The organism is Rhodococcus aetherivorans (assembly GCF_011058165.1).
GTDB lineage: Bacteria > Actinomycetota > Actinomycetes > Mycobacteriales > Mycobacteriaceae > Rhodococcus > Rhodococcus aetherivorans.
The window spans coordinates 1-44,844 of sequence record NZ_JAALEG010000047.1; the positions used below are offsets into that span (position 1 = coordinate 1).

40 protein-coding genes are annotated in these 44,844 nt (G+C 71.6%); 13 read left to right on the plus strand and 27 right to left on the minus strand.

The features are described 5' to 3' along the window. The 11 genes from G6039_RS18035 to G6039_RS18085 form a co-directional block, all read right to left on the minus strand. Nucleotides 1-927: amidohydrolase family protein (locus G6039_RS18035; protein ID WP_338148581.1), on the minus strand; the 927-nt coding region annotated here is incomplete at its 3' end. Between the two features lie 6 nt (nucleotides 928-933). Then, a complete protein-coding gene (ffh, locus tag G6039_RS18040; RefSeq protein ID WP_006933683.1) occupies nucleotides 934-2,514 on the minus strand; it encodes a signal recognition particle protein in 1,581 nt (526 codons plus the stop codon). A gap of 102 nt (nucleotides 2,515-2,616) precedes the next feature. Then, nucleotides 2,617-5,130, minus strand: a complete 2,514-nt coding sequence (locus tag G6039_RS18045; RefSeq protein ID WP_006933681.1) for a [protein-PII] uridylyltransferase — start codon at nucleotides 5,128-5,130, stop codon at nucleotides 2,617-2,619. Beyond that, the gene (locus G6039_RS18050; RefSeq protein WP_006933679.1) at nucleotides 5,120-5,458 is read right to left on the minus strand and encodes a P-II family nitrogen regulator; all 339 of its coding nucleotides are present in this window, start codon (nucleotides 5,456-5,458) and stop codon (nucleotides 5,120-5,122) included. Before G6039_RS18050 ends, G6039_RS18045 begins: the two co-directional genes overlap by 11 nt. Nucleotides 5,459-5,501: 43 nt before the next feature. Beyond that, the gene (locus tag G6039_RS18055) at nucleotides 5,502-6,809 is read right to left on the minus strand and encodes an ammonium transporter (RefSeq protein WP_029543203.1); all 1,308 of its coding nucleotides are present in this window, start codon (nucleotides 6,807-6,809) and stop codon (nucleotides 5,502-5,504) included. A gap of 470 nt (nucleotides 6,810-7,279) precedes the next feature. After that, on the minus strand, nucleotides 7,280-8,881 hold the full coding sequence (gene ftsY / locus G6039_RS18060) for a signal recognition particle-docking protein FtsY (RefSeq protein ID WP_043800027.1): 1,602 nt from the start codon (nucleotides 8,879-8,881) through the stop codon (nucleotides 7,280-7,282). Continuing rightward, complete coding sequence (gene smc, locus G6039_RS18065; protein ID WP_043800029.1) at nucleotides 8,878-12,513, minus strand: chromosome segregation protein SMC; 3,636 nt, start codon at nucleotides 12,511-12,513, stop codon at nucleotides 8,878-8,880. The genes ftsY and smc overlap by 4 nt, the downstream gene beginning before the upstream one ends. Nucleotides 12,514-12,538: 25 nt before the next feature. Next, nucleotides 12,539-12,829, minus strand: coding sequence for an acylphosphatase (locus G6039_RS18070; protein WP_006933673.1), 291 nt, complete (start codon nucleotides 12,827-12,829; stop codon nucleotides 12,539-12,541). Then, complete coding sequence (locus G6039_RS18075) at nucleotides 12,826-13,752, minus strand: SMP-30/gluconolactonase/LRE family protein (RefSeq protein WP_043800031.1); 927 nt, start codon at nucleotides 13,750-13,752, stop codon at nucleotides 12,826-12,828. The genes G6039_RS18070 and G6039_RS18075 overlap by 4 nt, the downstream gene beginning before the upstream one ends. A 26-nt stretch (nucleotides 13,753-13,778) precedes the next feature. After that, complete coding sequence (locus G6039_RS18080) at nucleotides 13,779-14,216, minus strand: OsmC family protein (RefSeq protein ID WP_006933666.1); 438 nt, start codon at nucleotides 14,214-14,216, stop codon at nucleotides 13,779-13,781. A 19-nt stretch (nucleotides 14,217-14,235) separates the two neighbouring features. Continuing rightward, complete coding sequence (locus G6039_RS18085) at nucleotides 14,236-15,183, minus strand: LysR substrate-binding domain-containing protein (RefSeq protein ID WP_043800032.1); 948 nt, start codon at nucleotides 15,181-15,183, stop codon at nucleotides 14,236-14,238. Between the two features lie 114 nt (nucleotides 15,184-15,297). Here G6039_RS18085 and pcaH point away from each other — a divergent pair, with 114 nt between their 5' ends. The 10 genes from pcaH (at nucleotide 15,298) to G6039_RS18130 (ending at nucleotide 23,532) form a co-directional block, all read left to right on the plus strand. Then, the gene (pcaH, locus tag G6039_RS18090; protein WP_006933662.1) at nucleotides 15,298-16,050 is read left to right on the plus strand and encodes a protocatechuate 3,4-dioxygenase subunit beta; all 753 of its coding nucleotides are present in this window, start codon (nucleotides 15,298-15,300) and stop codon (nucleotides 16,048-16,050) included. Then, nucleotides 16,047-16,712 (plus strand): protocatechuate 3,4-dioxygenase subunit alpha, encoded by a 666-nt coding sequence (gene pcaG / locus G6039_RS18095; RefSeq protein WP_043800033.1) that lies wholly within the window; start codon nucleotides 16,047-16,049, stop codon nucleotides 16,710-16,712. Before pcaH ends, pcaG begins: the two co-directional genes overlap by 4 nt. Nucleotides 16,713-16,820: 108 nt before the next feature. Next, nucleotides 16,821-18,059, plus strand: coding sequence for a cation:proton antiporter (locus tag G6039_RS18100; RefSeq protein ID WP_029543196.1), 1,239 nt, complete (start codon nucleotides 16,821-16,823; stop codon nucleotides 18,057-18,059). Nucleotides 18,060-18,124: 65 nt separating this feature from the next. Next, on the plus strand, nucleotides 18,125-18,829 hold the full coding sequence (locus G6039_RS18105; protein WP_043800035.1) for a TetR/AcrR family transcriptional regulator: 705 nt from the start codon (nucleotides 18,125-18,127) through the stop codon (nucleotides 18,827-18,829). 30 nt (nucleotides 18,830-18,859) lie between these two features. After that, nucleotides 18,860-19,774: an ABC transporter ATP-binding protein gene (locus G6039_RS18110; protein WP_043800036.1), complete on the plus strand. Its 915-nt coding sequence runs from the start codon at nucleotides 18,860-18,862 to the stop codon at nucleotides 19,772-19,774. Beyond that, nucleotides 19,771-20,484, plus strand: coding sequence for a hypothetical protein (locus G6039_RS30715; protein ID WP_235194064.1), 714 nt, complete (start codon nucleotides 19,771-19,773; stop codon nucleotides 20,482-20,484). Before G6039_RS18110 ends, G6039_RS30715 begins: the two co-directional genes overlap by 4 nt. A gap of 63 nt (nucleotides 20,485-20,547) precedes the next feature. Then, complete coding sequence (locus tag G6039_RS30720; RefSeq protein ID WP_235194065.1) at nucleotides 20,548-21,372, plus strand: ABC transporter permease; 825 nt, start codon at nucleotides 20,548-20,550, stop codon at nucleotides 21,370-21,372. 74 nt (nucleotides 21,373-21,446) lie between these two features. Beyond that, nucleotides 21,447-22,025: a TetR family transcriptional regulator gene (locus G6039_RS31295; protein ID WP_006933647.1), complete on the plus strand. Its 579-nt coding sequence runs from the start codon at nucleotides 21,447-21,449 to the stop codon at nucleotides 22,023-22,025. Further along, the gene (locus G6039_RS18125; RefSeq protein WP_006933645.1) at nucleotides 22,022-22,756 is read left to right on the plus strand and encodes an ABC transporter ATP-binding protein; all 735 of its coding nucleotides are present in this window, start codon (nucleotides 22,022-22,024) and stop codon (nucleotides 22,754-22,756) included. Before G6039_RS31295 ends, G6039_RS18125 begins: the two co-directional genes overlap by 4 nt. Then, nucleotides 22,753-23,532: an ABC transporter permease gene (locus tag G6039_RS18130; RefSeq protein ID WP_043800038.1), complete on the plus strand. Its 780-nt coding sequence runs from the start codon at nucleotides 22,753-22,755 to the stop codon at nucleotides 23,530-23,532. Before G6039_RS18125 ends, G6039_RS18130 begins: the two co-directional genes overlap by 4 nt. 126 nt (nucleotides 23,533-23,658) lie before the next feature. Here the strand turns inward: G6039_RS18130 and G6039_RS18135 are convergent, their stop codons facing one another. From G6039_RS18135 to G6039_RS18170, 8 genes are all read right to left on the minus strand, one after another. Next, entirely contained in the window at nucleotides 23,659-26,673 is a 3,015-nt protein-coding gene (locus G6039_RS18135) for a UPF0182 family protein (RefSeq protein ID WP_043800042.1), read from the minus strand. A 171-nt stretch (nucleotides 26,674-26,844) separates the two neighbouring features. Beyond that, nucleotides 26,845-28,071, minus strand: coding sequence for a Na+/H+ antiporter NhaA (nhaA, locus tag G6039_RS18140; protein WP_037201635.1), 1,227 nt, complete (start codon nucleotides 28,069-28,071; stop codon nucleotides 26,845-26,847). Between the two features lie 194 nt (nucleotides 28,072-28,265). After that, nucleotides 28,266-28,751, minus strand: coding sequence for a hypothetical protein (locus G6039_RS18145; RefSeq protein WP_006933635.1), 486 nt, complete (start codon nucleotides 28,749-28,751; stop codon nucleotides 28,266-28,268). Between the two features lie 91 nt (nucleotides 28,752-28,842). Next, nucleotides 28,843-29,712, minus strand: coding sequence for a bifunctional DNA-formamidopyrimidine glycosylase/DNA-(apurinic or apyrimidinic site) lyase (gene mutM / locus G6039_RS18150; protein WP_029543172.1), 870 nt, complete (start codon nucleotides 29,710-29,712; stop codon nucleotides 28,843-28,845). A 6-nt stretch (nucleotides 29,713-29,718) separates the two neighbouring features. Further along, nucleotides 29,719-30,480, minus strand: coding sequence for a ribonuclease III (gene rnc / locus G6039_RS18155; RefSeq protein ID WP_029543170.1), 762 nt, complete (start codon nucleotides 30,478-30,480; stop codon nucleotides 29,719-29,721). Between the two features lie 20 nt (nucleotides 30,481-30,500). Further along, nucleotides 30,501-30,683, minus strand: a complete 183-nt coding sequence (gene rpmF, locus G6039_RS18160) for a 50S ribosomal protein L32 (RefSeq protein ID WP_003939052.1) — start codon at nucleotides 30,681-30,683, stop codon at nucleotides 30,501-30,503. A 2-nt stretch (nucleotides 30,684-30,685) separates the two neighbouring features. Next, nucleotides 30,686-31,300 carry a YceD family protein gene (locus G6039_RS18165; RefSeq protein WP_006933624.1) on the minus strand — a complete coding sequence of 205 codons (615 nt, stop codon included), beginning with the start codon at nucleotides 31,298-31,300 and terminating at the stop codon, nucleotides 30,686-30,688. A gap of 122 nt (nucleotides 31,301-31,422) precedes the next feature. Beyond that, entirely contained in the window at nucleotides 31,423-32,184 is a 762-nt protein-coding gene (locus G6039_RS18170; protein WP_006933622.1) for a DivIVA domain-containing protein, read from the minus strand. Nucleotides 32,185-32,281: 97 nt separating this feature from the next. Between G6039_RS18170 and G6039_RS18175 the strand changes: the two genes are divergently transcribed. Then, a complete protein-coding gene (locus G6039_RS18175) occupies nucleotides 32,282-32,659 on the plus strand; it encodes a hypothetical protein (protein ID WP_164528092.1) in 378 nt (125 codons plus the stop codon). Here G6039_RS18175 and coaD read toward each other — a convergent pair. The 5 genes from coaD to G6039_RS18200 all read right to left on the minus strand — a co-directional run bounded on the left by coaD (nucleotide 32,569) and on the right by G6039_RS18200 (nucleotide 41,233). Further along, the gene (coaD, locus tag G6039_RS18180; protein ID WP_006938042.1) at nucleotides 32,569-33,063 is read right to left on the minus strand and encodes a pantetheine-phosphate adenylyltransferase; all 495 of its coding nucleotides are present in this window, start codon (nucleotides 33,061-33,063) and stop codon (nucleotides 32,569-32,571) included. The genes G6039_RS18175 and coaD overlap by 91 nt on opposite strands. Further along, nucleotides 33,060-33,746 carry a 16S rRNA (guanine(966)-N(2))-methyltransferase RsmD gene (gene rsmD, locus G6039_RS18185; protein WP_255326740.1) on the minus strand — a complete coding sequence of 229 codons (687 nt, stop codon included), beginning with the start codon at nucleotides 33,744-33,746 and terminating at the stop codon, nucleotides 33,060-33,062. The genes coaD and rsmD overlap by 4 nt, the downstream gene beginning before the upstream one ends. Continuing rightward, complete coding sequence (locus G6039_RS18190) at nucleotides 33,649-37,050, minus strand: pyruvate carboxylase (RefSeq protein WP_006938037.1); 3,402 nt, start codon at nucleotides 37,048-37,050, stop codon at nucleotides 33,649-33,651. Before G6039_RS18190 ends, rsmD begins: the two co-directional genes overlap by 98 nt. A 184-nt stretch (nucleotides 37,051-37,234) precedes the next feature. After that, on the minus strand, nucleotides 37,235-39,532 hold the full coding sequence (recG, locus tag G6039_RS18195; protein WP_043796604.1) for an ATP-dependent DNA helicase RecG: 2,298 nt from the start codon (nucleotides 39,530-39,532) through the stop codon (nucleotides 37,235-37,237). 60 nt (nucleotides 39,533-39,592) lie between these two features. Continuing rightward, complete coding sequence (locus G6039_RS18200; protein WP_043796602.1) at nucleotides 39,593-41,233, minus strand: DAK2 domain-containing protein; 1,641 nt, start codon at nucleotides 41,231-41,233, stop codon at nucleotides 39,593-39,595. Between the two features lie 195 nt (nucleotides 41,234-41,428). On the opposite strand from G6039_RS18200, the gene rpmB reads away from it, so the two are divergent. Then, nucleotides 41,429-41,620: a 50S ribosomal protein L28 gene (rpmB, locus tag G6039_RS18205; protein ID WP_003939060.1), complete on the plus strand. Its 192-nt coding sequence runs from the start codon at nucleotides 41,429-41,431 to the stop codon at nucleotides 41,618-41,620. A 114-nt stretch (nucleotides 41,621-41,734) separates the two neighbouring features. Next, nucleotides 41,735-42,526, plus strand: coding sequence for an enoyl-CoA hydratase-related protein (locus G6039_RS18210; protein ID WP_043796601.1), 792 nt, complete (start codon nucleotides 41,735-41,737; stop codon nucleotides 42,524-42,526). Nucleotides 42,527-42,537: 11 nt separating this feature from the next. Here G6039_RS18210 and G6039_RS18215 read toward each other — a convergent pair whose 3' ends face one another. The 3 genes from G6039_RS18215 to G6039_RS18225 are packed head-to-tail and all read right to left on the minus strand — an operon-like array spanning nucleotide 42,538 to nucleotide 44,730. After that, complete coding sequence (locus G6039_RS18215; RefSeq protein WP_006938032.1) at nucleotides 42,538-43,215, minus strand: uracil-DNA glycosylase; 678 nt, start codon at nucleotides 43,213-43,215, stop codon at nucleotides 42,538-42,540. 17 nt (nucleotides 43,216-43,232) lie between these two features. Next, nucleotides 43,233-43,754 (minus strand): gamma carbonic anhydrase family protein, encoded by a 522-nt coding sequence (locus G6039_RS18220; protein ID WP_006938031.1) that lies wholly within the window; start codon nucleotides 43,752-43,754, stop codon nucleotides 43,233-43,235. Between the two features lie 10 nt (nucleotides 43,755-43,764). Next, nucleotides 43,765-44,730, minus strand: coding sequence for a thiamine-phosphate kinase (locus tag G6039_RS18225; RefSeq protein WP_152103938.1), 966 nt, complete (start codon nucleotides 44,728-44,730; stop codon nucleotides 43,765-43,767). Nucleotides 44,731-44,844: the final 114 nt, after the last annotated feature.

A 44,844-nucleotide genomic window follows, 5' to 3' on the forward strand; every position in this document is an offset into this window, starting at 1 on the left:
GTGGCCCGGGTCGGCAAGGAACTCGCCGACCTCGAGAACGTCGAATACCGGGCCCGCCGGATCGTGGAGCTGATGGCGCTGGTGCTGCAGGGGGCACAGCTCGTGCGCCACGGGCATCCCGCCGTCGTGGGCGGCGCCGACGGTGTCCGCGACACGGGCGTGCAGGTCCCGCATGTGCGCCGCGTAGACCGGGAACCGGGTGGCCGAGTCGGCGATCTCGGGAAAGTTCTCGATGTTGACCAGGGTCGGCACGAGGACCGTGCCCTGCGCGGCCATGGTGGCGATCGTGTCGTCGGTCAGCCCGGTGCCGTGTTCGAGGCAGTCGATGCCGGCGGCGAGCAGGCCGGGCAGCGCGTCCTCCCCGAACACATGGGCGGTCACGCGCGCTCCCGCACGGTGGGCCGCGGCGATCGCCTCGACGAGGATCCCGTCCGACCACAGCGGCGCGAGATCGCCGGTGCCGCGGTCGATCCAGTCGCCGATGAGCTTGACCCAGCCGTCCCCCGCGCGGGCCTGGCGAACCACCTCGTCCGGCAGCTGCGATTCGTCTTCGAGGTCGACGGGCAGCCCGCGGATGTAGCGCTTGGGGGCGGCGATGTGCCGTCCCGCGCGCACGATCCGTGGCAGGTCGGCCCGCTCGTCGAGGTGCCGGGTGTCGACCGGGGATCCCGCGTCGCGCAGCAGCAGCACCCCGGCGTCGCGCTCGGTGACGGCCTGCGCGATCAGCCCGTCCGCGTCCTCCGCGCCGCCGCCGAAGCGGATCCCGACGTGGCAGTGGGCGTCGACGAGACCGGGCAGGATCCAGCCGTCGGCGGTGAGCAGCTCGGCCCCGGGGATCGGCTCGGCGGCGAACGTGCCGTCGTCGCCGATCCACAGCTCGATCGGTTCGCCGTCCGGCAGGGACCGTCCGCGCAGGGTGAACGCCACGGCGGACTACTTCTTCGGCAACTTCAGCTGCGAGAGGTCGAAGTTCTCGAGACCGGGCGGCAGCTCGTCGAGGCCCTTCGGCATCTTCGACAGGTCCGGGAACCCGGCGGGCATCCCGCCCATGCCGGGCATGCCGGCGGGCATGCCACCGGGGAATCCGCCCTTGATCTTCGGCGGGGTCGGCCCGCGGCCGCCCTTCTTGCCCTTCTTGCCCTTCTTCGCGCGCTGCGGCTTGCGGGACCCGGGCATGCCCATGCGCCCGGCCATCGCGGCCATCATCTTGCGGGCTTCGAAGAACCGGTCGACGAGCTGGTTGACGTCGGAGACCTTGACGCCGGAGCCGTTGGCGATACGCAGCCGCCGGGAGGCGTTGATGATCTTCGGGTTGGCGCGTTCCGCCGGCGTCATGCCGCGGATGATCGCCTGGATCCGGTCGAGCTGCTTCTCGTCGACGTTCGCGAGGGCGTCCTTCATCTGTCCCGCACCCGGCAGCATGCCGAGCAGGTTCGCGATCGGGCCCATCTTCCGCACGGCCATCATCTGCTCGAGGAAGTCCTCGAGGGTGAGTTCACCGGAGCCGATCTTCGCGGCGGTGGCCTCGGCCTGCTCGGCGTCGAAGACCTGCTCGGCCTGCTCGATGAGGGTGAGCACGTCGCCCATGCCGAGGATGCGGCTGGCCATGCGCTCGGGGTGGAAGACGTCGAAGTCCTCGAGCTTCTCACCGGTCGACGCGAACAGGATCGGCTGACCGGTCAGCTCGCGGACGCTGAGCGCGGCACCGCCGCGGGCGTCGCCGTCGAGCTTGGTGAGCACCACGCCGGTGAAGCCGACACCGGCGCGGAACGCCTCGGCGGTGCTCACGGCGTCCTGGCCGATCATCGCGTCGAGCACGAACAGCGTCTCGTCGGGCTGCACGGCGTCGCGGATGCCGGCGGCCTGGGCCATCAGCTCCTCGTCGATGCCGAGGCGGCCGGCGGTGTCGACGATGACCACGTCGTAGTGCTTGGCGCGGGCCTCGGCGACGCCGTCGCGGGCGACGTTCACCGGGTCGGCGGCGGTGATGCCGAGCGGGTTCTCGCCGCCGCCGATGGAGGTGCCGGGGTGCGGGGCGAACACGGACGCACCGGCGCGTTCACCGACGATCTGCAGCTGGGTGACCGCGCCGGGCCGCTGCAGGTCACAGGCGACCAGCAGCGGGGTGTGGCCCTGGTCCTTGAGCCACTTGGCGAGCTTGCCGGCGAGGGTGGTCTTACCGGAGCCCTGCAGACCGGCGAGCATGATCACCGTGGGCGGGGTCTTGGCGAACTGCAGCCGCCGGGTCTCGCCGCCGAGGATCCCGACGAGCTCCTCGTTGACGATCTTGACGACCTGCTGGGCGGGGTTCAGCGCGCCGTGTACCTCGGCGCCCTTGGCTCGTTCCTTGATCTTGGCGATGAACGAGCGCACCACGGGCAGGGCGACGTCGGCCTCGAGCAGCGCCAGGCGGATCTCCCGGGCGGTCGCGTCGATGTCGGCGTCGGAGAGGCGCCCCTTGCCGCGCAGGTCCTTGAGGGCTCCGGTCAACCTGTCGGAAAGGGATTCGAACACCGAATGCGCTCCTGGGTCTGGCGAAGATGCGGACAGTTCTGCGCTCCAGGGTAGCCGCTCGCGGCACGAGTTCTCGCACGTGCACGAGCGGCCGCCCCGCCCTCAGCCCTTGTCCTCGGGTTTCTTCGGCTCCGGAGCGGGCACCACGGCGAGCACCGCCCGCTCGACCCGCTCCCGGTTCTCCCGGGTGTCGGAACCTCCCAGATCGATGCAGAACGCGTCCACGACGGTGCGGCCGAGGGTGGAAACCCGGGCCCAGCGCACGTCGGTGCCGCACCGTTCGAACGCGTCCGCGAGCCGGCACAGCATGCCCAGCCGGTCCTCGGCGCGCAGCTCGAGGATCGCCTGACCCGGATCCGGGGCGTCGATCCAGATCAGGTGCGGCGGCGCCTGCGCGTAGGTGCCCGGCACGGCCCGCTCCGGGCGTTCGGGCAGCTGCGCCTCCCGCGCCGCCTGCTCCTTCGCGTCGAGCGTGGCGAGCAGGTCGAGGTCCCCGGCGCGGGCCCGGATGAGTTCCTGCCGCAGCAGACCCGCCGGCGGCGGGGCCCCGAACAGCGGCGCGACGGCGAAGCTGTTGACCGCACTACCGGCGTGGCTGCCCACCGAGGCGGACAGCACGCGCAGGCCGTGCAGGGCCAGCACCCCGGCGGCGTCGGACAGCAGGCCCGGCTCGTCGGGCGCGACCACCGTCACCGTGTAGGCGTGCGGGTTCTCGCCGGGTTGGAGCTCGACGTGGATGCCGCCCTGTTCCGCCTGCTCGGCGAGCTGGGGGTCGATCGGGTCCGGTCTCGGCAGCTCCTCCCCCGCCATCACCAGCCGGCAGCGCCGGACCAGCTCCCGGATGAGCGCCGCCTTCCAGTCGCCCCACACCCCCGGGCCCGTCGCGAGCGAGTCCGCCTCGGCGAGGGCGTGCAGCAGCTCGAGCAGCACCGGGTCGCCGTCGATGGCCTCGACGACGGACTCCACCGTGGCGGGGTCGTCGAGGTCACGGCGGGTCGCGGTGTGCGGAAGCAGCAGATGGTGGCGGACCAGCGCGGACAGCACGGCGACGTCGGACGGCCACAGACCCATCCGGCGGCCGATCTGGGTGGCGAGTTCCGCGCCGACGACGCTGTGGTCGCCGCCGCGACCCTTGCCGATGTCGTGCAGCAACGCCCCGAGCACCAGCAGGTCGGGGCGTGCGACGCGGGTGGTCAGCCCGCCGGCGTACACCGCGGTCTCCACCAGGTGCCGGTCCACCGTCCAGGTGTGCACGGCATCGCGCGGGGGCAGATCCCGCACCGCCCCCCATTCGGGGAGCAGCCGGCCCCACAGTCCCGTCCGGTCGAGCGCCTCGATCGGGTCGATCGCGCGGGTTCCCGAGCCGAGCAGCACGAGCAGGTCGTTCAGCGCGGTGCGCGGCCACGGTTCCCGCAGTTCGGGGGCGCTGTCGGCCAGGCGGCCGAGGGTGGACGCGGAGATCGGCAGGTCGTGCTGCGCTGCGGCCGCGGCGACCCGCGTGATCAGGCCGGGGTCCTTGCGCGGGTGCGCGTCGCGGGCCAGCGTCACTTCGCCGCCGTGTTCCACCACACCCTCGTCGAGCGGGCGCCGGACGGGGACGCGGCGCAGCCGGGACAGGCCCTTGCGGGGCAGCGAGTTTCCTGCCGTGCGTACCCCGACCTCCACCGAGTAGCTCACGGTCCGGGCCGCCTCGGTCAGCACGCGGGCCAGGTCGAACCGGTCCCCGATGCGCAGGGCGGCGCCGATCTCGTCGGCATCCTGGGCGCGCAGCTGGTCGCGGGCCCGGCCGGCGACGCGGTGCAGCTCGGTGCGCACGTCCAGCAGGCGGCGGTGCGCGGCCGCGAGCCCGCCGCCGGGAACGTCGGGCCCGAGCCCGGGCATGCCGTCGGTGAGCTGCGCGACGGACAGTGCGTTGAGCAGTTGCACGTCCCGCAGCCCGCCGCGGCCGCTCTTGAGGTCGGGTTCGGCCCGGTGCGCGATCTGCCCGCTGCGTTCCCACCGGGCCTCGGTCAGGGCGATGAGCTCCTCGAACCGGCTGCGGATGCCGGTGCGCCACTGCCGCCGCACGCCGCCGATCAGCAGGTTGCTCAATTCGAGGTCGCCGGCGATGTGCCGGGCTTCGAGCAGGCCGAGCGCGGCGGTCAGGTCGGACGCGGCGACCTGCAGGGCCTGCGGGACGGTCCGGACGCTGTGGTCGAGCTTGATGTGCGCGTCCCACAGCGGATACCAGAGCCGGTCGGCGACCCGGGACACGACAGCGGGGTCCATGTCGTCGTGCAGCAGGACCAGATCCAGGTCGGAGTAGGGGAGCATCTCGCGGCGGCCGAGGCCGCCGACGGCGACGATGGCGAAGCCGCAGTCGGGCTTGATTCCGAGTTCGGTTCCCTTGGTGACGAGCCAGAACTCGTGGAGATCGACGAGGGCGTGGCGGAGGGCGGGGGCGTCGAGCCGGCGGTTGCGGGTGCCGCCGGCGAGCAACTGGGTACGAGCCCGGGCGAGGTCGGTGGCGGCGGTGCCGGATCCGGCCGGCCCCGGAGACACCGGCGGCCCCGATCCCGCCGCGGAGGCAGCGGGACCAGGGCCGCGAGTTCCGGACCCCTTCGGGTCAGAGTGCATCGGCGCCTCGTTCACCGGTGCGCACTCGGACGACCGTTTCGACCGGGGTGACCCACACCTTGCCGTCGCCGATCTTGCCGGTGCGGGAGGCCTCGACGATGGTCTCGACCACCTTGTCGACGGCGGCGTCGTCGACGACGACCTCGACGCGGACCTTGGGAACGAAGTCGACGGAGTACTCGGCTCCGCGGTAGACCTCGGTGTGGCCCTTCTGGCGACCGTATCCCTGCACCTCGCTGACGGTCATGCCAAGCACACCCGCCTGCTCGAGGCCTGCCTTGACGTCCTCGAGGGTGAACGGCTTGACAATTGCCGTGATCAGCTTCATATCCTCATCCCTTCCCAGTCTCCAGTGCCCTGATGTCTTCTTATCACTTGAGGGCGGCGGCGAAGTCGTATGCCGACTCCGCATGCTCGGCCTCGTCGATGCCGCGTGCCTCTTCCTCCTCCGACACCCGCCAGCCGAGCGGCTTGAGCGCGAAGGCGACGATCGCGGTGATGATGCCGGTGTAGACCAGGGCGAAGACTGCGATGACGATCTGGATCACGAGCTGCTTGTAGTCGCCGCCGTAGAACAGGCCCGTCTCGGTGCCGAGGAACCCGATCGCGATGGTGCCCCACAGGCCCGCGACGAGGTGCACGCCGACGACGTCGAGCGAGTCGTCGTAGCCGAACTTGTATTTCAGGCCGACCGCCAGGGCGGACAGGACGCCGGCGATCGCGCCGAGCACGATCGAACCGACCGGGCTGAGCGCACCGGCGGCCGGAGTGATGGCGACGAGGCCGGCGACGGCACCCGAGGCGGCACCGAGGCTGGTGCCCTTGCCGTCGCGGATGCGCTCGGTGAGGAGCCAGCCGAGGATCGCGGCGGCCGCGGCGGTGGTGGTGTTGACCCAGGCCAGGCCGGCCACACCGTCGGCGGCGAACGCGGAACCGGCGTTGAAGCCGAACCAGCCGAACCACAGCAGGGCAGCACCGAGCATGACGAACGGCAGGTTGTGCGGACGGAAGGCGGTGCGGCCGAAGCCCGCGCGCTTGCCGATGATCAGCGCCAGGACGAGCGCGGCAATGCCGGCGTTGATGTGCACGACGGTGCCGCCGGCGAAGTCGATGGGCGCCACGGTCGCGACGAGCCCGCCTTCTCCGTCGTCGGAGGTGCCGAAGATCTTGGCGGCGAGGCCGTCCGCGGAGCCGGAGAGCAGGCCGCCGCCCCACACCATGTGGGCGAGGGGGAAGTACGCGAGGGTGACCCAGATTCCGGAGAAGGCCAGCCAGGTGCCGAACTTCACGCGTTCGGAGAGGGCACCGCTGATGAGAGCGGTGGTGATGACCGCGAACGTGACCTGGAAGCCGATGTCGATGATCTGCGGGTAGTCGCCGAGGCCGGGCAGGAACTCACCGGCGTCGTCGTAGATGGCACCCTGCAGACCGAACATCTGGAACGGGTTGGCGAAGATGCCCCCGATGTCCTCGGTGCCGTAGGACATCGACCAGCCCCACAGCACGTAGATCACCGCGATGACCGCCATTGCCCCGAAGGACATCATCATCATGTTCAGGACGGCCTTGGTGCGCGACATGCCGCCGTAGAAGAACGCCAGACCGGGCGTCATCAACAGCACCAGGGACGCCGATATCAGCATCCATGCCGCGTCGCCGGTGTTCACCACTTCCTCCACTGCAACCTCCCTGTTGGCCGCGCCGGTCAGCGCGTCGTCGAGAGAAGAATGCTGTGGTGATGTTTCGGCCGGAGCGCCGCGCTGTTTCGGCGGAGTGAACGCAAATCGGACATGTGTTTCGTTCCTGTTTCGCGGCGCATCCACCGGCGCCGGCGGCCGAACCGGGTCCCTCGCACGGCGTTTCGCGGCGGTGCTCCCGCGAGCCGGGAGGGGGTGGATCGGGACGGATCGCGACCCGAGCGGGACGGACCCGGCGGGGCCGGGTGGCCAGCGCGGCGAGCTCCCGCAGGAGCCTCTCGTCGCTGCTTCCCCGTCGCCACCCGCCCCGCGGGATCCGTCCGGCACCTGTTTCTACCGAACCGGAGTGGCAGATGGGAACCGAGTGACGATTTGTGACCTTTCCGTGACCAAAACCGGCCACCCGGTCGGAGGCCGGGTGGCCGGTGGTGAGCTGGCGGTGGTGCGGTGGATCAGCCCAGCAGGGCGTCGACGAATGCGCCCGGCTCGAACGGCGCGAGGTCGTCCGCGCCCTCACCGAGACCGACGAGTTTCACGGGGACCCCGAGCTCGTGCTGGACCTGGAAGACGATCCCGCCCTTGGCCGTGCCGTCGAGCTTGGTCAGCACCACGCCGGTGATGTCCACGACCTCGGCGAACACGCGCGCCTGCATCAGGCCGTTCTGCCCGATCGTCGCGTCGAGCACGAGCAGCACCTCGTCGACCGCGGCCTTCTTCTCCACGACCCGCTTGACCTTGCCGAGCTCGTCCATCAGACCGGTCTTGGTGTGCAGCCGGCCGGCGGTGTCGATGAGCACGGCGTCCACACCCTGATCGGTGCCCCTGGCGACGGCGTCGAAGGCGATCGCGGCCGGGTCGCCTCCCTCCTTGCCGCGCACGACCTCGGCGCCGACCCGCTCGGCCCACGTCTGCAACTGGTCGGCGGCGGCCGCACGGAAGGTGTCGGCAGCGCCCAGCAGGACGCGGCGGCCGTCGGCGACGAGGACCCGGGCGAGCTTGCCGGTGGTGGTGGTCTTACCGGTGCCGTTGACCCCGACGACGAGCAGCACCGCCGGGTGATCCTGGTGCGGCAGCGCCCTGATCGACCGGTCCAGCTCCGGGTGCAGCGCCTCGACCAGCACGTCCCGCAGGACGGCCCTGGCCTCGGCCTCGGTGCGCACACTGCGGGCGGCCATCTGCACCCGCAGCCGCTCGACGATCTGAGTGGTGGTGGCGGCACCGAGGTCGGCGATCAGCAGGGTGTCCTCGATCTCCTCCCACGAGTCCTCGTCGAGGTCGCCGCCGCCGAGCAGGCCGAGCAGGCTCTTGCCCACCGCCGACTGCGACCGGGCAAGTCGGCCGCGCAACCGGTCCAGCCGGCCCTCGGTCGGGGCGATCTCCTCGATCGGGGGAACGAGCGGGACAGCCGCTACCTCGGGCTCGGCGGTCGGCGGCGGGGCCACCTCGGGTTCGACGGCGGGTGCCGGCGGAGCTTCCTCGACCGGCGGGACGACCTCGACCGGCGCAACTTCCTCGACCGGCGCAACTTCCTCGACCGGCGGGACGACCTCGGACGGCGCCGGGGCGGTCTCCGGCTCGATGCCCGGGACGGGCTCGACCCTGGGGGCCGGTTCCACGGTGGGGGCGGCACCGGCCTCCGGGGCCCGCTCGGGCTCCACCCGGGGTTCGACCGTCGGCGCCGGAGCCTCCGACACCTCCTGGGGCAGTGACACGACCTTCGGTTCCGGCACGACCTTCGGTTCCGGCACCACCGTCGATTCCGGAGCGACCGGCGGTTTGGGGGACGCGGGCGGTTCCGGGACCACCGGCGGTCTCGGAACCGGCCGCTCGACCGGCTGGGGCGGCGCGGTCGCGGTCGCCCCCTGGGTGAAGCTGAAGCCGCCCGCGGCCTTGTAACCGCCGGAACGATCCTTCTGCTCGGCGGTGCCGAGCTGCGGCGTCTGCTCGGCCGTCAGCGACACCCGCCGTCTCCGGTACAGGGTCAGGCCGACGACGAGCGCGACGAGGAGGACGGCAAGTGCCGCCGCGATGGCTATCCAGGCTCCGGTACTCACGCCCCCATACTGTCAGGCGCAACGGCCGCGCTCAGCTCTGGGCGAGAAAGATCCTGACCACGCATCCGCTGCGAGATGACGCGGGTGATGCCGTCGCCGCGCATGCTGACCCCGTACAGGGCGTCGGCGATCTCCATCGTCGGCTTCTGGTGGGTGATGACGATGAGCTGGGACTTCTCCCGAAGCTGCTCGAACAGCCCGATGAGCCGGCGCAGGTTGGTGTCGTCGAGAGCGGCCTCCACCTCGTCCATGACGTAGAACGGGGACGGCCGGGCCCGGAAGATGGCGACGAGCATGGCCACCGCCGTCAGCGACTTCTCGCCGCCGGAGAGCAGCGACAGCCGCTTGACCTTCTTGCCCGGCGGCCGGGCCTCGACCTCGATGCCGGTGGTGAGCATGTCCGACGGATCGGTCAGCACGAGGCGGCCTTCGCCGCCGGGGAAGAGCTTGGCGAACACCTGCTCGAACTCGCGCTCGACGTCCGCGTACGCCTCGGTGAACACCTGCAGGATGCGGGCGTCGACGTCGGCGACCACGCCGAGCAGGTCCTTGCGGGCGTTCTTGACGTCCTCGAGCTGCGTGGCGAGGAAGTTGTACCGCTCCTCGAGCGCGGCGAACTCCTCGAGCGCCAGCGGGTTGACCTTGCCGAGGGTCGTCAGGTCCTTCTCCGCGCGCTTGGCGCGCCGCTCCTGGGTGGCGCGGTCGTACGGCTGCGGTTGCGGCGCGACGACCTGTTCTCCGCGTTCCCGCGCCTGTTCGAACTCGGCGATCTCGAGGTCGGACGGTGGCAGCGGCACCTCGGGGCCGTACTCGGCGACCAGATCGTCGGGCGCGATGGCGTACTGCTCGACGACGGCCTGCTCGAGCTGTTCGATCCGCAGCGCGGCCTGCGCGCGGGCGACCTCGTCCCGGTGCACCGCGTCGGTGAGCTGGGCCCGCTGCGCGGAGAGGTCGCGCACCCGCTCCTTGACCTTGTCGAGCTGTTCGGCCCGCTCGGCGCGCTGACGGGTCAGCTCGTCCCGGTGGGCGGAGGCCGCGGCGACCACCTCGTCCAGGTGGGCCGCGACCCGGGCGCCGGACTCGGCCACGGCCGCGGCGACGGCCGCGGCCTGCTTGCGGGCGCGCTGTGCCCGTTCGGCCCGGGCCCGCGCCTCGCGCTCGGCCTGGGCTGCGCGGCGCAGCGAGTCCGCCTTGCCGCGCAGCGCCTGGGCGCGCTCCTCCGCGGTGCGGGCCGCGAGCCTCGCCTCCATCTCGACGGCCCGGACCTCGGCGAGGGCAGCGGCGGCGACCTCTCGGTCGACTGCCGTCGAGTCGGTGCCCGGATCGGCGCCCGCGTCGCTCTGTTCCTGTTCGGCCAGTCGCAGCCGCTCCTCGAGCTCGACGACCTCGCGGCGGGCCGTGTCACGCTCCGTCTCGGCGTTGGTGCGCTGCGCCGCGAGGCGCTCGGACTCGGCGTGGGCGGCGCGCGCGGCCTGCCCGAGCCGGCCGAGCTGCTCGTACACCGCGGACATTGCGGCGTCGGATTCGTTGAGGGCCGCGAGGGTCTGTTCGGCCACCTCGGCGCGGGCCGCCTGTTCGGCCAGGGCGCCGGCGAGAGCCGCCGAGAGTTCCTCGGAGCGCCGGACCGCGCGGTCGAGGTCGGCGCGGGACGCGTCGATCGCGGCCTGGACCTCGAGGGTGCTCGGCGCGCGCCCGGATCCACCCACGACCCAGCCCGAGCCGGCGAGGTCACCGCTCCGGGTCACTGCCCGCAGTTCGGGGCGCACGTGGCACAGTTCGATCGCGGAGCGCAGGTCGTCCACGACGACGGTGCGCGCCAGCAGCGCGTCGAGTCCGCCGCGCAGTTCCGGCGGGCAGTCGATCACGTCCCGCACCCAGCGCGTACCGTCGGGCAGGCTCGCCGGCTCGGCCGGCGCGATGGTGCCCCCGGCGACGAACGCGACCCGGCCCTGGTCGGCGTCCACCAGCGCGGCGACGGCCGCGGCCGCCGCCGGGACCGAATCCGCGGCCAGCGCGTCCGCGGCCGGGCCCATCGCCGCTGCGACGGCGACCTCGTAGCCGGCCTCGACCCGGACGCGTTCCGCGAGGGGACCCGACAATCCCAGGTCGGGGCGGTGCTCGAGAAGCCAGGCGGCGCCGTCCTTGCGTTCGAGACCCATCGCCAGCGCCTCGATGCGCGCCCCGAGGGAGGCGACCTCCTTGCCGGCCGCGCGCTCGGCGTTCTGCAGTTCCTTCAGGCGGGCGTCGGCGAGTCGCAGCGCCTCGAGGGCGCGTTCGTGCTGTGCGTCGGCGTCGATCTCGCCGGCGTCGAGGTCGTCGATGCGGGCCTGGGCCGTCTCGAACTCGGCCTGGGCGGCGACACCGCGCAGCCGGGCCTCTTCGATGGCGACGGTCAGCCGGGCCACCTCCGCGTCGATGGACTCGGCGCGGGTGCGCACGGTGTCGACCTGTCCGGCCAGGCGCGCGAGTCCCTCCCGCCGGTCGGCGACGGCCCGCACTGCGGCCAGGTGCGCCCGCTCGGCGGCCGCGGCGGCCTCCTCCTGGACGGCGAGCTGCTCCTTCGCGGCCTCGAGGGTGCCGTGGGCGACCTCGACGGCCTCGAGGAGTTCGGCCTCCTCTTCGGCGATGCGGTCGGCGCGGGCCTCCATCTCGTCCGGATCCTGGCCGTCGCGGACCGCCGGGGCGGTGTCGAGGTGGCGGGCGCGTTCCTGGGCGATGCGCACGGTGGCGCCGAGACGTTCGGCGAGCGCGGAGAGCCGGAACCAGGTCTGTGACGCGGCCTCGGCGCCGGGAGTGAGTCGCGCGACCGCCTCCTCGTGGCGTGCGAGTTCGGCGTTGGCGTCGTCGAGCTCGGCGGAGACGTGGTCGAGTCGCTCGCGCAGGACGCGTTCCTGCTCGTCCTGGTCGGCGAACTCGGAGCGCCGGGTCACGAGGTCGTCGGCGGCGAGCCGCAGCTGGGCGTCGCGCAGGTCCGCCTGGATGGTCTGGGCGCGGCGCGCCACCTCGGCCTGGCGGCCGAGCGGCTTGAGCTGCCGGCGCAGCTCGGCGGTGAGGTCGGTCAGGCGCGCGAGGTTGGCCTGCATCGCGTCGAGCTTGCGGACCGCCTTCTCCTTGCGCTTGCGGTGCTTGAGGACTCCGGCGGCTTCCTCGATGAATGCGCGGCGGTCCTCCGGCCGGGACTCGAGGATGGCGGAGAGGCGGCCCTGACCGACGATGACGTGCATCTCGCGGCCGATGCCGGAGTCGGACAGCAGTTCCTGCACGTCCATCAGCCGGCACGAGTTCCCGTTGATCTCGTATTCGCCGGCCCCGTCGCGGAACATCCGCCGGGTGATGGACACCTCGGAGTATTCGATGGGCAGCGCGCCGTCCGAGTTGTCGATGGTGAGGGTGACCTCGGCACGGCCGAGGGGTTGCCGGCCGGCGGTCCCGGCGAAGATGACGTCCTGCATCTTGCCGCCGCGCAGCGCCTTGGCGCCCTGCTCCCCCATCACCCAGGTGAGGGCGTCGACGACGTTGGACTTGCCGGAACCGTTCGGCCCCACGACACACGTGATGCCCGGTTCGAACCGCAGAGTCGTCGCGGACGCGAAAGACTTGAAGCCCTTGAGCGTCAGACCCTTCAAATACATGTGCGAAAACCTTACCGGCGGGCCGTCACCGCTCGACGAAGCCGGTCAGGTCACCGCGCGTCGGCTCCCAGCTCTCCACCACGAGCCGCACCTCTCCCGGGGTCTCGCCCGAGCGCAGCGCGGCGAGGAGTCGTTCGAGGGCGTCGCGGGGGCCCTCGGCGATGACGAGCACGCGCCCGTCGGGATGGTTGGTGGCGTGACCGGCGAGGCCGAGTTCGAGGGCTCGCGACCGCGTCCACCAGCGGAACCCCACACCCTGCACGCGCCCGTGCACCCAGGCGGTGAGCCGGACGGCGTCCGGCGGCGACTGCGTCATGGCTGCTCCCCCGAACTGCGGACCGGACGGACGGCGTGGACGGCGCCGTCGAAGCCGGTGGTGTAGAGGACGTCCGGGTCCCAGCCGGGGCCCTCGCCGAACGCGACCGCGGAGACGAAGGGCACCCCCGTGGCGACCGTGCAGCCGGTGCCGGTGACCGGGTCGACCCGCAGGATCTTCCCGGCGACGTTGAGCGGGACGTACAACGCGCCGTCGGGTCCGACGTCGAGATCGTCGGCGGTCTCGAGGGGCCCGGGCCCGGACGGGTCCAGGGTCCGGACCGGACCGGTGAGGTCGCCGGCGTTCAACGCGTGAATTCGGGTAGTCGGATCGAAAGTCGTAGCCGCATAAACGGTTTCGCCGTCGACCGCGAGTCCGTTGACAGAGCCGAGGTCGGTGCGGATCGTTTCCGGGGCCCCACCCTCGACCGGGACGTGCGTCAGGCCCGGGGGGCTGCCCAGGTTCCGGCTGACGAGGAAGTCCCCGTCGGGCAGGCGGACGAGACCGTTGGGCATGGTCAGACCCGACGCGACGGTGCGCCGCGTCCCGGTGTCGAGGTCGACGGCCTCCAGGGTGCCGTCGGTGCGGCCGAGCAGTCCGGAGACGGTGCCGTTGCCGGTCGTGAAGTACGCCGTGCCGTCGTCGACGACGATGCCGCCGGGCGCCGGGACCTCGGCCACCACGGCGTCGGCCCGTCCCTCGGGCGTGAGCGCCAGCAGCGACCCTCCGCCGGCCGGGGTGGACGCCGAGGCCAGCAGCCGGCCGCGACCGTCGAACGCGAGATTCTCGAGCACGCCGAGCCCGGACGCGACGACGTCCACCCGCCACGGCGCGCAGTCCGCCGGAGCGGGCGCGGCCGTCGCCGGCGCCCCGCCCGCCAGGAACCCCACGGCGAGCGCGAGTCCGGCCGCTGTACGAATCATCCGCCCTCCCTGCCGAGATCCACCGCTCACGCGTCCGGAACGATCTTCAGCGTCACCTCGGTGCCGGCCTCGAGCGTACGGCCGACGGTGCACACCTTGTCGACGGATCGCTCGACGAGCGCGACGAGGCGCTGCTGCGCCTCCTCGTCGAGTTCGCTCAGGTCCAGCGCCATCTCCTCGACGAGGTGCGGGTACACCTCGTTCTCCCGGTCCGCGGCGCCGGAGACACGGATCGTGACGTCGTAGGTGTCGCCGAGCCGGCGCGACAGCGGGAAGTCCGAGCTCATCCCCGAACAGGCCGCCAGCGCGATCTTCAACAGCTCGCCGGGGGTGAAGACACCCTCGACGGTCTCCGACCCGATCAGGACCTCGGCACCTCGGGAGCTGCGGCCCGTGTAGCGGCGGGTGCCGGTGCGCTCGACCCACAGTTCGGTCGTCGGCGTGTCGGAAGTCTGTTCAGCCATGCGGGAGATCCTGCCATGATCACCCGACGGCCAGTTCGCGCAGGATCCCGATGAGCTCGTCCGCGACGACGGGGGTGTCCGCGCTGCTGCGGCGCAGCAGTCCGACGGGTTCGGCGGTGCCCGGGGTCGGTACCGGCAGCCGCACGAGCGTGCCGTCGTCGAGGTCGTCCTGCGGCACTCGCTCGGGTGTCAGCCACACCGCGTCGCCGGCGCGCACCAGCCCGCGCGCGACCGAGACGTCGAGGGTCTCGACGCTGCCGGACGGCAGCCGCAGGCCGTGCCGGGCGAGGAAGCCCTCGGTGTGGTGCCGCGGCACGGTTCCGGCGGTGGCGACGACGAGGGGGTGGTTCAGCACCGCCGGCACCGATACCGGACCCCCGGCCAGCGGATGCCCCGGGCGCACGATCAGGGCCAGCGACTCGGCGTACAGCAGTTCGAACGAGAGCCCTTGCATGGTCTCCGGGTCGGCCATCCGGCCGAGGACGAAGTCGAGCTCGCCGGCGCGCACCGCGCCCAGAAGTGCGGTGTTCGGGGCCGTGCGGATCTGCACGCCGACGTGCGGACGCCGGTCCCGCAGCCGGGTGACCGCACCGGGCAGCAGGGTGCTCGCGACGGTGGGCAGGGCGCCGACCCGCACGGGGGCGACGGCCGGCTGCCCGGTCCCGGAGAGGGCGCGGGCGGCGGACGCCAACGCGTCGGTGACCTCGACGGCGTGGCCCAGGAACTCCTCGCCGGCGGGGGTGAGCCGGGCGCCGTGCCGCCCGCGGTCCACCAGGCGCAGGCCGGCCAGGGATTCGAGTTCGTTGAGGGTCTTGGTGACCGCCGGCTGGCTCAGATGCAGCCGGCCGGCGGCCCGCCCGAGGTTGCCCTCCTGGGCGACGGCGACAAAGCACGTGAGGTGGCGCAACCGGATGCGATCCAGGAGCCGCGACGCCCGGTCGACCGGGGGCACGAAACCGCGTTCCATCACTGCAGGTTATGAAATTCGGCCGAAACCGTCAATTTACATGACTCATGCTCACCCATAACGTGGATCACATCCAGTCCGTCGCAGTGCGACAGTCCCCAGGAGTACCGCCTCATGATCATCGCCGCCCCCGGCGCCGCGTCCGGCGAATTCGTCGAACGCGACCACACTCAGCACCCGCCCGCCCTCACCCCCGGATACCGCACGTCGGTGCTGCGCTCCCCGCGCAATGCCCTGATCGCGCCGCGCAACACGCTCTCGGAGACGACCGGGCCGGTCTTCGACCGTCGCGAGCTGGGCGAGAAGGACAACGACCTCATCCTCAACTTCGCCAAGGACGGCCTGCCGATCGGCGAGCGCCTGATCGTGCACGGCTACGTCCGCGACGAGTTCGGCAACCCGGTGAAGGGCGCCCTGGTCGAGGCGTGGCAGGCCAACGCCGGCGGACGCTACCGCCACAAGAAGGACCGCTACCTCGCGCCGATCGACCCGAACTTCGGCGGTTGCGGCCGCATGATCACCGACGACAACGGCTACTACTTCTTCCGCACCATCAAGCCCGGGCCGTACCCGTGGGCCAACAGCACCAACGCCTGGCGGCCCGCCCACATCCACTTCTCGATCCACGGCACCGGCTGGGCGCAGCGCTTGATCACCCAGATGTACTTCGAGGGCGACCCGCTCATCGAGCGCTGCCCCATCGCGAAGACCATCCCGACGCTGGACCAGCTGCGCAGCCTGATCGCGCAGGAGGATCCCGCCAACAACGCCCCCTTCGACGCGCGTACCTACCGCTTCGACCTCACCCTGCGCGGCCGCCGCGCCACCTTCTTCGACAACGCCAACCTCCCCGGAGCCCCCCGATGAGCCTTTCCCCGCACAGCATGATCGAGCGCCGCCCGGAGACCCCCTCGCAGACCGGCGGCCCGTACGTCCACATCGGGCTCGCACCGCAGCAGGCCGGGTTCGACATCTTCGACAACAACTTCGGCAACGTGCTGACCGCCCCGGAGACGAAGGGCGAGCACATCACCCTCGAGGGCCGCGTCTTCGACGGCACCGGCACGCCCGTGCGCGACGTGCTGATCGAGATCTGGCAGGCCAACGCCGCGGGCAGGTACGCCCACCCCGGCGACGCCCAGGACGGACACGCCCAGGACAGGGCGATCGATCCGACCTTCCGCGGCTGGGGCCGCACGGGCGGCGACTTCGACACCGGCGTCTACACCTTCGAGACGATCAAACCGGGACCGGTGCCGGCGAACGTCGGCGGGTTCCAGGCCCCGCACATCCTCATGGTGCTGTTCGCACGGGGCATCAACATCGGCCTGCACACCCGGGTCTACTTCGACGACGAGGCCGACGCCAACGCCGCCGACCCCGTACTCGACGGGATCGAGTGGGAGGTCCGCCGCGACACGCTGATCGCGAAGCGCTCCGAACGCGACGGCAAGGTGGTCTACACCTTCGACGTGCGTCTGCAGGACACCCCGGAAGGCGGGATCGAGACCGTGTTCTTCGACATCTGACCGGGACCCGGTGGCGCGGGGGCGCGCGTTTCGGACGACGGTCGCCTGGGCATCCTTGCGCCGACCACGTCGCAGCGAACGAAGGCCACGGCACTGGACACCGCGATCATCTACGTTTCCGCCGGGCTCGCGCTGCTTCTCGCCGTCACCGTGCCGCGGCTGTTCCACAACCGGGCGATCTCGGCACCCATGATCGTGCTGGTGGCCGGCGCGGTGCTGGGGCTGTTGTTCGACAACGCCGAAGCCCTCACTCCCGGCGGGCACCCGGCCGTGGCGGAGTACCTCAGCGAGGTCTGCGTGATCGTCGCGCTCATGGGCGTGGGCCTCGCGATCGACCGTCCCCTCGGGTGGCGGTCGTGGAAGTCCACCCGGCGGCTGCTGCTGATCGCGATGCCCCTCGGCATCGCGGCCGTCGCGGTGCTGGGCTGGTGGGCCGCGGCCCTCACCCCCGCGGCCGCGGTACTGCTCGGGGCCGCCCTGGCTCCCACCGATCCCGTGCTGGCGTCCGACGTGCAGGTCGAGGGCCCCACGTCCGGGGAGGGTTCCCACCGCGAAGACGACGAAGTGCGGTTCGCGCTCACCTCCGAGGCCGGCCTCAACGATGCGCTGGCGTTCCCGTTCGTCTACCTCGCGCTGTTCCTGTTCACGAAGGGACCGATCGAGGACTGGATCATCTCCTGGGTGCTGTGGGAGCTGCTCGGCAAGATCGTCCTGGGCGCCGTGGTGGGAGGGCTGGCGGGCCATCTCGTCGGGCGGGCGGTGTTCCACTTCCCCGTCGAGCACGTCCGGCTGGCCGACCGGGGCGAACCGATCGTCGCGCTCGCCGCCACGTTCGCGGTGTACGGAATCGCCGAACTGATCGGCGGCTACGGCTTCCTGGCCGTGTTCGTGTGTGCCGTGGCCATGCGGCGCATCGAACGCGCACACGAGTACCACGCCGAGATGCACAGCCTGATCGAGCAGCTCGAGCACGTCCTCACGCTGGCGGTCCTGCTCCTGCTGGGGGCGGGCCTCACCACCGGCCTGCTCGCCGAGTTGTCGTGGGGGTCGGTTCTCGTCGGCGCCGCCCTGGTCCTCGTGATACGGCCGGTGGTCGGCTGGGTCTCGCTCCTGGGCTGTGACGAGATGGATGTCCGCGAACGCCGCGTCACGGCCTTCTTCGGCGTGCGCGGGATCGGCTCCGTCTACTACCTCGCGTACGCGGCGGCGGAGCTCGACATCGCGCAGGAGCAGGAGCTGTGGGCCGCCGTCGCCTTCACCGTCGTCCTCTCCGTCCTCGTGCACGGGGTGAGCGCGACGAGGGTGATGCGCATGCTCGACAACGCCCGCGTGAAGGGTCCGCCGTAGGCGCCTCGGGGCGGGCCTCCTCCCGGCTCTTGCCGACGATTGAACACTCGGTTAATATACTGACCATGCGTTCAACGCCGGGTCGCCTCTCGGCAGCCGATCGCCGGGACCTCACGTCCGCGGCGCGCATCCGGGAGGCCGCAATCCTCCGTTTCGCTCGCGACGGCTTCGACGCGAGCCTGCGGACCATCGCCGCGGACGCGGGGGTGAGCGGGGCGTTGATCGTGCACTATTTCGGGTCCAAGAAGGACCTGCGACGTGCGTGCGACGAGTGGGTCCTGGGACAGATCCGCGATTCCAAGCGGACGACCCTCGCCACCGGCGACTCCGGTCCGTGGCTGGCGCAACTCGGGCGGGCCGAGCAGTACGCCCCGCTCGCCGTCTACGTCGCCCGCACCTTCCAGGCCGGCGGCGAAAGCGCGGCGGAGTTCTTCGATCACCTGGTCGACGACGTGGTCGACTACCTCGCAGAGGGCGAACGCAACGGGCTGATCCGGCCCTCCCGGGACAACCGCGCCCGGGCCCGCCTGCTCACCGGCATGAGCGTGGGGTCGATGCTGCTGCAGATGACCCTGCACCCGGAACTCCTGCGGGGCGGAGACTTCACCGGGTTCTTCCGGCACCTGACCGAGACCGTCACCGCACCGGCCCTCGAGCTGTATTCCGAGGGTCTGCTCACCAGCCGCAAGCTGCTCGACGACTACCTGATGTACGTCCCGGACCCGCCGGCGGGCGCCGGGGGCGGCGAATCCGCCGCTCCCCCTTCCTGATCCGGAACCCGCCTACCCCAGGACACAATCATGAACACGATCGTCGAGGTCCACGACCTCACCAAGACGTTCGGCGCCACGACCGCGCTGGACGGTCTCAGCCTGCACGTCGGCCGCGGTGAAGTGGCCGGCTTCCTCGGCCCCAACGGTGCCGGCAAGTCCACGACCTTCCGGATCCTGCTCGGGCTTCTGCGCGCCGACGGCGGCTCCGCATCCGTGCTCGGGTTCGATCCGTGGCGCGACGCCGTCGAAGTGCACCGGCACCTCGCGTACGTCCCGGGCGACATCGACCTGTGGCCGTCGCTCACCGGCGGCGAGGCCATCGACTTCCTGTGCCGCATGCGGGGAGGGGCCGACCGTGCGCGCCGCACCGAGCTGGTCGAACGCTTCGAACTCGACCCTCGCAAGAAATGCCGCGCCTATTCCAAGGGCAACCGCCAGAAGGTGGCGCTGATCTCGGCACTCGCCTCGGACGTGGAGCTCCTCGTCCTCGACGAACCGACGTCCGGCCTCGACCCGTTGATGGAACGGGTGTTTCAGGACTGTGTTGCCGAAGCGAAGCAGCGCGGCTCGTCGGTGTTGCTGTCGAGTCACATCCTCGCCGAGGTGGAAAAGCTCTGCGACACCGTGACCATCATCCGGGACGGACGTACCGTGGAATCCGGGTCGCTGGCCCAGCTGCGGCATCTCACCCGGTCGACGATCACGGTCCGCACCGACCTCGACACGTCCGGCCTGGCGCAGGCCGAGGGCGTGCACGCGCTGCGAAACGAGCACGGGCACACCGTGTTCGAGGTCGACAACGCTCACCTCGACGAGGTGGTCCGCCGGCTCGCGGAGTACGGCGTCCGCAGCCTCGAGAGCGCACCGCCGTCGCTCGAGGAGCTGTTCCTGCGCCACTACGGCAGCGATCGACAGATCGCCGGCGTGGGCGGCGTGCGATGAACACCTTCACCGGGACCGCGTCCCTCGTCCGCTTCGACCTGCGCCGGGATCGAATCAAGCTGCCGCTGTGGGTGATCGGCATCTCGGCCCTGGCGGCGTACTTCGTCGCCGCCCTGCAGCTGGCGTACCCGGTCGCCGAGGACCTCCGCGGCGTGGCCGGTTTCGCCGACAACCCGGCAGGGGTGATGATGTCGGGTCCCGGCTACGGCATGGACGACCCCACGCTCGAGGCGTTCGTCGCGAACCAGTACGGGCTGTACCTGCTGGTCGCCGCCGCGTTCATGAACATTCTCCTCGTCGTCCGGCACACACGGGGCGAGGAGGAGAACGGTCGCACCGAACTCGTCCTGGCCGGCGCGGTGGGCCGGCGCGCCCCGCTGACCGCGGCCCTGGCGACCGCAGTCGTCGCGAACGCCGCCCTCGTCGTGGCGGGCAGCGCGGCAATGACGGCCGCCGGGGCGGACGCCGGCGGGGCGGTGCTGTTCACGGCCGGGTTCGCGGCGCTGGGGCTGTTCTTCGCCGCGCTCACCGCCCTGGTGTGCCAGGTGTGCGAACACGGGCGCACCGCCACAGGACTGGCCGCAGCGGCGCTGGGAACGGCCTTCGTCGTGCGGGGCGTCGGCGACGTCCTGGAGCGGCACGGCAGCGCGGTGTCCTGGCTGTCCCCCGTCGCCTGGTCGCAGCAGACGCGAGCATTCGTCGATCCGTGATGGGGCCCGCTGGCCCTGTCGTTGGGGTTCGCGGCGGCCGCCGCGGCGGCCGCGTACCGTGTCGTGGACCGTCGCGACCTCGGGGCCGGACTGGTGCCGCCACGGCCGGGCCGGGCCGAGGCGGCACCGGCGCTGGCGAACCCGTTCGCCCTGGCGCTACGGCAGCAGCGCGGCAGCATCGCCGGGTGGGGCGCGGGCCTGGCGCTGATGGGGTCGTTCTACGGCTCCCTGACCGGCTCGATCGCCGAGAGCTTTGCGAACCTGCCCGAGGACATTCTTGCGCTCATCGGTGGTTCGGCCGCGAATCTCGTCGACGGCTTCCTGGGCCTGACCGGATACACGACGGCCTTCCTCGCCTCCTGCTTCGCGATCCTGTCCGTCCGCCGCCTGCGGGGCGAGGAGCAGTCGGGCCGGATCGAGCCCGTTTTGGCGACAGCTACGAGCCGTGCCGGATGGATGGCAGCGGGGCTGTCCGTGACCGCTCTGGGCGTGGTGGCACTCCTCGCACTCGCCGGCGTGGGGACCGGGCTCGGGGCCGCGGCGTCCACCGGGGAGCCGACTCGGGTGCCCGCATCGGTATGGGCGCATCTCGGATACGCCCCCGCCGTCCTCGGCATCGCGGCGATCGGAGCGGCGCTGTTCGGTCTCGCCCCCCGCGCCTTCGATCTGGTCTGGGTGCTGGTCGTCTACGGCTACCTGGTGGGCAGTTTCGGACCGATCCTCGACCTGCCCGACAGCGCCGGCGTCCTCTCCCCGCTGAACCATGTCCGGCAGATGCCGCTCGAACCGTTCGCCGCGGGCTCCTTCGTCGCTCTCGTCGTTCTCACCGCGCTCGTCACGGCGGCAGGGCTGGCCGCGTTCCGGAAGCGCGACGTCGTGAGTACGTGAGAACCCGCCGGGTGGACCGGGCAGTGGCGGCACACCCCTTGATCGCCCGAACTGTTAGTGGCTAACATTATGGGGTGTCCAAGTCCGAGCGGACCCGGCAGCGCATCCAGGCAACGGCGGTGCAGCTGTTCACCGAGGACGGCTACGACGCCGTCACCGTCGACCGGATCGCCTCCGCCGCCGGGGTGTCGCACATGACCTTCTTCCGGTACTTTCCATCCAAAGACGCTGTTCTGCTTGATGATCCCTACGACCCTGTCATTGCGGACGCCGTGGCCGCGCAGCCGGCGGACCGGAGCCCGCTGGAACGGGCGTGCCGGGGGATCCTCGACGCCTGGGCGCTGATTCCCGAGACGGATCTCGGGGACGTGCGCACTCGCCTGCGGATCGTCGCGGCACACCCCCGGCTGCGCGCGCGGATGTGGGAGAACACCCTGCGCACCCAGGAGGCCGTCGCCGCCGCGCTCGCCGAACCGGGGACACGACGACTCGAGGCCGCAGTGGCCGCCGGGGCCTGCATGGGCGCACTCATGGCGGCGCTGACGGACTGGGCAGAAACCGGCGACGAGGCTCTCGGCAACCGGATTGCGTCGGCCCTGCACCAGCTCGCACCGGAGGCCCGTCCCTCACGGCAGCCACGGGAGGTGCCGTGACCGAGGTCGGCGACGTCGTGCTCGAGTGCCGGAACGTGTGCAAACGCTACGGCTCCGCGCCGGTACTCGAGGGCGTCACCACCGAGGTGCGGGCGGGCGAGGTACACGCGTTCGTGGGCCTCAACGGGGCGGGAAAGACGACGTTGATGCGCCTGTTCCTCGGCATGATCGAGCCCGACGACGGAATCGTGCGCGTGCGGGGCCTGGCGCCGTCGACGATGCCGGCGCGGCACTGGACGGGCGTCGGGCACCTGGTCGAAACACCGCTGGCCTATCCCGAACTGACCGTCGCGCAGAACCTGCGCATCGCGGGCCGCCTCGCCGGCCTGTCCGCGGCGGGCGCCACCGCCGCGGCCGACCGGTGGATCGAGGAACTGGTCCTGTCCCGGTGGGCGCGGACCAGCGCACGGAAACTCTCCCTCGGCAACCGGCAGCGGCTGGGTCTGGCCGCGGCGCTGATCGCGGACCCGGATGTGCTGATCCTGGACGAGCCGACCAATGCGCTCGATCCGGCCGGGATCATGCTGCTGCGCACGCTGCTGCAGCGCAGCCGGGAGCGCGGCGCGGCGACGCTGGTGTCCAGCCACCATCTCGACGAGGTCGCCCGCGTGGCCGACCGCATCACAGCCGTCAACGAGGGACGCGTCGTCGGCTCCCTCGACCCGGACGGAATCGATCTCGAGCGGCAGTTCTTCGACCTGGTGTACCGCGACAGCGAGGCGCGACGATGACCACCTCCGAGCAGATCCGGGCCGCGCTGACGGTCGAGTGGGCCAAGTTCCGGCGGGCACGCCCCGTATGGGTCACCACCGCCCTTCTCACGACGGGGGTGGTGGCCATGTGCGTGCTGACCCTGCAGTCCGTGCACGGTGCCAACGCGGTGATGGCGGGTAAGGCGCAGACCATCGTCGGCGACGGCGGCCGAGCGGGACTGTTCGCCGCAGCCGACACCATCGTCTCGGTGGGCGGGCTTCTCGGATTCGGTGTGGTCATCGGCTGGGTCTTCGGCCGCGAGTTCACCGACGGAACGATCACCGGTCTGTGGGCCGCGCCGGTCTCCCGCCCGGCCCTCGCCGCCGCAAAGCTGCTGATCCTGCTGTCGTGGGCGGCCGCCACCAGCCTCGCGCTGGGCGCCGCACTGGCGGTGGTGGCGGGAACGCTCGTCGACGACGAGCCCCTCGACCCGGGGACGCCGGCGCTCGTGGGCAGATTCCTCGCCGTCGCCCTGCTCACCGCGGGACTCGCATTCCCCTGCGCCTGGGTCGCCACCGTTGCGCGGGGATACCTGCCCGCGGTCGGGACGATCATCGCCGTGGTGGTCGTCGCCCAGATGGCGGTCATGGCCGGAGCGGGCGGCTGGTTCCCGTTCTCGGCTCCGGGCCTGTGGGCGGCGGGACCGCAGGCCGGTTCCGTCACCGGTCCGCAACTCGCGCTCGCCCTCGTCATTCCTGCCGTCTCGGCGGGCCTGACGCTGTGGTCGTGGCGCCGGCTCGCCCTCGTGCACTAGGACTCCCCCAGGGACCGAAGCTCGATCGTCGCCGGGCGGCCGACCGAGGGAGGCCGGACGGCGGCTGTGGAACGCAGCCCGGCCCGACCGAGGGACGGGCCGCGGACCGGACGAGGGCATGAGCCCTCAGTTGAGGCTGCCCCCGGCGGCCAGGAAGTTGTCGATGGCACGTTGGAGCCGGTCGAGTGCGGCGCCGTACGACGTGAAGTCGCCGGTGCGCTGGGCGTCGCGCAGATCCGCCAGGGCGCTGTTCAGTTCGAGGACGGCATCGGTGAGCTGCTCCGGGGTCGGCTCTGCGGGCGGCGCTGTGGGCGGCGGCACCGTCGCGCCCTCCTCGGGTGGCGGAGCGGTCGCCGCAGGATCGGGGGGTGGCGGGGTCGCGGCGTCGCCGCCGGGCGCCGTCGCCATCCGGCCCGTCCCCGCACCGAAGACCTGGTCGAGGGCCTCGGCGAGGGTGGGTGCGTATCCGACGCGGACGCCGCCGGCGCTGGGTTCGCGATAGCTGACCAGCACTCGCGACAGTTGCGGGAAGGTCGAACCGTCGGCGGTGCTGGTGAGGCGTTCGGTGTACAGGGGCTCGACGTAGAGCACCCCGCCGTCCGCGATCGGCAGCGTCAGCAGATTGCCGTAGTGGATCCGATTGGACCGCTCGAGCAGGGTGCGTTCGGAGGCCACCCGGGTGTCGGAGATCATCGAATTCTGGGTCTGTTGCGGCCCCTGGGTCTGTGTGTCGGTCGGCAGCTGCAGCACCTCCATCCGGCCGTAGCCGTCCGGGTCGGAGTTCACCGAGATGTAGGCGGAGAGGAACTCGCGGTTGAACCCGACCATCGCGCTGGCGAGACGGAAGGACGGTGCCGCGCTCTCCCGGTCACCGACCAGCACGTAGTACGGCGGCTGCGACCCCACGGCCTCGGAGGTCGGGTCGCTGGGGACGGACCAGAACGCGTTGTTGGTGAAGAACTCCCGCGGGTCGTCGACGTGGTACTTGGCGAGCCGGTCCCGTTGAAGACCGAAGAGGTCCTCGGGGTAACGGAAGTGGGAGCGCAGTTCCGGGGTGATCGATTCCGGCGGTTGCACGGCGCCGGGAAAGGCCCCCATCCACGCCGCGAGCACCGGGTCGTTCGTGTCCACCTGGTAGAGGGTGACGGTGCCGTCGTAGGCGTCCACGGTGGCCTTGACCGAGTTCCTGATGTAGGAGACGGGCTCACCCGGAAGCAGCCGGCCGGTATCGCTGACGTGGGCGTCGGGCAACGCGCCGGCCTGGGCGTACGGGTAGTGCGCCAGGGTGGTGTACCCGTCGACGATCCAGACGATCCGTCCGTCCACGACCGCCGGGTACGGATTGCCGTCGGTGCGGAGCCACGGCGCGACCCGTTCCACGCGGGTCTTCGGATCGCGATCGAAGATGATCTTCGAGTCCGCTCCGATGGCGCCGGAGAACAGGATGTTGCGCTCGCCGTACCGGACCGCGAACGCCAGCCGGTTGATCCAGCTTCCGATCGGCACGCCCCCGCTGCCGGTGTAGGTGTACTGCGAGGTATCCGTATCGTACTCGCGCGGCGCCGCACCGGCGGACCCGCCGACAATCGCGTAGTCCGGGTCCGACGCCGCGATCAGCTCGCCGAAGTAGATGCGCGGCTGCTCGACCGGGATCAGTTGCCGACCGGAAGCCTGGGAAGCGATGTCACTGACCGTGTAGATGGGGTATCCACTGTCGCTGCCGCTTCCGGCCGCGGCTGCGTCCCGGACGGCGGCGTTGACCCGGTTCGCCGGCGCCGCCACGAATCCGTTGCCGTGGGTGTAGACGGTGTGCCGGTTGATCCATTGGGTCTGATTGCCGCTCAGGCTCTTCGGGGACAGTTCCCGGGCGGCGACAATGTAGTCGCCGACCTCCCCGTCGATGGTGTACCGGTCGATGTCCAGTTGCGGAGTGAAACCGTAGAAGTTCTTCAGCTGCTGTTGCTGGGTGAAGGTCCTCGAGAGCACGTTCGGGTCCAGCAGCCGGGCGTTGGCGATCGTGGTGACGTCGGCCGGGATCTCGCGCGGCGGCCGGGTTCCGACCCCGGGATAGTCGAGGTACTCGACGCGATCGGCCTCGATCCCGTACGCCTGCCTGGTCGCGGCGATGTTGCGCTCGATGTACGGGCTCTCGCGATCGGCCGCGTTCGGGCGCACCGAGAACTGCTCCGTGAGGGCCGGAAAGATCCCACCGACGACGATCGACGACAGGACCAGCAGCGCGGTTGCCATCAACGGCACCCGCAGGTCGTCCAGCAGGATCGAAGCGAAGAACGCTGCCGCGCACAGCACGGCGATCGCCACGAGGATCAGGCGAGCCGGCAGCACCGCGTTGATGTCGGTGAATCCGGCCCCGGTGAACGTCGGTTCCTTCCGGCCGCTCCACAGCAGCTGGTAGCGGTCGAACCAGTACGCGACCGCCTTGAGCGCGACGAAACTCCCGGCGAGCACGGCGATCTGGATTCGGGCGGCGCGCGTCGTCGCACCCGCCGCGCCGGTGGCACCACGACGGTCCCCGGCGCCGGTTGCGAACGGCAGCCGTAGTCCCCCGAAAAGGTAGTGGGTGGCCGTGCAGAGCACGAGTGCCAGGAACAGCGCGAGGAACGCCCACGTCAGCACGAGCCGGTAGAACGGCAGGTCGAAGACGTAGAACCCGACGTCGTACCCGAACTGCGCGTCGACGCTACCGAATGATCCGCCGTGGAGGAACAGCTGCACTCTGGCCCACTGACTCTGTGCGCTCAGGCCGAAAAACAGTCCCAGCAGCAACGGGATACCGATCGCGAACAGTTTCGGGCGCCTCAGCACCACGATCCGGTACCGCTCGATCGGATCGTCCGGGCCGACGGCGAACAACGGTCGCGATCGGTACGCCCACGCCGTCACCCCGAAGAGCAGACCGGTCACCACCAGCGTGACCGCGGCGAACAGCACCAACCGGGTCACGATGATGGTGCCCCACACTTCCCGGTAGCCGACCTCTCCGAACCAGAGCCAATCGGTGTACACCGCGATCAGCCGGGGTCCGGCGATCAGCAGAGCGAAGAGGACCAGAAGGGCGACGATCGCCCGATGCGCCGGGCGCGGCAGCAACCGCCCTGGTTCGGAGGGATGCACGTCCACCTCCGATCGCCCGCATGCACCGCGGCGGCCGGTGGACGGGGCCGGGTCCACACGATGCGGCCGCGATGTCCGTCCACCCATTCTAGGTGGGGGACATCACTCCGCCCAGGGAATCGCCGACCGGCGCCGATTCCTCCCGCACAGAACTGGGTCGTGCAGGCCCCGCCGGGTTCAGTGCTGGTAGACGTCAGGGATCCCGTCCTGGTCCTCGTCGAGAGACTCGAGCTCCGCGATCCTGCGGTAGGCGCGGTTCCGGGAGCGGAGCACCACCGACGCGGCGAGCGCCGCGGTGAGGGAGCCGACGAGGACCGCAACCTTCACGTGGTCGGCCGCGACGGTGCCGGCGCCGTAGGCGAGGTCTCCGATCAGCAGGGAGACGGTGAAGCCGATGCCGCCGAGCAGCGCGACGCCGAGCACGTCCAGCCAGCTCAGTCCCTCGTCCAGGTGGGCGCGGGTGAACCGGGCCATCAGGTAGGTGACGCCGAAGATCCCGACGACCTTGCCGAGCACGAGGCCCGCGACGACACCGACCGAGATCGGATCGCGGAGCGCCTCACCCAGGCCGTCGAGGCCACCGATCGTCACGCCGGCGGCGAAGAACGCAAAGATCGGGACGGCGACCCCGGCCGACAGCGGCCGGAGCCGATGCTCGAACTGCTCGGCCATAGCCTCCGTGCCGGTGCGCGTCCTGCGGGCGACGGGCACGGTGAAACCGAGCAGGACGCCGGCCACGGTGGCGTGGACACCGGATTCGTGGACCAGGAACCACGTGAGCACCGCCAGCGGCACCAGGAGCCACCAGGCCCGGATGCCGCGCTGCACCGCCACGGCGAACGCGAGCAGCGGGAGCATCGCGAGCCCGAGATACGCCAGGTCGAGCTCATCGGTGTAGAACACCGCGATCACGGTGACGGCGAGCAGGTCGTCGACGACGGCGAGCGTGAGCAGGAAGGTGCGCAGGGCCGCCGGTAGATGCGTCCCGATGACGGCCAGGATGGCCACGGCGAAGGCGATGTCGGTGGCGGTGGGCACCGCCCATCCGGTCAGCGCGTCCGCTCCGCCGCGCAGGTTCACCGCGACGAACACCGCCGCGGGTACCGCCATCCCTCCCACCGCTGCGGTGATCGGCACGGCGGCGCGCCGCAGGTCCCGCAGGTCGCCGGCGACGAACTCACGCTTGAGTTCCAGGCCGACGACGAAGAAGAAGATGGCCAGCAGACCGTCGGCCGCCCACGTCCCGAGTGACAGGTCCAGGTGCAGCGCGGACGGCCCCACCGTGGTGTCGCGGAGGCTGTGGTAGGCGTCGGACCACGGGGTGTTGGCCCAGACCAGGGCCGCGAGCGCGCCGATGAGCAGCAGGACACCACCGACGGTCTCCTTGCGGAGAATCTCGGCCACCCGCTTGGATTCCTCCCACGATCCACGGGAGAGCAACGGCAGGCGGGCGAAGGGTGTCGTCATCGAATGTCCTCGGATGTCGGGCAGCAGTCGTCGTCTGCCGACCAGACTTCCCGGCGCACCGGTTCCACCGTATCCCACCCGGCGCCCGGATCCGAGCCGAGACAGCCGGGATGCCCCGTCAGGGCGACGGATCAGGGTGACGGATAGGTGCTGATCGAGACCAGCGTCCCGTCCCCGCCCGAGGACACCGAGATGGAGGCGCCCTTCCCCGGCTTCCTGATCGTGAGACTCGTGCTGTAGGGAGTGACGCTCTCGGAGACCGTCTGCCAGCCCTCCCGGTCCACGAAGTCGAGGTAGAAGGTGCTGACCTGCTCGATCGGGTCGGACGTCGTCAGGACGGCCGAGCCGATCGCCCGGCTGACGAGCGTCGACGGCTGATAGGCCGGGATTCCATCCGTCGTCTCGGTGCCCTGTGCCTCGGTGCCCTGCGTCTCGGTACCCGCCGGCCCGGGCTCGGACTCGGCCGTGCCGGTCGGCGGGGCCGTTTCCCGGGCTGCCTCGGTGGTCGTCTGCGCCGACTCGCTCGGGTACGAGTCGTCGGTGCCGCATCCGACGACCGCGAGTGCCACTACCAGCGCCGCCGCGGCAGCCGGTACGACTCTCCTCGATGTTCGCATGTGCGTCCTCCTCCGCCGTTCCCACTGTGCACGGTCGGCAGGGATCGCGGGACGGATTCACCGCTTCGACGGACGCGGAGGACGGCCGAAGTCAGGCTCGCCGTGCGCCCCGTGGCGGCGGCTGGCACCGGGGGCAGCTGAACGACGAGCGGTTCATGAATTTCTCCCGCCGCACCGGCGTCCCGCACCGTGGGCACGGCAGGTTCTCCTGGCCGTAGACGTTCAGCGACCGGTCGAAGTATCCGGACTCGCCGTTGACGTTGACGTAGAGGGCATCGAACGAGGTACCGCCCTGGGCGAGCGCCTCGCCCATCACGCCGCGGGCCGCATCGAGCAGCCGCCGCAGGGTCGGCCCCCCGAGCCGGTCGGCCGCGCGGTTGCCGTGCACGCCGGCCCGCCACAGCGATTCGTCGGCGTAGATGTTGCCGATGCCGGACACGACGGTCTGGTCGAGGAGGACGCGCTTGATCTCGGTGTGCTTGCCGCGCAGCACCTTCACCACGGCGGCCGCGTCGAACGCCGGATCCAGGGGGTCGCGGGCGATGTGCGCGACGGGCTCCGGCAGGACGGCACCGTCGACCTCGACGAGCGGGGCGAGGGCCCAGCCTCCGAAGGTGCGCTGGTCCACGAACCGCAGGTCGGCGCCGTTGTCGAGAACGGCGCGGATGCGCAGGTGTTTCTCGTCCGGCACCGCCGGCGGCTGGACCAGCATCTGCCCGCTCATCCCGAGATGGACGACCAGTGCGACGTCGGCGGGTCCCAAGACGAGCCACAGGTATTTGCCGCGACGCTGGACGGCAGCCACGGTCTGCCCGGTCAGCCGCAGCGCGAGATCCCGCGGGCCGGGTTCGTGACGGCGTACCGCACGCGGGTGCAGCACCTGGACGGACTCGATGGTGGCGCCGCGGACGTGCGCGTCGAGGCCGCGGCGGACGACCTCGACCTCGGGCAGTTCGGGCACGTCGGGTCAGTTCTGGTCGGCGGCGGCGCCGGTGGGGGTGGCGTCGCTGTCGGACAGGCTCTGCCAGGCCGCGGCGGCGGCCTTCTGCTCGGCTTCCTTCTTCGTCCGACCCACGCCGACACCGCGGGCGTCGCCCGCGACGATCACCGTCGCGGTGAATTCCTTGTCGTGGTCCGGGCCGGTGGCGGTGATCTCGTACGCCGGCACGCCGACGCCTCGTTCCGCGGTCAACTCCTGCAGGCTCGTCTTCCAGTCGAGACCGGCGCCGAGCCGCGGACCCCGCTCGAGGAGTTCGGCGAACAGGCGCAGCACGACGGTGCGTGCGACGTCGATACCGTGCTGCAGGTGGACGGCGCCGAGCAGCGACTCCATGCCGTCCGCGAGAATGCTGGGCTTGTCGCGGCCACCGGTGAGTTCCTCACCTTTGCCGAGCAGCAGGTGCGGCCCGAGGCCGCCGTCACCGAGAGACCGCGCGACCTCGGCGAGGGCGTGCATGTTCACCACCGACGCCCGGATCTTCGCGAGTTCACCCTCGGACTTGTCCGGATGCGACAGGTACAGCTTCTCGGTCACGGTGAGGCCGAGGACGGCGTCGCCGAGGAACTCGAGACGCTCGTTGGTCGGCAGGCCACCGTTCTCGTACGCGTAGGAGCGGTGCGTGAGCGCAAGCGTCAGCAGCTCCGGATCCACATCGACACCGAGGGCGGCGAGAAGGGACGCGTGTTCCCCTTCGCCGCCCTCGGATGCGGTGGTCGAATCGCTCGTCACGATGTCTCAGAATTCGAGAACTAGACGGCAGCGGTCACCTGACGGCCGTTGTAGGTGCCGCAGGACGGGCACGCCACGTGCGGCAGCTTCTTCTCGCCGCAGCCGCGGTTCGGGCAGGTGACGAGCGTCGGCGCAGTGGTGTTCCACTGGCTCCGCCGCGACCGGGTGTTCGAACGCGACATTCTGCGCTTGGGGACGGCCACGTCTACTTCTCCTCGTTGTTCTTGCTGTCGGATGCACTGCTGGGTTCTTCGGAGCCTGCGCCGAAAGCGGCTGCCAACCCAGCCCAGCGAGGATCCATTCTCTCATGCCCGTGCCCGGATTCCGCAATCGCCAGGCGAATGCCGCATTCGGGGCACAGTCCCGCACAGTCGTCACTACACAACGGCCGCAGCGGAAGCTCCAGTCCGACGGTGTCGACGATGACCGGCTCGAGGTCGATCGTGTCGTCCACCAGGCGGTAGACCTCGTCCTCGTCGGTGGTCTGCTCCGTGACGCTGTTCGGGTAGGCGAACAGCTCCGTCAGGTACAGCTCCACCGAGTCCTCGAAGGGCTCGAGGCAGCGCGAGCACTCGCCGACTGTATCGGCACGGACGGTCCCGGTGACGAGGACCCCCTCGGACACCGCTTCCAGCCGGAGATCGAGTTCCACATCCGTGCCTTCCTCGATCGCGATCGAGTCGAGTCCGATCCGCAACGGCGCAGGTACCACCGTGTGGACCGTGCGCATGGAGCCCGGACGGCGTCCGAGCGAGCGTACGTCCAGCACGAGACCCGAATCCCGGTCGGGATGCTGGGGGCTGTGACGGCGGGCAGACACGGGAATGCTACTTCCTCTTTCCAGGTGACGGACGCCGCCCCCACGGGGCGACTGGGCAACCACTCCACGATACGCGACGGACCCGGGCGCGACGAAATCGCCCGGCGCGGGAGCCGGATGCGTCAGCGGCGCCGCTCGGACCGGCGTTCGGCCTCCGTGTAGTCGGGCACACCGGCGCCCGTCCGCAGCTGCTGCCGGCCGCGGCCCACCGACCGCAACGTCGTGCCGAGCACGTCTTCGAACTCGGCGAGCTTGGAATCGACGTACTCGTCGCATTCCGACCGCAGCCGATCCGACTCGGCGTGGGCGGCATCGATGACCCGCGCGGATTCGGCGTGGGCGGCCTGCACGACCTCCGTCTGCGACACCAGACGGGCCTGCTCGGCCTCGCCGTCGGCGACCGACCGCTCGTACGAGGCCTTGCCCGCCTCGATCATGCGGTCGGCCTCCGCCTGCGCGCGGGCCGTCACGGACTCGTACTGCTCCTTGGCGTCGGCGATCGTGTCGTCGGCCTCGGCCTGGGCGTCGCGCAGCAGATCGTCGGCGTGGGCGCGGGCCTCCTGCACCATCCGGTCCGCCTGTGCCTTCGCGTCGGCGAGCATGCGGTCCGCGTCGGCGCGGGCGTTGTCGAGGGTCTCGCGGGCCTCCGCGTCGGCGTCCGCGACGGTCTTGTCGGCCTGGGCCCGCGCGTCGCCGATGAGCTTGTCCCGATGATCCAGGACGTCCTGCGCGTCGTCCAGTTCGGCCGGCAACGCGTCGCGGACGTCGTCGAGCAGGTCCAGTACGTCGCCGCGTGGGACCACGCAGCTCGCGGTCATCGGGACACTGCGTGCTTCCTCGACGATCGCGACCAGCTCGTCGAGTGCCTCGAATACCCGGTACACGCCCAACCCCAATCATCGTCCCGGCGCGGCCGGTGCGACCGCCGCCGGATGCAAGTCTGCCGCAGGTGCCGCCGGAGTCGCGCATCGCGGACCCGGTGTGTCGGCGATCGAACAGGCGGGGTCAGCCTCGGCCGCTGTGCCGGATCAGCGCTTCGCCGCTGTGCCGGATGAGCGCTTCGCCGCTGTGCCGGATCAGCGCTTCGCCGCTGTGCCGGATCAGCGCTTCGCCGCTGTGCCGGATGAGCGCTTCGCCGCTGTGCCGGATGAGCGCTTCGCCGCCGTGCCGGATCAGCGCTTCGCCGCTGTGCCGGATCAGCGCTTCGCCGCTGTGCCGGATGAGCGCTTCGCCGCTGTGCCGGATGAGCGCTTCGCCGCCGTGCCGGATCAGCGCTTCGCCGCTGTGCGCTCCGCGATCCGCGCGAGCAGCCGCTTGTGCACCGTCGCGGGGAGCATGTCGGCGACGTCGCCGCCGTAGGTGGCGACCTCCTTGACGAGAGAGCTCGACAGGTAGCTGTAGGCCGGGTTGGTCGCGACGAACAGGGTGTCGACGCCGGTGAGCTTGTGGTTCATCTGCGCCATCTGCAGCTCGTAGTCGAAGTCGTTGGCGCCGCGCAGGCCCTTGACGATGGCCGTGATGCCGTGGGCGCGTGCATAGTCCACCAGCAGGCCCTGCCAGGAGTCGACGCGCACGTTGCCCAGGTGGGCAGTGGCTTCGGTGAGCATCTCGATGCGCTCGGGAACCGAGAACATTCCCTGCTTGTTGGGGTTGATCACGACGGTCACCGTCACTTCGTCGAACTGCACGGCAGTCCGAGAGATGACGTCGAGGTGGCCGTTGGTCACGGGGTCGAACGAACCGGGGCAGACCGCACTGCTCATGAGTCCGAACCGTAGCAGGTAGCGATCTCGATCCGGGTCTCGCCGTACTTGCGAACGCGGTCCGGTTCGAGGGCCTGCGGCCACACCGTCTCCGGCGAGCGGGAGGAGCGTTCGAGCACCACCACCGAGCCCTCCCCCACCCAGCCCCCGTCGACGAGGGCGGTGAGCATCGCGGACACCGCCTGCTCGGTCACCGCGTACGGCGGATCGGCGAGCACGAGGTCGTAGACCCGGTCCGGGGCACCGCCGAGCACGGCGGCGACCGGCGCAGCCCGCAGCACCGCCGGCAGACCGAGTTCGGTGATGTTGCGGCGGATCACGGCGGCGGCCTGCGCGTCGGACTCGACGAGCAAGGCGTGGACGGCGCCCCGGGACAGCGCCTCGAGCCCGAGCGCGCCGGAGCCGGCGTACAGGTCCAGCACCGACGCGCCGTCGAGCTCCATCCGGGCCGTGAGCGAACTGAACAGCGCCTCGCGGACCCGCTCCGAGGTGGGCCGGGTCCCGCGGGGCGGCACCTTCAGGCGCCGCCCCCCGGCCCGGCCGGCCACGATCCGGGTCATCGCACCGTCCCGGAGAACCGTCCGATCACTCCGCGCTCTCCTCGGTGGACACGACGACCAGCAGGTCGCCGCCCTCCACCTGGGACACGCCGGCGAGGGCGACGCGGGTGACGGTGCCGCCACGCGGCGCGGTGATCGCGGCCTCCATCTTCATCGCCTCGATGGTGGCGACGGTGTCACCGGCCGCGACGCGGTCGCCCTCGGCGACGAGGAGGGTCACGGCGCCGGCGAACGGCGCGGCGACGTGCCCGGGGTTGTTGCGGTCGGCCTTCTCCGCGGCCGGAACCTCGCTGGCGACGGACTTGTCGCGCACCGAGACCGGGCGCAGCTGCCCGTTGAGGATGCACATCACGGTCCGGAAGCCGCGCTCGTCCGGCTCGGAGATCGCCTCCAGCCCGATCAGCAGCTCGACACCCTTGTCCAGGCGCACCCGGTGTTCCTCACCGCGGCGCAGACCGTAGAAGAACTGGTTGGCGGACAGCTCCGAGGTGTCGCCGTAGCGGTCCCGGTGCTCGAGGAACGCCTGGGTCGGACCGGGGAACAGCAGCCGGTTCAAGGTGGCGCGCCGCTCGCTGGAGGTGTCGTCGAGCGCCTTCTCCTCCTCGGAGGTCAGCGGCACCTCGGGCTTGGGGGCGCCGCGGCCCTCGAGGGCCTTGGAGCGGAACGGCTCGGGCCACCCGCCGGGCGGGGTGCCGAGCTCGCCGCGCAGGAATCCGACCACCGAGTCCGGGATGTCGTAGCGGGCCGGGTCGGCCGCGAACTCGTCGCTGGCGACGCCGGAACCCACCAGGTGCAGGGCGAGGTCACCGACCACCTTCGACGACGGAGTGACCTTGACCAGCCGGCCGAGCATCCGGTCGGCCGCGGCATACTTGGCCTCGACCTCCTCGAACCGGTCGCCCAGACCCAGCGCGATGGCCTGCTGCCGCAGGTTCGACAGCTGCCCGCCGGGGATCTCGTGGGTGTACACCCGGCCCGTCGGGGCGGGCAGGCCCGATTCGAACGGCGCGTACACCTTGCGCAGCGCCTCCCAGTACGGCTCGAGGTCGCACACGGCCTGCAGGTCCAGACCGGTGTCGTACTCCGAGTGCGCGGCCGCGGCGACGATCGCCGACAGCGCGGGCTGGCTGGTGGTGCCGGCCAGCGCGGCGGAGGCGCCGTCGACGGCGTCGGCGCCGGCCTGCCACGCCGCGAGGTACGTCGCGAGCTGACCACCGGGGGTGTCGTGCGTGTGCACGTGCACCGGCAGGTCGAAGTTGCTGCGCAGCGCCGAGACCAGGGTGGCGGCCGCGGGTGCGCGCAGCAGCCCGGCCATGTCCTTGATCGCCAGCACGTGGGCCCCGGCCTCGACGATCTGCTCCGCCAGGCGCAGGTAGTAGTCGAGGGTGTAGAGCGTCTCGCCGGGATCGGAGAGGTCCCCGGTGTAGGACATCGCGACCTCGGCCAGGGCGGTGCCGGTCTCGCGGACCGCGTCGATCGCCGGCCGCATCTGGTCGACGTTGTTCAGCGCGTCGAAGATGCGGAAGATGTCGATGCCGGTGTCGGTGGCCTCCCGCACGAACGCGCGGGTGACCATCTCCGGGTACGGGGTGTAGCCGACCGTGTTGCGGCCGCGCAGCAGCATCTGCAGGTTGATGTTCGGGATCGCCTCCCGCAGCGCCGCCAGACGCTCCCACGGGTCCTCGTGCAGGAACCGCAGCGCGACGTCGTAGGTGGCGCCGCCCCACGCCTCGATCGACAGCAGCTGCGGGGTCATCCGCGCGACGTGCCCGGCGACGGTGAGCAGATCCTTGCTGCGCACGCGCGTCGCGAGCAGCGACTGGTGCGCGTCGCGGAAGGTGGTGTCGGTGACGGCGAGGGCCTTCTGCTCGCGCAGCGCCTTCGCGAAGCCGTCCGGGCCGAGGGCGAGCAGCCGCTGCCGCGAACCCTCCGGCGGGGCGACGTCGAGGTCGATCTTCGGCAGCTTGTCGTGCGGGTACACCGTCGTCGGGCGCTCGCCGTGCGGCTTGTTCACCGTCACGTCGGCGAGGTACTCGACGATCTTCGTGCCGCGGTCGGCGGAGGTCTTGGCGGTCAGCAGCTGCGGCCGCTCGTCGATGAACGACGTGGTGACGTTCCCGGCCCGGAAGTCCGGGTCGTCGAGCACGGCCTGCAGGAAGGGGATGTTCGTCGACACGCCGCGGATGCGGAACTCGGTGACCGCGCGGCGGGCGCGGGCGACGGCCGTGGGCAGGTCGCGGCCGCGGGCCGTGAGCTTGACCAGCATCGAATCGAAGTGGGCGGAGACCTCGGCGCCGACGGAGGTGCCGCCGTCGAGTCGGATCCCGGCGCCGCCGGGCGTGCGGTACGCGCTGATGCGGCCGGTGTCGGGCCGGAAGCCGTTGGCCGGATCCTCGGTGGTGATGCGGCACTGCAGCGCCGCCCCGCGGATCGCGACCTTGTCCTGCGACAGGCCCAGGTCGGTCAGCGACTCACCGGAGGCGATGCGCATCTGCGCCTGCACGAGGTCGACGTCGGTGATCTCCTCGGTGACCGTGTGCTCGACCTGGATGCGCGGGTTCATCTCGATGAAGACGTGGTTGCCGCGGGAATCGAGGAGGAACTCGACGGTGCCGGCGCAGCTGTAACCGATCTGCTTCGCGAACGCGACGGCGTCCGCGCAGATCCGCTCGCGCAGCTCGGGGGCGAGGTTCGGTGCCGGGGCCAGCTCGATGACCTTCTGGTGGCGGCGCTGCAGCGAGCAGTCCCGCTCGAACAGATGCATCACATTGCCCTGGCCGTCGGCCAGGATCTGCACCTCGATGTGCCGGGGATCGACCACCGCCTGCTCGAGGAACACCGTGGGATCGCCGAACGCCGCATCCGCCTCCCGGGACGCCGCCTCGATCGCCTCCCGCAGCTGGCCACGCTCGGCCACGCGCCGCATGCCACGCCCGCCACCGCCGGCGACGGCCTTGACGAAGATCGGGAACTCCATGGACTCGGCAGCCGCGAGCAACTGCTCGAGATCGGCCGACGGCTCCGACGACGCCAGCACCGGCAGACCCGCCGCCTTGGCTGCCGCGATCGCCCGCGCCTTGTTTCCGGTCAGCTCCAGCACGTGCGCCGACGGACCGATGAAGGTGATGCCCTCCGCCGCGCACGCCGCCGCCAGGTCCGGGTTCTCGGACAGGAAACCGTAGCCGGGGTAGACCGCGTCGGCGCCGGCCTTCTTCGCGGCGGCGACGATCTCCGCCACGGACAGGTACGCACGGACCGGATGCCCCTGCTCCCCGATCTGGTAGGCCTCGTCGGCCTTGAGCCGGTGCAGGGAATTGCGGTCCTCGTACGGAAACACCGCGACGGTCCCGGCACCCAGTTCATAGGCGGCGCGGAACGCGCGGATCGCGATCTCGCCTCGGTTGGCGACAAGCACTTTGGAGAACATTGGACGACGGTACCGCGACGTAACACTCCGTTCGGCGTCCGCATCCCAGATCGTGGGACGGATGCACGTCTTTGTCCGACTGAAACGATGCAGGTCGAGGGATCCTTAACGTGCCGGAAACGTCGCGGGTGCGGCGGGCGTCACCTCACAACGGCGCTGCGCCCGGCGTGCGCGGAACGTAACCTCACGACTTCTCGAGATACGCGACCCGTTCGGTGTCGAGCGCGGCCGACACCATGCGGGCCAGACCGGGGTGTTCCTCGAGCCGCGGATCGCGGTCGGTCACGGCGCGGGCGAAGGCCTGCGCGGCCGCGATGACCTCGACGTCGTCGACGAGCGAGAGCATCCGCAGCGTCGAGGTGGTGCCCGACTGGGCGACACCGAGCACATCGCCCTCGCGGCGCTGCTGCAGGTCCAGCTGGGCGAGCGCGAATCCGTCGGTGGTCGCGGCGACGGCCTCGAGGCGGGCCATGGCGGGCGCGCCGGGCTTCGAATCCGACACGAGCAGGCACAGCCCCGGATGCCCGCCCCGGCCCACCCGGCCGCGCAGCTGGTGCAGCTGGCTGACCCCGAACCGGTCGGCGTCCACGATCACCATCACCGTCGCGTTGGGCACATCCACGCCGACTTCGACGACGGTGGTGCACACCAGCACGTCGATGTCCCCGGCGGCGAAGTCGCGCATCACCGCGTCCTTCTCGTCCGCGGGCAGTCGCCCGTGCAGCAACCCGACCCTCAGGTGGGCCAGCGGGCCGCCCGCGAGCTCCTCGAACTGCTGGAGCACCGACTTCGTCTCGGGCGGCTTGCCCCTGCCCCCGCGCCCGCCGGTCGTCTCCGCCTCGTCGAAGCCGACCAGGTCGGCGTCCTCGTCGCTGTCGCCGTCGCCGATGCGCGAGCACACCACATACGCCTGCCGGCCCGCCGCGACCTCTTCGCCGATGCGTTCCCACGCGCGCGCCACCCAGCTGGGATGCACCTTCGCCGCCACGACCCGGCTGGTGATGGGCGACCGGCCGCGGGGCAGTTCCCGCAATGTGGACACCTCGAGGTCGCCGAGGACGGTCATCGCGATGGTGCGCGGGATGGGTGTCGCCGTCATGACCAGCACGTGCGGGCTGGCACCGTCGCGGCCGCGGTTGCGCAGCACGTCGCGCTGCTCCACGCCGAACCGGTGCTGTTCGTCGACGACGACGAGGCCGAGGTCGTAGAACTCGACGCCCTGCTGGATCAGCGCGTGGGTGCCGATCACGAGCCCCGAGTCGCCGCTCACGATGTCGAGCAGGGCCTGCCGCTTGCGGGCCGCGCTCATCGAGCCCGTCACGAGGGTGACCTTGGTGGCCAGCTCGTGGGCGGCGAGTTCGCCCGCCGCGGCGAGATCGCCGAGCATCTTCGCCAGCGAGCGCGCATGCTGGGCGGCGAGCACCTCGGTCGGCGCGAGCAGTGCGCACTGGTGTCCCGCGTCGATGACCTGCAGCATCGCCCGCAGCGCCACGATCGTCTTGCCCGAGCCGACCTCGCCCTGCAGCAGCCGGTTCATCGGGTGCGATCCGGCGAGGTCCGCCGCGATCTCGTCGGCGACCGCGAGCTGCCCGGCGGTCAGTTCGAACGGCAGCCGGCGATCGAACTCGTCGGCGATGCCGCCGCTGCGGCGCGGGCACGCCGGGGCCGTGCGCACCGCGACGTCGTGGCGGCGCCGGGCGAGGACGAGCTGCACCGCCGCGGCCTCGTCGAACCGCAGGCGCTCCCGGGCGGCGGTGACGTCGTCCCGGTCGTCGGGCAGGTGGATGCGGCGCAGCGCCTCGTCCAGCCCGATCAGGCCGTGCTCGCCACGCACCCACTCGGGCAGCGGGTCGTCGACGGTCTCGAGCTGATCGAGGATCTGCCGCACGCAGCGCATCACGGTCCACGACTCGACGTCGCGGGTTGCGGGGTACATCGGGATGAGGGCCCGATCGAAGATCGACATGTCGATGCCGCCGTCGCCCTGGGCACTGCGGGCCATGCCGGCGAGCGCGCCGGCGCCGCGCACCCGGGTGGGCCGCGGGGCCGCGCCACCGATCTCGGGGCCGCGAGGCTCGGGCAGGATGATGTAGCTCGGGTGGGCCAGGCTCCACTTGTCGCGGAAGTACTTGACGGTGCCGGAGAACATGCCGCGCACCCCGGGCTTGATGTTGTACTTGACCTTCTGCGGGTTGAAGAAGGTGACGTCGATCTTCTGCCGGTCCGATTCGAGCACGACGGCGAGCCGGGTGCCGGGCCGGCTCTTCATCCGCACCTCGTCGGCCCTGGCCACCCGCGCGATGATCGTCACGTGCTGGCCCTCGACCGGTTGCGAGTCGCCGAGCTCGGCGCCCTGGGTGGCGTACCGGTGGGGATAGTGGCGCAGCAGGTCCTCGACGGTGGTCATGCCGAACGAGTCGGCGAGTGCATCCGCGGTCTTGCGGCCGAGAAGATGATCGAGTCGGTCCGCGAGTGTCGCCACTGCCGTCCTCTCCGCTCCGATCGACGCCGGGGGGCCGGCGTCCGACTGTTCCTGTGCCGGCTACTCCACACCGAGCTGCAGCAGGTCGCTGCGCTGTCCCCCGTGGTACACCAGCACCTCCACCTCGGGGTGGCGGTCGTTGACGTGCCGGGTCAGTCGCTCGGCGAGTCCGTCGGGCGCGTCGAAGCCGACGAGCATCGTCACGAGCTCTCCGCCCGCGGCGAGCACCTTGTCGAGCAGCGACGCTCCCGCCGTCACCAGATCATGCTCGATGACTACGACATCATGACCCGACAGGCCCAGGCTGTGCCCCGGCTCGCACGTTCCCACCCAGGTCAGGGCCCGCTCGTTCGCGATGCGCAGCGAGCCCCACCGGGTCGCGGCGGCCGCTTCGGACATGGCGAAGGCGTCGTCGGCGGCCTCGCGGCCCGGGTCGTGCACCGCAAGCGACGCCAGTCCCTGCACCATCGACGAGCAGGGCAGGAACATCACCTCGCGCCGGTGGTCGCGGGCCGCCGCGCCGACCGCGACGAGTTCCTGGGCGGGCAGCGCACCGTTGGGCAGGACCATCACGTCACGGCTGCCCAGCCGGCGGATCGCGTCGAGCAGGTGCCGGCGGGTGATCGGATCGTCCGCCCGCACGATCGCCGCGCCCTCGGCTTCGAACAGCTCCGCTGCCCCGTCGCCGGCCACGACGGCGAGCACCGAGCGGCTTCCGGCCCCGGAAGCCACCGGGCCGACGCCGATCCGTTGCTGTGCCTCCAGCGCGAAGCACGTGACGGTGACCTGGTGCAGCCGCCCGGCCTCCAGGCCGGCCTCGACGGCAGCGCCCGCGTCGCAGCAGTGCACGTGCACGGACCAGGTGCCGGCGCCGTCGCCGACGACGGCGACCGAGTCCCCGAGGGCGTCGAGGCGGGTACGCAGGGTGTCCATGCGGGCGGTGTCGGAGCCCTCGACGAAGTACATGACCTCGAAGTCCTGATCGCCGCCGTGGCGGGGTTCGTGCCCGTTGTGCCCGCCGCGCCGGGCGGGAGCGCCGGGCTTCGACGTCGCGATCGGTGCCCGGTCCGGACGCCGGCCCGACACCGTCTCGACGAACGCGTCGAGCAGCAGGAGCAGACCGAGGCCCCCTGCGTCGACGACGCCGGCCTCGGCCAGCACGTCGAGTTGCGCGGTGGTGCGCTGCAGGGCCTCGGCGGCGGCGTCGGCCGCTGCGGTCGCCACCGTCACGAGCGAACCGGAGCGGCCGGCCGCGTGCGCGCCGTCGGCGGCCGCGTGCAGCACGCTGACGATGGTGCCCTCGGCGGGGCAGCTCAGCGCGCGGGTGACGAGGTCTGCGGCGTGCCGCCAGGCGCGCCCGAGTGCGGCGCCGTCGACGACCACGGCCCCGTCGAGGGCGTCGGCCAGGCCCCGCAGCATCTGCGCGAGGAGGACACCGGAGTTGCCGCGGGCGCCGTGGAACGCGCCGCGCGCCAGGGCGCCGACGATCGTGGCGACGTCCTCGGCGTCCGCCGCGGAGGTGTCGAGTTCGGCCGCCGCGGAGCGCAGGGTGACGAGCAGGTTGGTACCGGTGTCGCCGTCGGGGACGGGGAAGACGTTGAGGCTGTTGATCTCGTCGCGTCGCTCGGCGAGCGCCCGCAACCCGAGATCCACCCATCGGCGCAGGGCAGTCCCGTCGACTGCTTCCCCGACCTCGAGCACCTGCTTCCCCCCTTCGCCACCACGCAACCGGTGACGCAAGGGTAGCGGTGCCCCCGTCGGACGGCCGGTTTGGCCATTGCCACCCCCACCCGCTACGCTTGCAGGGTTGCCTCGCACGGATGGCGGACGCCTCCTCGTGTTCGCAGGCCGACGAAGACACGAAAATATCCACTACTCACCAAGGAGTTCGCGACTATGGCTGCCGTCTGCGACGTATGCGCCAAGGGCCCCGGCTTCGGTAAGTCGGTCTCGCACTCGCACCGGCGTACCAACCGTCGTTGGAACCCGAACATCCAGAGCGTGCGCGCTCAGGTTGCCCCGGGCAACACGCGTAAGGTCAACGTGTGCACCTCCTGCCTCAAGGCGGGCAAGGTCGTTCGCGGCTGATCCCCGGTTCGGCATACGAGGCCCCGGCGTTGCGACGCCGGGGCCTCGTCGTGTTCCGCCATCGTCGCCGTGACCCCGTACCCGCCGGGCGGGGCGACCGGTAGGGTGCCCCGGGTGACCGAATCAGTACTGTCCCACGTCCGCCTCGAGGACGGCGTCCTGCGCATCGCCGTGGCGACCGCCGAGCGCGGCACGTCCCTCTCCCCCGCGGGCATGGCCCAGGGCGTCGAGGCCCTGCGCACCGCCGGCCCCGAGGTCGGCGCCGTCCTGCTCGTCGGTGAGGGTGCCAACTTCTGCGCGGGCGGCGACGTCCGCGCCTTCGCTTCCGCGCCCGACCGCGGCGAGTTCGTCGGCGACGTCGCACGCCTGTTCCACGACTTCGTCCGCGCCCTCGACGCGGCCCGCGTGCCCGTGGTGGCCGCCGTCCAGGGCTGGGCGGCGGGCGCGGGCATGAGCATCGTGCTGCACGCCGACATCGCGCTCGGGGGCCCCTCGACGAAGCTGCGGCCGGCCTACCCGTCGATCGGGTTCACCCCCGACGGTGGCATGTCGTGGACCCTGCCGCGCATCGTCGGAGTCGCCCGGGCGCGGGAGATCATCCTCACCGACTGTGTCCTGAACGCCGACGAGGCCGTGCGGCTCGGGGTGCTCAGCCGCCTCGTCGCCGACGACGAGGTGCCCGGCGAGGCGATGCGGGTGGCCCGCACCCTCGCGAACGGCCCCACCGCCGCCTACGCCGGGATCCGGCAACTGCTCGCCGATTCGGCGGGGCGGTCGCTGTCCGAGCAGCTCGACGCGGAGGCCGCGGCGATCGCGGCGGCCGCGAACGGCCCGACCGGTATCGAGGGTGTCGACGCGTTCGTCGAGAAGCGGCGCCCCGACTTCGAGTCGATTCGCCGCGGCTGAGCCACGCCCGTTCAGGCCAGGCGCCAGTCCACCGGGTCCCCGCCCTGCTCGGTCAGCAGCGCGTTCGCGCGGCTGAAGGGGCGGGACCCGAAGAACCCGCGGGAGGCCGACAGCGGCGACGGGTGCGCCGACTTCACGGTGGGCACGTCGCCGAGCATCGGTTCGAGGGTGGCCGCGTCGCGGCCCCACAGGATCGCGACGAGCGGCGCGGTGCGGGCGACGAGCGCCCGGATCGCCTGCTCGGTCACGCTCTCCCAGCCCTTGCCCCGATGCGACGCCGGCTGGCCGGGTTGCACCGTCAGGACGCGGTTGAGCAGCAGCACCCCCTGTGCCGACCACGGTGTGAGGTCGCCGTTGGGTGGTGTCGGCAGGCCGAGGTCGTCGCTGTATTCGCGGTAGATGTTGGCCAGGCTGCGCGGCACCGGACGCACCTCCGGCGCGACCGAGAAGCTCAGTCCGACGGCATGACCCGGCGTCGGATACGGGTCCTGGCCGACGATGAGCACCTTCACCCGGTCGAACGGCTGGGTGAAGGCCCGCAGCACGTTCGCGCCGGAGGGCAGGTAGCCGCGTCCGGCGGCGTTCTCGGCGCGCAGGAAGTCGCCCATCGCGGCGATGTCGGCGGCAACGGGAGCCAGCGCCCGCGCCCAGCCTTCCTCGACGATCTCCGGCAGGGGTCGTACAGCCATCGGTGGTGCCCGGCCCCTCAGTCGATCCTGCGCAGCGCGCTGCGGTAGTACTCGGCGTTCGCCGCGTACATCTTGGCGTTGGCGTCGACGTGGCCCTCCGGCACCTCGTAACCCTCCCGGATCTTCGCGGGTACGCCGATCGCCATGGACCGCGGCGGCACCTGGAAACGCGGGGCCACGAGCGCGCCGGCCGCGACGATCGCCCCGTCGCCGACGGCGGAGCCGTTGAGCACGAGCGAACCGGACCCGATCAGGCAGCCGTCGCCGATGGTGGAGCCTTCGATGTGGGCGTTGTGGCCGACCACGGTGCCGGCGCCGATGACGGTGGCGTCGACGGCGGTGCAGTGGATGATCGTCCCGTCCTGGATGTTGCTCTCGGCGCCGACGACGATCCGGCCGTAGTCACCGCGCAGGACCGCGGTGGGCCACACCGAGGCGCGGGCGCCGAGGGTGACGTTGCCGATGACCACCGCATCGGGGTGGACCCAGGCGTCGGGATGGATATCGGGCACACGGTCGCCGAGCGCATACACAGCCATGCTGTGAAACCTATCTCGAGAAGCTCTGCCAGCCTCCGGGACCCGGCCGGCCGTGGCCGTCGACGGTGACGCCGCCGCCCTCGCGCACCGTGCCGACGGGCCGCCAGCCCGCCGGCAGCGGCACGTGCGGCGGGAAGCACGCGGCAAGGGCGTGGTCCTCGCCGCCGGTGAGCACCCACTCCCATACGTCGGCCCCGAGTTCCGCGGCGGCGGCCCGCAGCTCGGCGCCGGGTTCGAGCAGCTCGCGCGAGACGTCGATCGCGACGCCGGATGCGGCGGCGATGTGCCCGAGGTCGGCGAGCAGGCCGTCGGAGATGTCGGTCGCGGCGTGGGCGCCGCCGGCCGCCGCCGCGGGTCCCGCGGCGTACGGGGGCGCCGGCACCTGGTGGGCGGCCACCAGGTCCGGGTGGCCGGCGAGGCCGGCGGTGAGCACGGCCAGCCCGGCGGCGGAGCGCCCGGTGGATCCGGCCAGCGCGACGGTGTCGCCGGGCCGGGCCGCAGACCGCAGGAGCGGCGCGCGCCCGTCGAGGTCGCCGAGGACGGTCACCGCGACGATCAGTTGCGACGCCTGCACCAGGTCGCCGCCGACGACGCCGGCGCCGAGCCCCTCCGCGGCCTCGCCGATCCCGGCGGAGACACCGTCGAGCACGTCGACCGGGGTGTCCGGCGGGCAGCCGAGCCCGACGAGGAAGGCGGTGGGGCGCGCGCCCATCGCGGCGACGTCGGCGCCGTTCTGGGCGACGGCCTTGCGCCCGACGTCGTGCGGGGTGGACCAGTCGAGCCGGAAGTGCCGGCCCTCGACGAGCATGTCCGTGGAGACGGCGACGCGCCCGTCGGCGGCGGCGACGAGGGCCGCGTCGTGGCCCGGTCCGACGAGCGTGGTGGCGGGCTGGCGACGCCCGGCGACCGCACGGTCGATCACGGGGAACTCGCCGAGGTCGGCGACGGTGGGGCCGGTGCGGTCGGGCGCGGTGATGCGGTCCTCCCGTTCGTGGGTCGGTGGGGTGCGGGCGTCGGTGGTCACGGTAGTTTCGACCACGCTACCGTCCCCGCAAATTCGAGAGATTATGACCGAGCCGACAGTCTCCCC

Excerpts from the sequence above, each read along its gene's own strand:
- G6039_RS18145 (WP_006933635.1), bottom strand. The coding sequence starts at position 28,751 with ATGCGAACATCGAGGAGAGTCGTACCGGCTGCCGCGGCGGCGCTGGTA.
- coaD (WP_006938042.1), bottom strand. The coding sequence starts at position 33,063 with ATGAGCAGTGCGGTCTGCCCCGGTTCGTTCGACCCCGTGACCAACGGC.
- G6039_RS18080 (WP_006933666.1), bottom strand. The coding sequence starts at position 14,216 with ATGGCTGAACAGACTTCCGACACGCCGACGACCGAACTGTGGGTCGAG.
- G6039_RS18105 (WP_043800035.1), top strand. The coding sequence starts at position 18,125 with ATGCGTTCAACGCCGGGTCGCCTCTCGGCAGCCGATCGCCGGGACCTC.
- G6039_RS18050 (WP_006933679.1), bottom strand. The coding sequence starts at position 5,458 with ATGAAGCTGATCACGGCAATTGTCAAGCCGTTCACCCTCGAGGACGTC.
- G6039_RS18075 (WP_043800031.1), bottom strand. The coding sequence starts at position 13,752 with ATGATTCGTACAGCGGCCGGACTCGCGCTCGCCGTGGGGTTCCTGGCG.
- G6039_RS18110 (WP_043800036.1), top strand. The coding sequence starts at position 18,860 with ATGAACACGATCGTCGAGGTCCACGACCTCACCAAGACGTTCGGCGCC.
- G6039_RS18070 (WP_006933673.1), bottom strand. The coding sequence starts at position 12,829 with ATGACGCAGTCGCCGCCGGACGCCGTCCGGCTCACCGCCTGGGTGCAC.
- G6039_RS18220 (WP_006938031.1), bottom strand. The coding sequence starts at position 43,754 with ATGGCTGTGTATGCGCTCGGCGACCGTGTGCCCGATATCCATCCCGAC.
- G6039_RS18085 (WP_043800032.1), bottom strand. The coding sequence starts at position 15,183 with ATGGAACGCGGTTTCGTGCCCCCGGTCGACCGGGCGTCGCGGCTCCTG.
- pcaH (WP_006933662.1), top strand. The coding sequence starts at position 15,298 with ATGATCATCGCCGCCCCCGGCGCCGCGTCCGGCGAATTCGTCGAACGC.
- G6039_RS18045 (WP_006933681.1), bottom strand. The coding sequence starts at position 5,130 with ATGCACTCTGACCCGAAGGGGTCCGGAACTCGCGGCCCTGGTCCCGCT.
- rpmB (WP_003939060.1), top strand. The coding sequence starts at position 41,429 with ATGGCTGCCGTCTGCGACGTATGCGCCAAGGGCCCCGGCTTCGGTAAG.
- G6039_RS30715 (WP_235194064.1), top strand. The coding sequence starts at position 19,771 with ATGAACACCTTCACCGGGACCGCGTCCCTCGTCCGCTTCGACCTGCGC.
- G6039_RS18215 (WP_006938032.1), bottom strand. The coding sequence starts at position 43,215 with ATGGCTGTACGACCCCTGCCGGAGATCGTCGAGGAAGGCTGGGCGCGG.
- smc (WP_043800029.1), bottom strand. The coding sequence starts at position 12,513 with ATGTATTTGAAGGGTCTGACGCTCAAGGGCTTCAAGTCTTTCGCGTCC.
- G6039_RS18130 (WP_043800038.1), top strand. The coding sequence starts at position 22,753 with ATGACCACCTCCGAGCAGATCCGGGCCGCGCTGACGGTCGAGTGGGCC.
- G6039_RS18190 (WP_006938037.1), bottom strand. The coding sequence starts at position 37,050 with ATGTTCTCCAAAGTGCTTGTCGCCAACCGAGGCGAGATCGCGATCCGC.
- pcaG (WP_043800033.1), top strand. The coding sequence starts at position 16,047 with ATGAGCCTTTCCCCGCACAGCATGATCGAGCGCCGCCCGGAGACCCCC.